This window comes from Pseudoalteromonas sp. AWM4_233 (assembly GCF_056158285.1).
Map to the genome: position 1 here is coordinate 3,861,060 of NZ_JBSWSZ010000001.1, position 41,440 is coordinate 3,902,499.

A 41,440-nucleotide genomic window follows, 5' to 3' on the forward strand; every position below is an offset into this window, starting at 1 on the left:
CTTTTTTTATTTTTATCGATCAAGCGCTTGCAGGAACATAGAAGAACGCTCCTAAAAATGTGAACTTAAAGTATACAATTTGGGTATAATTGACAGCGTTGTCTATGGGGGGCGGATGTTAGCAAGAGTTACGCAAAAGTCAGTTTGGCCGTTTTGGTTTACTGCCGGAGTTTATGCCACCTTGTTATTGTTACAAGGCGCAAAGCCTGCGTTGATGCAGGTTTATCAAGAATTTGAGATTGCCTTAACCATGGCGCTGGGGTCTTTTGTAGCGGGAGGCACAGCCTTGGGAGGTGGTGCGGTGGCGTTTCCGATCATGACCAAGGTACTAGATATTGAGCCAGCTACAGCCAAGGTGTTTTCTTTGGCGATCCAAAGCTTTGGCATGACGGCTGCGAGCTTAACTATTATCTGTCGAGGCATTCCTTATTATCGCAATGTGGTGCTGCTTGCACTGCCAATGGCATCACTGGGTGTGATTTTAAGTTTATTGTATGTTGCCCCTGTTGTGCCTAGATTGTGGGTTAAGTCGGTATTTAGTGTGTTGCTGCTGTGCTTTGCCGTGACTATGCTGGTTAGGTGGTGGCGCAAAGCCCACCATGAGCAAAGTATTGATGACATTTACCCGCATCCACAGCGATTAATGCTGGTGGCCTTTATTGGTGGACTTGCCAGTGGCTTAGTAGGCTCAGGGGCTGACATCGCATTATTTGCGCTGTTATTGCTTTGCTATAAAGCCGATGTGAAAAAAGCGACGGCGACATCGGTGTTAGTGATGGCGTTTACCTCAGTGATCGGCAGTCTTATCAATGTGGTTTATTTACAGCAGATCACGCCAGAAATTCATAGCTACTTGCTTGCTGCGATTCCTGTGGTGGTAATAGGCGCGCCACTTGGGGCATATGTATGTGCAAAAGTAAAAGTGGCTTATGTGGTGATGTTTTTGCTGAGTTTAATTGTGCTCGAGGCGGGTATGACAGGTTATGAGCTAGTTAGCTCATAACCCAGTTTTCTTTATTGCTTATACTTCGTCGTAAACCGTAGGAATAGGTTGGCGCTTATGTTGCGTGCGTAGGTAAATCGCAATCAGCTTGTCAGCCACTTCAGCGTCTACGTCTTTACCTTCCAAGAAGTCATCAATTTGCTCGTAGCTCAAACCTAACGCATCTTCGTCTTTTAGACCTGGCTTATCACATTCAAGATCGGCTGTCGGTGCTTTTTCTACTAAAGCCGCTGGTGCGCCAAGCTTGCTGGCTAATGCGCGAACTTGGCGTTTAGATAAGCCAAACAAAGGCGCAAGGTCACATGCACCGTCACCAAACTTTGTATAGAAGCCTGTGATGTTTTCAGCGCTGTGATCAGTACCAACTACTAAACCTTGCGTAAGACCGGCAATCTCATATTGCGCAACCATACGCTGACGAGCTTTCACATTACCTTTTACAAAGTCCACATGGCTGTCACTAGGTAAAGCGGTATCGCTATCAGACATGGCCAGTAGGGCTTGAGCATGCAGTGCATCTGCCGCATCTTTAATATTCACAGTAAGACGTTTGCTTGGCTTGATAAACTCAAGAGCTAATTGCGCTTCGTCTTCATCCGCTTGCACGCCATAAGGTAAGCGCATTGCAATAAACTGGTACTCAGTGGTGTTTAACTCGTTATTAAGCTCGTCAACGGCAAGCTGACATAAGCGACCACAAGTTGAAGAATCTACGCCACCACTAATACCTAAAACCAGTGACTTACAATGTGCACTGACAAGACGTTGTTTGATGAAGTTAACGCGACGGGTGATTTCAAAGTCGACGTCGATATTAGGCTGAACGCGCATTTCGGCTAAAATGGCTTGGCGCATGATGATTCCTCTGTGAGTTCTGGTTTATTGAGTGCAAGCTCTATTATGTTGTGATATTTGCTGAATTTAAAGCGCTATTTATTACATTTAAAGTCCTAAATGCTGTTTTATCTTAGCGAGTTCTTGCTTAAGTTGCTGCACTTCTTCTAATAAGCTATTAAGGTCTGACTCAACCAATGGCTCCGCGCCAGCACTTACAAGTTCAGCTTCTGTGCTCGATATAAACAGGTGTTGATAACGGCTTTCGCGTTTACCCGGCTGTCTTGGTAGTTGCTGAACAAGACTTTGCTGTTGGAGATCTTGTAATACTTGTTCTACTTCACTGACCTGAGCAAAGTTAGCTAGGCGATTGGTACGGCTGCGAAGCTCGCCGGGAGTTTGTGGGCCTCGTAATAGCAATACACACACAACCGCGAGCTGTTGTTCGTTAAACTGTAAATCGCCGAATTCGGTATTGCAGAAACGATGGCGGTATTTATCGACTCGACCCGAAACAGCTTCATCTCGAACCACTATTCTTTTAGCAATTAAACCATCAACGGTATCTAAGACTTCAGCTTCGCTTAACTCTAAAACCGGCTCACGATTCGATTTTTGATTGCAACCCGTCGTCAGAGAATTTAAAGATAGAGGGTATTGGTCTGGGGTGGTGATTTCTTTTTCTAGCAACACACCGATAATACGTTGTTCAATTTGATTTAATTCCATCGCCAAGCTCCTTAATTAGGCTATTTATCAAATGTACTTTAAGGCGAATTAATATACCAGCAATACCAAGCCTCAATAATACTTAATCATTTTGAGGAACTAAAATTGATGCTAGCTTCGTTAAAAATTTCTTATTTAGAACAACTAAATAGCAAAATTCTAGCCTCGCTATCAACAATTTTCCTTGCCTCAAAATAGATCACTTAATTAAGAGGATTGGTATAAGAATAGATAAAGAATTGATTTAGTTGGTTATCAGAGAGGAACAAGATTGAAAAGCTGGGTGTAACATGAACATAATGCAGTTTCGCTGACACAATAGCGTCACTTATTTATGGCTAGTATAAAAATAATAAAGCACAAGGAGACACCGCAATGTTAAGTTGGCTCAAGCGTGGATTATCTGGGCTGTTGATCCTCATTTTAATTCTTACCGCAGGCTTATATGGCTTGTTATCGCTCAGCCTACCGGCATTAGACGGTAAAGGCACTTCTGATGCCATTTCAAAGCCCGTTACACTGGCAAGAGACACGTTAGGGCAAGCGGTGATCACCGCGAAAACTCGCCAAGATGCTGCCTATGCATTGGGCTTTGCTCATGGCCAAGACCGCTTCTTCCAAATGGATCTATTACGCCGCAACGCTGCGGGAGAGTTAAGTGAATTATTTGGTAAAGGTGCGCTCGAGCTCGATAAAAAAATGCGTTTTCATCAGTTGCGTGCTCGCAGCCAAGAAATTCTTAAATTATTACCTGAAGCCGATAAGCAACTACTGGCAATTTACACGCAAGGGGTTAACGAAGGTAGAAGTCAGGCAGGCATAGCTAGCTTTGAATACCTATTAAGTGGTGCACAGGCAAAACCTTGGTTGAGCGAAGATAGCTTACTGGTGATCTTTAGCATGTATCTCGATTTACAAGCGGGCACCTATTTTAGAGATGAAGCGTTAATTCATTTAGATAAGCTGTACGGCGAGCAAATGCGCGCGTTTATTTTACAACCAAGCCAATATCAAGCGGCACTCGATGGCTCAAAGCTGCCACAAGGGCGCGTTGCCATTCCAGAGCCAATCAGTCGTGAAGCAATATCACAAGTAACCCATATCAAAGAGCAAGACCACTACGGCAGCAACAACTGGGCGGTAACAGGTGCATTAACCAAAACCGGAAAAGCCATGCTGTCAGATGACATGCACTTGGGTTTGAATGTGCCATCAATTTGGTATCGCGCGCAATTAAACTACCGCCACCAAGGCGAAAAATACCAAGTGACAGGAGTAACGTTACCGGGCACGCCAGCGGTTGTTGTCGGTAGTAATGATCATATTGCATGGGGCTTCACTAACGGTTATTTAGATACCGCGGATTGGATAGCCCTAACAGCGCAAGACAAAACATGGCAAGTAAACGAGCGTATTGCATTACCAAACGGTGAGCATGCGGTGTATGAGCTGACCATGTCTAATTACGGCCCAGTAAAAGAAATTCAAGGTGAGCAATATGCATTAAGCTGGGTGGCACACCACTCTTATGCAGTAAACCTAGAGTTACTTAGGTTTGAACGCACGAAATCGGTTGAAGAAGCCGTCGCACTGGCGCCGCATGTGGGTATTCCAGTGCAAAATTTAATGGTGGTAGACGACCAAGGTAATGCTGCATGGAAACCTATGGGGGCTGTGCCAGCGCGCACTAATCCGGCAGACATTGCACAATCCAGTGAGCACTACGCCAAGCTTTGGCAATTTAATGAAGTGCAGCGTCCACAAGTGGTGAATCCGCAAAGCGGTAAACTTTGGACGGGTAATTCTCGTGTGGTCTCGGCTGTTGCTCATCAGCGCTTTGGTGATGGCGGTTATGCTTTGGGTGCGCGTTCAGCACAGATCAGAGATCGATTATTAGAGAAGTCACAATTTAGTGAAAAAGATTTTTATGCCATTCAGCTCGATAATGAAGCGCGTTTCTTAACGCCATGGCATAAGCAATTATCGGCGTTACTACGACAAGACACCGAAACTCAGTTTAAGTATCAAATTGACTTAAGCTGGCTAGATGATTGGCAGCAATGCGCGTGTGCAGAGTCAGTGGGCTACACCTTAGTGCGCTATTATCGTGACAGCCTTATCGATACTGTGTTTGTGTCGGTTGAGCGCAACATGAAAAAGTCAGGTAGCAGTTTAAGCGCATTGAAAAGTTATTTAGAGCCGGCACTTTGGCAATTGATCAATACCCAGCCAGAATCTTGGTTGCACGGCCATGATAACTGGCAAGCGCTGCAAATTGCTGCTTACGAACAAGCAAAGCAAAAGTTGGCTGCAGAGTTTGGTCCAAATATGGCGGCATGGACATGGGGTGAAGTGAATGCATTACAAATTCAACATCCGTTTAGCAAGCAACTGCCGATACTGAGTCACTTCTTAAATATGCCCAAGTACGATGGTTTTGGTGATAGCTATATGCCAGCGGTCCAGAGACCTGAATTTGGTGCGTCACAGCGCTTTATTGTGCAACCCGGTGAGTTAGAAAAAGCTATTATGACCGTGGCTGGTGGACAAAGTGGTCACCCACTTTCACCTTTCTATCGCAGTGGCTTTGAAGAGTATGCACAAGGCGAGAATACGCCGTTATTGCCACAAGTTTTAACCCATGAAATCACGTTCACACCACAGCCATAAACAGTGAGGGGTTATATTTTTATCTCTTTATTGTGTTATAAATAGGCACAGTACTGGACGAAAATTAAAAAAGGTGAAGCATGGAACACAATAACTTACCTGACATCAGCACAAACTTTTTTAAGAAAAAGGGCTTGTTTGGTGGTGCAGCGGCGGCAATCGGTTTGCTGATTGTTGCTAATGGTGCGTTTTATACCGTTGACGAAGGGCATGTGGGTATTATCAAACGCTTTGGTGAAGCGACCGAGCAAGTTAACCCGGGTCTGCACACTAAGGTACCCATTGTCGATAGTGTTGAGATGTTGGAGATCCGTACACGCAAAAATGTCGAGAAATTACGCGCCGCGACTCATGAACAAATGCCAGTAACCGCAGAGGTATCAATTAACTGGACGGTGATCCGTGCAGAAGCGTTCGACTTATTTAAAAGTTATGGTGGCTTAACGCAATTTGAGAACCGTATTCTCGACCCTAAACTTCGCTCAGCAACGAAAGATGCTTTGGCACGATATAAGGCCGAAGAACTTATCCAAAATCGATCTCAGGTCATTGCTCGTATCGAAGAGTTACTACTGGAAGAAATGAAAGACTATCCGGTGAAATTAGACTCGGCGCAAATCGAAAACTTAGAGCTTCCGCAAAAGTACATTCAGTCTATTGAAACCAAGCAAACAGAAAAGAACCTTGCGGCTGCAGAAAAGCATCGTCTAGAGCGCCAAAAGTTAGAAGCGCAGCGTGAAGTTAATACGGCACTGGCACAACGTGATGCGGCCAAAGCGAAAGCGGACGGCCAAGCATACGCAATTAAAGTAGAAGCCCAAGCCGAAGCTGAAGCCATTAAATTAAAAGGTTTAGCAGAAGCTGAGGCAATACTGAAAAAAGCTGAAGCGATTAAGAATAACGCAACCCTAGTTGACTATATGCGTGCTCAGCAATGGAATGGCCAAATGCCAACAACCATGATGGGCGAAGGGCAAAGCGTGCTTTGGAATATGAATAAGAAGAACTAACTCTTTTTGTGTATTAACAAAGTAAAAGGCTCATCATGGATGAGCCTTTTTACGTTTATCAATAAAAGTTTGGTTAGGTCATCATCACTAATATGGCCGCGACAGCGATTAAGCCTAGCCCTAGACCATCGCGTTTTTTCACTGGCTCTTTTAACCAGAAAATCGACAGCAAGATGGTAAAGAACACTTCAACTTGCCCAAGGGTTTTCACATAAGCAACGTGTTGTAAGCTCATGGCACTAAACCAACCAATTGAGCCAATACAGCTAGTAAAACTGATCGCACAAGTCAGCGGTTTGTGGCTCAGTAAAGTGCGCCAAGTGTGTGACTCTTTAATGCTGATATACGCCGACAACATAATAGTTTGGGTGAGTAATACAAAGAGTAATACCCAAGCTGCACTGTGTGGAAAAGGCAACCCTGATGCGATACTCGCTTCTCGCACCCAAAGAGAAGTTAGCGCAAATGCAGTGCCCGAGGCTAAGCCAATGAGTGCCGTTTTGGGATTGAGATTTTTTAAGGTAAAACCGCTCAGAAGAAGCACTGCTAGACCACCGATTGCAACACCTAACCAGCCTAATAACGATAACGTCGAGCCAAAGAACAACATGCCCAAAATGGCGGCGACTAAGGCCTCACTTTTGGCAAGCCCTGCGCCGACGGCGTAATTATTTTGCTTAAAGAGCACCACCATGAGCGCAGTGGCGGCAATTTGCATAACACTGGCTGCAAAAACGTAAAATAAAAAGCTGCTATTAGGTAATAGAACCTCAGCAGGTTGCCATTGGTAAAGGCCAAATAAATAGAGTGCCGCAAGTGGGCTGGCAAGTAAAAAGCGGGCGAGGGTGACTCCTGCAATACTCGCGTGATTACTTAGTTTACTTTGAAGGGCATTGCGCCATGCTTGTGAAAAGGCGGCTAATAGTGTGAAAGCGATCCAGGTCATAGGATACCAATTGTTATTGTTTAATAATTAATCTAGTGAGCATGGTTGCCCACTCACGTCGTCTAAAGCTACTCATACTCTACAACACTATATTGAAATACTCTGTTTGTCTTGCAAGTATATGAGTGGTATGAATATTTATCATAATCACTGATCGCGAATGCAAGTTTTAGGCATTTATTTTTATTATCTAAAGCATCATCTGAAAATATAAAGCTTAGAAAGGGCAAAATTGAATAGAGGCTTTGAAGCTAGAATGGCAACCATCTGAGCTGCGACAATCTGTCGCAGTGTGTTTTTTATTTTTGTGCGTATACTCGGTATCAGATGCTACAAAATAATTCGCCACCTGCTTTTTAGGTGGCTTTTTTTTGTCTGCAGTTTTGTGTTAGCGTATTGAATATATTCAAAATGGATAATTAAAATGACCACGCTACTGATTTGCGCTTTTATCGCCATGTTACTACCTTATTTGGCAAAAGCGCCCGTTGCTATCGCGATGAATCGATTAGGCGGCTACGATAATCGACACCCTAGAGCACAACAAACGCAGCTTACTGGCTTTGGTGCTCGCGCTTTAGCAGCCCATCAAAATAGCTTTGAAGCATTAACTGTATTTTCCGTCGCATTAGCTGTGGTGTTAGGCACAAATACCATAAACGAGACCACACAAACCTTGGCGGTCACCCACATTATTGCCCGTGTTGCATATTGCGTATGTTATTACCTTGACTGGCACATTGCCCGTTCATCGGTGTGGTTGGTGGGGTTAGTCAGTGCCCTGGCGATGGTCGTAGTGTGCTTTTAAAAAACACTAGAGTAATTCATTTAAGGTGATAGCTTGGTAGGTGTTTTCGCTGACTTCATTTGGATTTAACACATAGTTGGCAATGCGCACTCGGTATAAATCTATCACCTTATAACCACAATATTTGGCCATTTTCCTGATCTGTCGATTTAGCCCTTGCTTAAGAATGATTTTAAAGCGGGTCTCATCAACCAGAGAAACTTCACAAGGCTGAGTGATTTGGCCATCAACAGGCACGCCTGCAGCCATTTTTGCACAGAAATTGGCATCAAGAGGTTTATCGACTTCGACTAGATATTCTTTCTCTTGATGGTGATCTGGATGGATTAACTGGTGGCATAATTCCCCATCGTTTGTCAGTAATAACAAACCTCGAGAGTCTTTATCTAAGCGGCCAATTGGGTAAACACGCTCACCTTGCGGTAAGTGATGAATAAGGCTGCTTGGATCTTCAGGTTTTAGCTTACAGTCTATCCCAACAGGTTTATGGTAAGCGTAGAGCACTTTTTTGGCAGGGCCTTCAAGCTTCACGCCCTGCACAATAACCTCATCAAGTTCATCAACGTGATCGATGTGGTTTGCTGGTCGACCATTCACCGTCACTTCACCTAAATCAATTAAACGGGAAGCCTGACGACGGGAGCAAACTCCCGCATGGCCAATATATTTTGCAAGGCGTGTTTTAGACATTGGGTTATTTATTCAGTGATATGTGCACGAATAGTCTCAGCAATCGCTTTGGCAAAGCCGCGTTCATAATGAATGCCCATGGCTTTTAAGCGCTTGTTTTCGAGGGCACAGTTATAAGGGCGTGGTGTACCATCGTTTGGTTGACCTAAAGGCTCAAGTAGGTTGCTGTCATAGCCAAGAGCATCAGCCATTAAGCATGCCATTTGGTACTTAGTCATTTTCTGAGTGCCAGAAATATGAAAGATACCACCTAATTTATCTTGTTGCTGAATCAAATCGCGGATACTCATGGCAATATCTGCTACGTGAGTTGGATAGCGGATCGCCCAGTTGTCGTGTCTAGAAGGCGCAGTGGCACTGAGTTGTTGTGCAAGAGTGGTGACTGCTGACTCGCCTAAATGCGTAACATCACCATATAAAACTGGCACACGGATCACGCTATGGGTTTTCGCAACCGCTAACACGGCCTGCTCTGCTTGCTGCTTGCTTTGTCCATACAGATTTAGAGGGTTCGGTGCGGCATTTTCTAAATAGGGAGCATCTTGGCCGTCGAACACATAGTCGGTACTGATTAAAATCAATTTGGCGCCGATGGCTTCACATTGCTCGGCTAAAAATTTTGAAGCAGCGACATTCAGGGCAATGGCTTGCTCTGGCTTGTTGCTGCAAATATCTGGGTTGCGCTCAGCGGCGGCATGGATCACGACTTGTGGTTTATGCTCAATTAAGCTGTTTGCAACCGCTTGCTGGTCATGCAAGTCTAACTTGATGATGTTGCCTTCAGCACGGCTAAAGCCTGTGCCAACTACATCAAAATGTGGGCTTAACTCGGTAAGTAAGGCACGACCAAGTAGTCCTGTCGCACCTGTGATCATAACCTTAGTGGCGTGTGTCACTGTTTGCTCCATAAATGATCCCTGTGTGTTATTGTTCTTTATTTTGTTAAAAGCGCTAACTGCATAATGTCAGTTATTTCAATATCAGCAAGCCCTTTGTAATTGTATATACAATCTTGGTTATCGAGCCAAACACTATAACAGCCTGCATTATTCGCCCCCTGTACATCGGTATCAAGGCTATCGCCAATATGCAGAATATCACTTGGCTTCACTTCTAACAGTGCACAGGCTTTATCAAATAAAGCGTGACTCGGTTTAGCTTCACCGTGAGGACCGGCTTGTAATACCAAATCAAATTCGCCTTTTAAGTTAAATTTGTCGACTTCAACGTTGCCGTTGGTGATGGCGATGAGTGTATATTTCTCACGTAATTGCGCTAGTAGCTCAAGTACATCATCGCTAACCACAATATTGCTGCGCGCATCGGCGAATGCCTTGTATGCTGCGTTTGCATATTCTTGTGCTTGCCTGTCAGAAAAGCCTAATTGTGCAAACCCATACCTTAATGCAACCTGACGCCATTTCGTCACATCACTCTGAAGTTCAGGCTGTATTTCACCAATGTGATTACGACACTCGCGCCAGTAGTTTGGGCCTTTAGCATGCCACTGCTCGATAGTGGCAAGGTAATCAAACTGTGCTTGAAGTGCCGCTTTGATTATCGGGTGATTGTTATAAAGGGTGTCGTCTAGGTCAAAGCTTAAAACTTTAACGGGCGTGATAGCTCGGTTGAATCGCATTAAATGGCTCCTGTAAGGTTATGCGCATTATACGTAGATAAGTTGCTATTTGGATTTTTTCGCTCTCGGGTGTGCTTTGTCGTACACCTTGGCCAGATGTTGAAAGTCGACATGGGTATAGACTTGGGTTGCTGACAAACTACTGTGTCCGAGCATCTCTTGCACGGCGCGCAGATCACCACTTGATTCCAGCATATGACTGGCAAATGAGTGACGCAGTTTGTGTGGGTGCACTGGGGTACTAATGCCTTGTTTTAGGCCCCAGTCTTTCATACGCTCATGTACGTGACGGGTGGAGATACGGCGCTTTTGTTTGCTAACAAATAAAGCGGGGTCGCCTTCAATGGCAAATTGTGGGCGCAGCTTTAACCATGCCTCTAATGCGGCGAGGGCTTTACTGCCAACTGGGACTACGCGCTCTTTACTGCCTTTACCAAGTACGCGAATTTCTCCTTCGCGAATATCATTTAAGTTGGCATTCACCAGCTCGCTAACACGCAAACCACTTGAATACATCAACTCCATCATGGCTTTGTCGCGCACAGCGAGGACATCGTCTTCAGGCAATTCTAATAACTGCGCCATTTGGTCAACATCGAGATTCTTTGGCAGTGGCTTTTGAAACTTAGGGCCTTTAATACCTTCGCCCGGGTTGATTAAAGTTTGGTGGTGCTGATGTTTGGCTTTTAAAAATTTATATAGACTGCGAATGCAGCTAAGTTTCAAATTAATACTGCGAGGATTGTACTGCTTGCTGCGCAGTTGCATGCTAAAACGTCGAATATGCTCGGGCGATACACCTAGCCAATCATGACAATCTTGCTGAAAGACCAAAGCGGCTTGTATAAGTTGGCGTTTATACTGTCCTAAAGTGTGTTCTGAGTATTGCTTTTCATGACGCAAATAAGCCATAAATGCATCGATTGGCTGAGAAAACTCCTCTTTAAGCTCACTCTGAGAGGTATTGAACTGATTATTCACAACAGGCTATCCAAGCGCTGCAATTCTCAGGTTTAAGCCTGCTAAAAACTCTTGCATCAACAAGTCGTCGTTATTAGGGCAAAAATGCGCAGGGTTGTCACTAGCAAAAGCCAGCACCGCATCGCTGTCGTCAAGTTGATACAGTGCCACAGAGCCAGTGCTCGGGGCTTTATCCCAGACGCTATCTAACTGTTTTGGCGTGCGGCCTAAGTATTGGGCCTTATCCTCAAGTGTGGTGTTTAGCGCTTGGGTTACTTGCTCTGGTTGAAAGAGCAGCTCAGTCGCCGAAATATTAGGTGTATTAGCAAACGCGGTTTGGATCACTTTAGAGATTTCATTCAATGAGCTAGCTTGCCAAATTTGGCGCTGGCAATCGCTCAGAGTTTTGAATATCTGTTCATTGCTGTGTGCAATTTTAGCCATCCCGGAGAGCTGCTGTTTTAATGCTTGGTTTTGCTCTCTTAATAAACGCAGCTGTTGTAGGGCTAAATTAGGTAAACCTTGGCTTTTGCTGAACAATTCTAATTCGAGTAACACATAAGGGTGATGTTGAAAGAAGTCGGGGTTGCGTTTTAAGTAGTCGCAGACTTGTTGTTCTTGATCTGTTTGCTTCATGTTAATTACTCCGACTTTTTATTTCGAGCGCTTAAAAGCTGATTCTTTACAGAGAAATTTGCCCATCGAATACATGCTCAGCTGGGCCTGTCATACGTACAGGGTTACCTTCGCCTTGCCAGCGTATTTGTAATGAACCGCCAGGTAAATCTACGCGCACTGTGCTGGCTAATTTCTTTTGCATTATACCCACAGCCACAGCAGCACACGCTCCGCTGCCACACGCGAGTGTTTCGGCAGCGCCGCGCTCCCAGACTCGCAGTTTAATGTGTTCAGGGTTGATGATCTGCATAAAACCCACATTGGCACGCTCAGGAAAGCGTTCGTGGTTTTCAAGTAAAGGGCCTAAGGTCTCGACTTCAGCGGTATTCACGTCGTCGACTTCTAATACACAATGGGGGTTGCCCATAGACACTACGCCACAAAAAACCGTGCTTTCACCGGCGCGAAGAATATAAGTGAGCTCTGGCTTTTTTGCTTTAAATGGCACACTGCTGGGCGCGAAGTGCGGGTTGCCCATGTTTACGGTGACTTGGCCATCTTTTTCAGTATACAGGGTAATGTTGCCACCCTTAGTAGAGACAGCGACCTTATGTTTGTTGGTTAGACCCTTCATGCGCACAAAGCGTGCAAAACAGCGTGCGCCATTGCCACATTGTTCCACTTCGGTGCCATCAGAATTAAAAATACGATAATGAAAATCGAGATCGGGTGAATAAGGCGCTTCAACCATGAGTAGTTGGTCAAAACCGACACCGAAATTGCGGTCAGCAAGTTTCTTGATTTGGTCGCGTGATAAAAATACATTTTGAGTGACGTTATCAACGACCATAAAGTCATTACCCAAACCATGCATTTTAGAAAAATTTACAAACATAATGTCTTAATGTAACTCCAAGCTGCTACTACTTTGCCATGGCAATTATCAAAAGCCCAGTGATATCCACAGGGTTTAATGCAGGAATGCGCTTCTTTATGGCAGTAATTGCTCGCCTTGCCAAAGCGAAGAGAGCGTCTCGCGCTGGCGAACTAAATGACTCTCGTCGCCATCTACCATGATTTCAGCCGCACGAGGGCGCGAGTTGTAGTTTGAGCTCATGGTAAAGCCATAGGCGCCGGCACTGCGCTGCGCAAGTAAATCACCGGCTTGAATAGCTAGTGGTCTATCTTTACCTAAGAAGTCACCGGTTTCACACACTGGGCCTACTACGTCATAATTTTGTGTCGGTGTACCATCCGCGCGCGGCGCAACAGCTATGATGTTTTGCCATGCTTGATATAAAGACGGGCGTAGCATGTCGTTCATACCCGCATCAACAATCGCGAAGTGTTTGTCTTTAGTTGGCTTAATGTATTCGACTTTGGTCACTAGAATACCGGCATTGGCGGCAATAGCACGCCCTGGCTCAAAGACTAATTCTAGGTGAGGGTAGTTTACTAGCTTAGCTTTCACCTCTGCGGCATAGGCACTTGGGTGAGGCGGCTTTTCACTGTCGTATGGCACGCCTAGACCACCACCAATATCTAAATGTTCAAGTTCGATACCCGCGGTTTTCAACTTATCGACTAAGGCTAAGACTTTGTCTAATGCGGCTAAGAATGGCGTAACTTCAGTTAGTTGCGAGCCAATATGAAAATCAACACCGACCACTTCAATACCTGGTAGTGCATAGGCTTTTTGATAAATATCGAAGGCCTGATTGATGTCGATACCGAACTTGTTTTCTTTTAACCCAGTAGAAATATAAGGATGGGTTTTAGCATCTATATCTGGGTTCACACGAATAGACACACGTGCAGTTTTATTCAGCTCGCTGGCAACATGACTAATACGCTCAAGCTCGGCTTCAGATTCAACGTTAAAACATTTGATGTTTTGTACTAGAGCAAACGCAATTTCTTGTGCAGTTTTTGCAACACCAGAGAAAACAACTTTGCTGGCATCACCGCCGGCTTGCAGAACCCGCGCAAGCTCGCCTTGCGAGACAATATCAAAGCCAGCACCTTGTTTGGCCAAGACATTTAACACAGCCAGATTCGAGTTTGCTTTAACTGCATAGCAGACTAAATGCGGATGACCGTCAGCGGCATCAGTAAATGCATGATAGTGACGCTCTAGGGTTTTGCGAGAATAGACATAACAGGGGGTACCGTATTGCTCGGCGATATCTGCCACCGAAACCCCTTCAGCAAACAGCTGATTATTTTTGTATTCGAAAAAATCCATCTTACTTTTCCTCTTGCTGTTGTTTCTGTTGGTCTTGCTTTGGTTGTTTACTCGCAGGTGTTTGGTTATCTTGTTGCTGTTGCTCTGGTAAATAGAGCACGCCACTTTGGCCACAACCAGTCACGAATAAGCTGGTAAAGATGACCAAAAATAATAAGCTTGTGAATGAGGGGTTCGCTTTCATTAGATTAATGATGTCAGTGCCTTTATAATCGCAGAGTAACAGAATTCATAGAAAATGCAGCTATTGGGGCTGTGAAATTTCGTCATAACTTATACAACCGTGCTTATTGAAGGATGCCGTGATGACCGATCATGAATACCACGAACTTGCCGACGCATTAATGTTAACCATTGAAGAGCAAATTGATGACTGTGATGTTGATTTAGACTATGAGTCTCAATCGGGCATTTTAGAGATCATCTTCCCTGATAAGAGTAAGATCATCATCAATAAACAAGCACCGCTTCATCAAGTATGGGTTGCAACTAAGTTCAATGGTCACCATTTTGAGCTACAAGGCGAACAGTGGATCGATAACCGCTCGGGTGCAGAGTTCTGGCAATTTATGAGCGAAGCGGCGACTAAGCAAGCTGGCGCACCGATTGAGTGGCAGCACGACTAATGCTTGAGTTTGTAGAATACCCAGCACAAAGCACGCATAAAGCGTCGATCATTTGGTTACATGGCCTTGGCGATTCAGGTAACGGCTTCTTACCGATAGCCCCAGAGCTTGGCTTACCTGCAGAACTTGGCGTACGTTTTATTTTTCCTCACGCGCCAGAGCAACCGGTCACCATAAATGGTGGCATGGTGATGCGCGCATGGTATGACATCAAGTCTTTTGATCTAGATAAAAGAGCGGATGAAACAGGTGTGAGAGACTCTTCTGCTCAAGTTGAAGCTTTAATTCAAGCTGAGTTAGACAAAGGTATACCTGCCGATAAAATCATCTTGGCTGGTTTCTCTCAAGGTGGGGTGATAGCCTTGCATTTAGCACCACGTCTTAAGCAAAAGCTAGCCGGTGTGATGGCGTTATCGACTTATATGTGCGCGCCGCAAAAGCTGGCAGACGAGGCTGTGCAAGCCGATTTAGATATTTTCATGGCGCATGGCTCGCAAGATCCAGTCGTGCCAATGATGGCAGGCCGCCAAGCATTTGATACGCTAACCACTCAGGGTTACACAGTATCATGGCAAGATTACCCAATGGCACATCAGGTATGTGCTGAAGAGCTAACCGCAATTCGCACTTGGTTGCTTGAAAAACTGGTTTAATTATACGGAGCAAAACATGTCACAGAAGATTGTCATAAAAACCAGTGTGAGTAAGGCGCCTACCCAGCCGCAAGCCGTGCATTACCAGTGGCATTGGCGACGCATTTTTATGGCAGCGAGCATGTTAATGCTGACCGCTGTGGCTATTGTGTATGGCTTAATGAATTCAGTAAATGCCGATGAAGTGCAAAATATTGAAATGGTTGAACCAAACACAGTCGTTATTTCAGAACCTGAACTTGTTACAGATACAGCACAGCAAGAGTTAGATAACGAGGTTGTGGTTATCTCTGAGCCTGAAACCGAGGTGATTGCCGAAGAAGCCATGGCTTCAGTGCAAACTGCAGCAGCAGAGCCTGAGTTTCAAGAGCCAGAGCAAAACGCGGCGTCTGTTGATAACCAAGTAGATGTTGAAACAGCCAGCGCAGTTTTAACTGAGCAAACAGATACAGTGCAAACCCTTGATAGCGAGTCTGAGCTTGCGCAATTGACTGATGAAATCAGCGTTGAGAAAGAAACTGTTGAGACAGCAACTACTTCACCTGAGGTTGAGCAAGATGCAGAAACGTCATCGACACAGTTTTCAGACAACGCGAAAGTGACTTCAGTGGCATTAGGTGCACAAATTGATGTGCAATTTATTAGCCGTGCTGTACTGACTACAGGCATCAGTGAGCGTGAGCCAGTTGATGTGTTAAAAGAGTCGATTGAGCAAACCGAGTTTCAAGAAAAACTATTTTTCTTCACAGAGGTGCGCAAGCTAAAAGGTCAAACTATTAGCCATTTATGGTTTCATCAAGATCAGTTAATGGCAGAAATTCCATTGACGATCAGCGCAGACCGCTACCGTACTTATTCAAGCAAAAACATCATGCCAAGCCAAACAGGTCAATGGCGTGTTGAAGCCGTAACAGAGCAAGGCGAGTTACTGGCACAAAAAACATTTCGAATTATTCCATCGGCGCTTTAATCGCGTCCAACAGGCAAAAGCATGACAGAACAAGCAAATATTTTACGTATCGCCACCCGCAAAAGCGCACTGGCACTGTGGCAGGCAGAATTTGTGAAAGCCGAACTTGAGCGTTTTCACTCAGACCTTACCGTTGAGCTGGTTCCAATGTCGACCCAGGGTGACATTATTCTAGATACACCACTGGCAAAAATCGGTGGTAAAGGGTTATTCGTAAAAGAGCTAGAACAAGCCATGTTAGATGGCCGCGCTGATATCGCGGTCCACTCAATGAAAGATGTGCCGGTTGAATTCCCTGAAGGGTTAGAGCTTAACACCATTTGTGAGCGTGAAGATCCGCGCGATGCGTTTGTATCAAACAAATACAAAAGCTTAGATGAGCTGCCGCAAGGCGCAGTAGTCGGTACTTCGAGTTTACGTCGTCAGTGTCAAGTCCGTGCATTACGCCCAGACTTGGACATTCGTGACTTACGCGGCAACGTAAATACCCGTTTAGCTAAACTGGATAACGGCGATTACGATGCGATTATTTTGGCTGCTGCTGGACTACTTCGTTTAGAAATGCCAGAGCGCATTACTGACTTCATCGAGCCAGAAACATCATTACCAGCCAACGGCCAAGGTGCAGTAGGCATCGAGTGTCGCAGTGATGACGAGCGAGTAAAAGCATTGCTTGCGCCGTTAGAGCACACTGAAACACGTATTCGTGTACTTGCAGAGCGTGCCATGAATCGTCGTTTAGAAGGCGGTTGCCAGGTGCCAATCGGTGCTTATGCGCTAGTAAATGGTGAACAAGTTCATATTCGCGGTTTAGTGGGCGCAGTTGATGGCTCTGAGATTTTACGCGATGAAGTGTCAGGTTCCGTTGAGAACGCTGAGCAGCTAGGTGTTCAACTTGCCGAACAGTTATTAGCGCAAGGTGCTGACAAAATTCTAGCTGAAGTATATAGAGACGCGTAATAAGGTTAAATCTAATATGACAAAGATTGCAATCACACGGCCAAGTGGTAAAGGTGAGCAGCTTAAGGCGCAACTCAAGCAGCATCAGATTGCATATCTTCATACCCCAGTGTTATCGCTTACCTCGATAACACTGGACGCCCAGCAGCTTGCGCCACTCGATAATGCTGATGTCATTATTTTCATTTCGCAAGATGCGGTGCAGTCTCTCGCTGAGCAATATCCAACTTTACCAGCCCATGCCAAACTATTTGCAGTGGGTGAGCAAACCGCACAGGCCATAGAAACACATTTTTCTCGCAAAGCAGACTTTCCAGAGCAACAAGATTCCGAAGGCTTATTGGCCTTAAAAGCATTACAAGATTTAGACGCAAAACAATGCGTGCTTGTCAAAGGAAAAGGTGGTCGCACGCTAATAGCAACAACCTGTAAATCACGCGGTGCTATTCTAAATCAATGTGTTGTATATGAACGTGCAGCGTTAGAAGAAACCGCTGATAGCTGGTTAGACCACTGGCGTGAGCAACAGATAACCGCTATAGTGCTGAGCAGTAATGCTGCGATTGATGCTGTTTTTAACACACAATCAGAACAACATTTGGACTGGTTAAAGCAACGAGATTTTTATCTTGTCAGTCAACGTAGCTGTGATTATTTACAACAAGAGTACCAAATTGCTGAGACGCAGATTTACCTTGCCGACGGTGCCAGTGATGATGTCGTGTTCAGTTGCATTAAGTCGTCTCAAAAACAGCAGGTAAGCACCATGAGTGAAGAACAAAAACAACCAACCGCTGCGAGTGAAAAACCGAGCGTGCCAGAGACCAAACCGATGAAGCAAAAGATCAGTAAAGTGGGCGTATTAGCCTTGTTGATAGCAACGGCAACGGGTGTCATGACAACCGGTTTAATTGTCCACGGACAGCAGATCAGCGACAAAACTTACGCGGCGTTAGATGCCTTAAAAACCGAAAATAGCGCCTTAAAAAATGAACTCAAACAGTCACAACAGAATTTAGCAGCTCTGCAAAGTGAGCAATCACGTTTGTCACAAGCAGTGAACCAGTCTTTGTCATCGCAAGCAGCGCAGCTTCAAGAGAGCTTTGCAGCACAGTTAGACAGCAAGTTACGCCAAGCGGATCAACAGCTCAGTGGCGCGGCAATCAATGAAGCGGTTTACTTACATCGCTTAGCGGTTTTTAAAGTGGCCGCAGAGCAAGATTACCAAGGCGGTGCAGCCGTATTAAAGCGTGTACACGATGTGTTGTTAGCACAGAGCAACAACACGGAAGTATTAAAAGCATTGGCTGATGACATAGCTTTACTCAACGCGCAGCCACAACCTGCGGTGGAAAGCATTTATTTAGAATTACATGGCTTATTGAATCAGGTTGATGCGTTGCCATTAGTCACTTTGCAGTTACCAGAGACTCGTCAGCAAGCGCCAGCTGAACTATCAACAGAGGTCAGCGACTGGCAAACTAATTTGAAGAGATCATGGCAAGGGCTGGTGGATGATTTTATTAAGATCCGTGAACGTGATGTGACAGTGATAGATCCGCTACTGGATGCCCAAGAGCAGCAATTATTAAAAGCACAATTACGCGGCTATTTATCACAAGCGCAAACAGCGCTAATGGATAAACAAGCAAGTGTATTCTTCACCGCATTAAAACAAGCACAGCAACACCTTGAGGCTTATTTCGCAGCGGATAAGGCTGAAGTTAAAGCCATGCAATCCGCACTGATTGAGTTACAACAGCAGCCGCTTCAGTTTAGTCGTAAAGTGCAGTTAAGTTCTGAGCAAGTATTGAAGAGCTGGTTAGCTGAAGAGGTTGCGCCATGATAAGAGCAATTTTAGCATTTGCCCTTGTCGCTGCAGCATTAGCTGCAGGCCATCTTTTAATAGATGAAAAAGGCTATGTGCTTATCGCATTTAATAACACCACAATCGAAGGTACCATCGTCGCTTTTGTGATCATGTTTGTGCTGGGCTTTATTGCGTTGTGGCTAGTGCTTAAATTATTAAAAACATTGCTACGCATGTATGGCAAAACCACGGGTTTTTGGCGTGGTAAAAAAGCACTTAAAGCACAGCAAGTGTGGCAGCAAGGTTTATGGGCAAGCATCAATGATGATGCGGCTGTAGTGCAAAGTACGTTCAATAAAGGACAAGCGCCTGAAGAGTGGCAAGACGCGCAGCAAGCTTTACTGGCAAAAGCTGCATTACAGCAAGGCAATAAAGCACAAGCACTGGCGCATTTACAAAATATCAGTGATGCTGCGCAGAGCAAGGTGCCTAAACTGTGGCTAGATGCCAATCAGAATGAGCAAGCTTTGGCTCTGTTAGATGCGCCAATGGCAGAGAAAAAACCAACGCAGGCTGCGGTGAGTAGTTATTTGGCTGGATTACTACAGGCTGAAAAACACGCTGAATTAGCGACGGCGATCAATCAGTATTACAAGCGTTTAGATTGGTCGCAAGCACAATGGCAGGCATTTATGGCACGTTGGTTTACTGCGAACGCAGAGCAGGCGACTGGCCAATTTGAGCAGCTACCTAAAGCATTAAAAGTGCAAAGCGAAGCACTTTATATGCAATCGCAAGCCAGTGCCGGTCAATGGCAAAACTTACTGCCGACATTACAAAAATGGCTCAAGAAAGGTCAGTATCAAGCCTTTGCTGATGTGGTTGTGCATGCCAAAAACCCAGATGTTAAATTGCGTTCATCACTGCAAGATGCATTGAAAAAACACCCTGAGCAACCGCAATTGTTATTTGCCATGGGTTGTCTAGCCAACGCGGCAGGTGAGTATGAATTGGCTGCGAAAGTATTCGACAATTGTCAGCTAACAGAGCTCGATAGAACCCATTTAAAACCGGTTCTAAACAGTTATGAGCAAACCCAGCAGTTCCAAAAAGCTTATTTATTATTGGCCGCAAAATAACGCTAACTATTTAACCTGAGCTTTGGTTATTTAGAAAATTAGACACAGATTGAGCCCCAGCTATAGTTATGTAGCTGGGGCTTTTTTATCAAAAGAGGTCGAATGAGCTCGTTCTGGAGGACACCTGTCCTTGATCATAATCGCTACATGCGTATGATCTGGAAAATTTTATCTTCAAAAAGTAAATGTTACTTAAAACCTGAGTGTGTATTGCGATTCCACATAAGGCCTTTTTGAAGCGAGTCTTAGAAGCCGTGCGATAAGTCTTCTGAGTAGGTCACGATTGATAGAGGATTGGTATTTATGTTCGATAAGAAATTCCCGTTATTAGACTTACACCGCCACTTAGATGGCAATGTGCGTGCTAACACTATTTTGGAGTTAGGTAGGCAATTTAATTTAACGCTTCCGGCCAATGACTTAGAAGGCTTATTACCACATGTTCAAGTGCAGAGCACTGAACCCAATCTTGTGGCGTTTTTACAAAAGCTAGACTGGGGTGTGAAGGTATTGGGTGACTACGATGCGTGTCGTCGTATTGCGATAGAAAACGTAGAAGATGCCATTGCACAAAACATTGATTACACCGAATTAAGGTTCAGCCCATATTACATGGCGCAAAGTCATAACTTACACCCACAAGGTGTTGTAGAAGCCGTAGTTGATGGCATTAAGTCGGCAACCGCTAATCGTGATATCAAGGTTAACCTGATCGGCATTATGTCGCGCACTTTCGGTGTAGAAAAGTGTCAGCATGAGCTAGATGCAATCTTAGCATTCAAAAACGACATGGCAGCCGTTGACTTGGCGGGTGATGAGCTTGGCTTCCCCGGCGAATTATTTGTTGATCACTTTAAGCAAGTTCGCGATGCGTATTTAGGTGTAACCATTCATGCAGGTGAAGCTGAAGGCGCATCAAGTGTGTGGCAGGCGATTCAAGAGCTAGGCGCAACGCGTATTGGTCATGGTGTGAAATCAATTGAAGATCCAAAACTGATGGATTACTTACGTGATAACCGTATTGGTATTGAATCTTGCTTAACCAGTAACATTCAAACAAGTACCGTGGCTGATTTAACCAAGCACCCTCTTAAACAGTTCTTAGATCACGGCATTGCGGCATGTATTAATACCGATGACCCAGCAGTACAAGGTATTGAACTACAACATGAGTTTATTGAAGCCTCAAAAGTAGCGGGTTTAACCGCTGGTGATGTGAAAAAAGCCCAAGAAAATGCGCTTGAAATCGCATTCTTAAGTGATTCAGACAAGCAAGCCTTACTGGCGAAAAAAGCGGGTTAATCTGCTACTATCTCTATAAAGATTAATAGACGGTAACACCCAAATGGTTATCGTCTATTCTAGTTTATTCATAGCTAAGGTTAACTTATGAAGCTTTTGCACAGCTTAAATAAGCTTGCTTAAGCGCATTGATAACGCGTGAGCGCGTCACTAATCCAATCACTTTATTGTCTTCTATTACAGGATAAATTTTCGGCTTATCTCCCTGCATTTGTGTGGCTAAATCGACCACCAACATGCTACTTTTTAGTGCTAAAACCTCTTTGCTCATCAAGTCTTGTGCGGTGATCTGACCGTCACAAAAATAGCTGTTTTGTAACAGTGGATTTAGCAGTTGTTGTTCAGAGATAAAACCAATTAACTGCTTTTGTGCATCGACTACGGGCGCGCCAAATAGTCCATGGCTTTGCAGTTGTTTAATAATGTCCGTTAATTCTGTGCGTGCATAAATAGCCGGGAATTGGCTGGTCATAATGTCTTTAATTGATTGCATAATACGGTTCTCCTGTTGGTTGAGATTAGTATCAGCAATAAATTGAGATTGGTAAAATGGGTTGTTTAGATTGGTTTGATTGTTTTTATTGAACTAGGTTGGTAATCTTATTTTGGTTGAATTTTATTCAGTGTGCAATTGGTGTGCTTAGGTGTATGTTTTGTTTACCCACAACGGGTATTAACATGATAAGGAATATAAGCATGAAATTAAAACTAAATAAGAAAGCCGTAAAAAGCTTAAGTAAAGACAAGCAAGCATTGCCAAGTGAGCTAACACCACAAGTAGGTGGTGCTGCAAATGGTCCGGGACCAAGTAATCCGATTGTTTGCCATAGCTACCCTGTATGCTGGACGGTTAATTATTGCATATAACCTCTAATTTAAAGGTCTTGAGGCTGCTCAAGATCTTTTGCTCTAACAATCACCATATTTCTCCCTGATAAGTGCCACATAGTGGTCAAGATTTTTAGTTTCGTGCAGGCTAAAGCCTCCGTCTAGTAGGGTTGCACCTTGAATTCTATCTAATCTAAATTCTCGATAATCAGCCCTGAGTTGGCAATATGCAACCAGTGTCCATTTACCACCCCAATAGACTAACCCCAGCGGTTCAACAGTGCGCGAAGTGAGCGCTTGTTTGGCATCGCTATAATGTAAATCTACACAGCGTTTTTGTTCGATACCTTGACGTAGGGTATAAGTAAACGATTGATGCTCGGCGTTATGGCTCCAGCCTGAGACTAAATAAGGCTGATCGGTTGTTTGTTGTTTTAACTGTGCGGGCAGTACAGCTTCTATTTTTGTGATGGCGCTTTGTGCTTTTTCGGCTAAGTCAGGATCTGTCCATGCGCTGACCATTTTACTGCCAAGCAATAGCGCTTGTAGTTCGTCCATCGTGAACATCATAGGTGGTAAATCATAGTCACTAATGAGATAACCAATGCCAGCTTCGCCTTCAATGGGCACACCAGAGCTTTGAAGATGTTGGATGTCACGATAAATGGTGCGCTCTGACACATTCAAACGCGTTGCCAAGTCACACGCTCGGGTCGCGAGTCGACGACTCTTTAGAATGTTGACCAGTTGAAATAACCGCTCAGATTTATGCACACCATTGTCCTTTTTGTTTTACTTGATGACTAGAGTGTTAGGCACTTTGTTCACAAGGTGTCTGACTCACTGCATTGTAGCGCTCTAATCTCACCGTGTCTTTCTCAATCAGTTGCGCGAACTGCTGACAAATTGGGTTTTCCATAAAGGCATCACCAATGCGCTTGGCATCAGCCATGGTTTCAAAATACACCACATCAACATAGCTGTGGGCATCTGCTAATTTTGCAAGTGAGCGGTAGAGCACACCTGGTTGTTGATCAATGAAGCTTTGGAAAGCGGTGTTTGCTGCTTCGAACTGAGCAAGATCTGCGTTTTCTTGCAACTTGAATTGCACGATTTCAATGGCATTATTAGACATAATTATCTCCGTATTGACTGTTGTTGGTTGACGTAGATAAGTAAATCACAGCGTCATGTCAGGGAGTGTCAGTAGGGTTTTATTAGCTGGCAGCAGGACAATTCGATTTGGACTCTGTTATAAACTTTGCCGTTTTCTTATGTCTATCAAAGCGGTAAGATGAAAATCGTTACTTGTAGTAAAGGTTCAACGGATATGAAAGAAAAATTAAGAGCAAGCTTAAGTAAAGTCACTTTTGAGCTGACGATAGTGACACTGGGCGTGTTAATCGCTCTGGTGATAAATGAGTGGTTTCAAAATTATCAAGAAGAAAAGTATGCGCATGTCATTCTTGAAAAAACACATTATGAAATGGAGAGTAATTTAGAAAAGCTTCAGAGTGCTATAGAAATCTATGAAGAAACACTTCCAGTTATCGAAAAGTTACTGAAATTAGATCAGACTGCAGATAATAACAAACTAGCCATAGCATATTTAGACACTAACTCTAGTGTGTGGGAGTTTGCACTACTAAGAGATGAACTAAAAGAAGTGCCTGTGAAACTGTTAGTGACTATTTCATCAAGTTATAAAGCAACCTATGATGCGCAGGCAGCATCAGAGCTTATAGGTCCAAGCTCCTTTAATAAGTTTCTCAAAGAGTTTTCAGTAACGACTGATAAACAAAGTTTACTGAAGGATTTAAAGTTAGATGTTCAAAATGCGCATTTGAAAGCTCAGCTTGCATCTTTTATGCTAGAGCGTACAGTTAACGAAACTGCCTATTATCTGAAAACTGGTGAAATGAACCCCGAAAGAACCCAAGTAGAGGTTTCCTTTAGCCTAGATTAAGCATAATAAAAAACGCCAGCAAATATGCTGGCGTTTTTTATTATGAAGTTACGTTATTTAATGTACGCAAAGGCATCTGCATACATGTTTTCGCGAATTGCACCGTGGTCGATAAAGTCATCGCGCACTGGACCAATCATGTCAAAGCGACCAGCCATGTAGATTTCGTAGGCTGCTAGCGAGTCGAAATCTTTTAATACCGCCTTGTGAACAAAACCTGTGTGACCTGCCCAGTTGTCGCTGGCATTATCAACGACAGGCACGAACGTGAAGTTTGGCTTTTTCGCGGCCCAAGCTTGCATCTCTTCTGCTGCATATAACGCTGATTCGTCGCGTACACCCCAGTAAAAATGTACCTGACGGTCTGAGTCAATTTCAGCTAAATGATCGGCCATTGATTTTACATAGCTAAAACCTGTACCGCCCGCTAATAACACGATAGGTAATTGTGATTCGGTACGTAACTCAGAAATGCCTAAGCCCACCTCTACGATTGCTTGTGTGCCATTTGCGTGGTGCTCACGTAAATGATCAAGCGCTTGCATGGCATAGCTGTTTTCTTCAGAAGCACCAATATGAAGCTCTAGTAATTCTTTTTGGCTCGGGCGACTGGCGATTGAAAAAGCGCGCTTGTCTTTCTCGCCAAGCACTAATTGAAGGTAATGACCTGCTTTAAACTCTGCAGGCTCGCTTGGTTTTAGCTCTACCTTGTAAACAAACTCTGTTAGGGGGGTAATACTTACTACTTCTGCATTTAACACTTGCATTATTAAACCTTTCACGACGCGTGCAGCGTTTATTTATTAAGAGACATAATGTTTAACGAGTCCCAAATTTCATCTACTCGTTGCTTGATTGATTCATCCATCACAATGGGTTCACCCCATTCTCGGTCGGTTTCACCTGGCCATTTATTGGTGGCATCCATTCCCATTTTTGAGCCAAGACCTGACACCGGAGAGGCAAAGTCGAGGTAATCAATCGGGGTATTTTCGATCATGGTGGTGTCACGAGCAGGGTCCATACGTGTAGTAATGGCCCAAATGACATCATTCCAATCTCGCGCGTTGACGTCATCGTCACAGACAATAACAAACTTGGTGTACATGAATTGACGTAAGAATGACCAAACGCCCATCATCACACGTTTCGCATGACCCGGATACTGTTTCTTCATGGTGACCACGGCCATACGATATGAACAGCCTTCAGGTGGTAAATAAAAGTCGACAATTTCTGGGAATTGCTTTTGTAAAATAGGCACAAATACTTCATTAAGTGCCACGCCTAAAATGGCTGGCTCATCGGGCGGACGACCTGTATAAGTGCTGTGATAAATTGGGTTCTCACGATGGGTAATGTGTGTGACGGTCATCACTGGGAAGTCATCCACTTCGTTGTAATAACCCGTGTGGTCACCATAAGGCCCTTCAGGTGCCATCTCACCTTGTTCAATATAGCCTTCAAGTACAATCTCGGCAGTGGCCGGTACTTGTAGGTCGTTAGAAACAGACTTAACGACTTCAGTTTTTGAACCGCGCAGCAAACCGGCAAATGCATATTCACTTAAGGTATCTGGCACCGGAGTTACTGCGCCTAAAATCGTCGCCGGATCAGCGCCTAGCGCAACTGATACCGGGTAAGGTTCGCCCGGGTGTTCTTTACACCACTCTTGATAATCAAGTGCACCACCACGGTGTGATAACCAGCGCATGATGATTTTATTCTTTCCTAATAACTGTTGACGGTAAATACCTAAGTTCTGGCGCTTCTTATATGGCCCCTTGGTAACCGTTAAGCCCCATGTGATCAGTGGTGCTGCATCACCTGGCCAACAATGTTGAATAGGCAGCTTGGTTAAGTCGACGTCATCACCACTTAATACCACTTGCTGACAAGGTGCTTTGCGCACTTCTTTGGCAGGCATATTAAGCACTTGCTTAAACACCGGAATTTGTCCTAAAGCTTCTTTAATGCCTTTTGGTGGCTCTGGCTCTTTTAAGAAAGCCAATAACTTACCTACTTCACGTAGTTCGCTGACATCGGTTTGACCCATGCCCATCGCAACACGTTTTGGTGTACCAAATAAGTTGGCTAAAACAGGAATATCAAACCCCTCTGGGTTCTCAAATAAAATCGCAGGGCCGCCAGCACGTAAGGTGCGATCGGCTATTTCGGTCATCTCTAGCTTGGTAGAGATAGGCTGCTTAACCCGAACAAGTTCACCTTGTTCTTCTAAGCGCGCAATAAAGTCTCTTAAGTCTTTGTATTTCATCGTTGGCATAGGGCACTTTTCATTGTCGCGAAGTATATCAAGATGTGGCGAAAATGGCATCACATCTTAAGTTCAGTAAGGTATACGAAGGTAAACGTCATTTTGTTTGATTTTGCACAAAAGCAGTAAAGTGAACTATGTTCAAGGATTGCGGATTAGATTATAGTCGAATGTGTTGTGTGATTTGTGAGTGGAAGTTTTGAAGCGACTTAAAGCGATATTGTTGTGTGCCTTACTCAGCTTGAGTCTGAATGTTGGCGCTGATCACTTACCAGAAGCTGTATTTGAACAGCATAGTGCAGTGATGCTTGTTATCACACCTTCTACAGGCGCCATCGTTGCAGCGAATGCTGCCGCAGATCAATTTTATGGCTATCAAGCGGGTGAACTTGAGCAGCAATTTATTCAGAATATCAACCAACTCACGCCAGAACAAGTTGCTAACGAGCGTGCTATCGCCGCAACTGAAGGGCGTAATTACTTTATCTTTAGACATCAACTGGCTAACGGTGAAATCCGTACTGTGAGTGTTCACTCTGCACCTTTTACCGACGAACACGGTCAGCAACAGCTCTTATCTGTGATCGCTGACATTAGTGAGCAGCGTGCTTTACAAGAATCGCTTTGGCATTACCAAGCCAATCTAGAGCAACAAGTTGAAATACAAACCGACGCCATTCAGCAAGCAAGTCGAATGCAATTGCTGCTGTCTTTTGTCGTTATCGTGTTACTCATTGGCTCTTTGCTCATTTTGGGGCGCTTTTTTATTAAGCTTAAAAATGCCAAGCGTAAAGCAGAGTCTCAAGGGGCGCGTCTATCATCTATTTTTGATGCCATAGAGGGCTACTTACTTTTCACGTCTCGTTCAGGCACCGTACTTGATGCTAACCAGCAGGTTTTTCAAGATATTGAGAGTCGTGACTCTATTGTTGGTAGAGCGTTAGGCGATGTTTTCTTTAGTAATGTAGATTGGGCAGAACAGCCCTATGGTAGTTCTGAGCACCGTTTGAAAGTCAAAGGTGAATGGCGCTTTTTTACAGTTGATAAGCAAGCGGTGAATAACGCTGATAAATCGCTTGGTGATTTATATATGTTGCAAGATATCACTGCGCAACTAGCCATTGAGCGTGAGCAGCGCTTAGCTAGTACCGTGTTTGCAACAACCAGTGAAGGGGTGTTGGTTTCTGATAAACATAACCAGATCCAAATGGTAAATAGGGCATTTACGGAGATCACTGGATTTACTCAAGAACAAGTACTAGGGCAGTCGCCTGCGATTTTAAATTCAGGCCATCATGGGCCAGCTTTTTTCTCGCAAATGTACGACACTTTAAGCCAACGAGGTCATTGGGAAGGAGAGGTCTGGAATCGTCGTAAAAGTGGCGAAGTATTCCCTTGTTGGCTACAGGTCTCCGCGGTATTCGATCAACAAGGCGAAATCGAAATGCATGTCGCTTTGTTTAATGACATTACCTCGCGTAAGCACCACGAACATATGATGTGGCAACAAGCCAACTTTGATACCTTAACCAGTTTGGCGAATCGCAGAAATTACCGAGAAAAGTTTGAAAATGCGCTGCAAAAGGCCAAAAAAGATAAAAGCCGTTTGGCTGTGTGTTTCATTGATTTAGATAGGTTCAAGGCAGTAAACGACACGCTCGGTCATCATATTGGTGACTTAATGCTTATTGAAGCGGCAAGAAGATTAGAAGAGTGCACCAGAAACTCTGACACCGTAGCTCGTTTAGGGGGAGATGAGTTTGCATTGCTGCTGCCTGATGTAGATTCAATCACCAAAGTTGAGCAAATCGCAACTCAAATTCTTGAAACTTTGCATGAGCCTTATGAGTTAGAAGGCCATGAAGTATTTGCTTCGGGGAGTATGGGAATTACTTTTTACCCAGAAGATGGCGATGATACCAAGGTGTTGCTGCGCAATGCCGATAATGCCATGTACAAAGCCAAAGAGTTGGGACGAAACTGCTTTCAATTTTACACTTCGGCCATGCATGAGCATGCAAAAGCACGCAGTCAATTAGAAGGCGCGTTGCACAAGGCGCTTGTAAATAATGAGTTTCACCTCGCTTATCAACCAATTCTCTCTCGTGATGATGATAAAGTGGGCTGTGAAGCCTTATTACGTTGGGAAAACAAAGCCCTCGGCTCGGTATCCCCCGCAGATTTTATCCCGATTTGTGAAGAACTTGGTTTGATTATCTCTATTGGTGAGTGGGTGATGTATCAAGCTTGTTCACAAGCCAAAGCGTGGCAGCAGCAATGTGATAAACCTTTCTTTATTGCCGTGAATGTTTCTAGTACCCAGTTTAAGCGTCAAAGTGTGGTGGAATTGGTTAAAAAGGTATTAGAGCAAACGGGACTGGACGCGAGATACCTAACCATTGAGATCACTGAAACTGTGCTTGTCGATAATTCAGAAAGTATTTTATTGCAGCTTAAGGCACTTAGAGCCATGGGGGTTGAACTGGCTATAGATGATTTTGGTACGGGTTATTCTTCTTTAAGCTATTTAAAGCGCTTCCCGCTTTCGAAGCTTAAGATTGATAGAGAGTTTGTACGAGACCTACCAGATGATCAGGATGACCATGAAATGGTTAAAGCGATTATCTCGATGGCAAGTAATCTAAACCTTAAAGTGGTTGCAGAGGGGGTAGAGACAGACGAGCAATTGTGGCTATTGAATGAATTAGGTTGTGATTATACGCAGGGGTATCTTCATAGTAAGCCGCTGCAAGCAGCGGCATTTGAAAGCTTTTTACTTGAGTATACTCAGGTAAAATAATCTGAGCTCAGGTTAAAATAGGCCTATCGGCACATAGCCTTGTGTTTTTCACAAAAAGACTCAAGTGCAGCTTTAGCTTTGTAGTTGTTTTGTTCTGCTGCGCTTTTATACCATTTATACGCGCCTGCTAAATCAACATCACCGCCTTCTCCATACTCAAGCATATCGGCGAGGTTGAATTGTCCATAGTCATAACCTTGCTCTGCGGCCTGTGTGAAAAGTTTTCTAGCTTCTTCGAAGTCTCTTTCTAAATAGGCTCGCACACCTTCTTGGTTAAATTGATTAAATGAGACCTTAAGTTTATGTGGCACATGTTCAGGAGCCGCTCTATGTCTGACGATCCCCCCCATCACATAGATGTCTGTTGGGCGGAATATTTCGTCGATTGCTCCCTGGTCATAAAGCGCTGCCAGTTCTGATTTTTTAAAGCTAATGAGTGCCGGGCGGAAATAGTTATTGAGCATTAAGCTGTCTAGTTTAATGGCACGCTCTGCACCGCGTTTTTTACGGTAAGTGTAACTGCCTTGTTTTAGGGTGATAGAGTCTTCTTCTACAGTGAGTACCTGTGCAACACGATATTGGGTTTGGTATTTACGGTCTTTAATCAGATGACCCATATCTAAGATAAGTACATCATCAACTTTAGGTGCTGATAAAAACTCAGCCTGTTGTTGCTTGTTTTCAAAAATGCTGTAAGCAAAGTAAGCAATCACAATTAGTGCAATAACAAACAAAGTGCGATGGTGATGTTTGTAGAGTTTGTCTGTTTGATCGTGGAAGTAAAAAAGAGACTTTTGAAAAATGGTTTGCATAACAGCTTCCCTGTACCGATTAAAACTTCAGTCTGCCATAAGTTCATAATCTAGTCATGTGCTGAAACTCTGAGCGGTTTGATTTTGAAGCTCAATAACCATGCTGTAGATGTGTGGTCGAGCGCATTTACTGGTAAACTAAGCCATTAAATTAGTTTTGTTAGAGAGACGATAAGCATCATGCAATTTAACACATTGGCTTTATCACCCGCATTACTTGAGACCATTGCGCAATTAGGGTTTAAACAGATGACAGAGGTTCAGGCGCAAAGCTTGCCACTGATCCTCGACCAACAAGATGTGATTGCACAAGCGAAAACAGGATCAGGTAAAACGCTGGCGTTTGCGCTTGGTGTGTTATCTAAACTCGATGTATCGAGTATGCATGTACAAGGCTTAGTGCTTTGTCCAACACGCGAGCTTGCAGATCAAGTAGCGACAGAAATTAGAAAGCTAGCCAGTGGCACAGCAAACGTTAAAATTCTAACCCTGTGTGGTGGTGTGCCAATTGGGCCGCAAATAAGCTCTCTTGAACATGGGGCACATATTATTGTTGGTACGCCAGGGCGTCTTGAAGATCACTTGTTTAAGGGCACGCTCGACTTAACGCAAGTAAACACCTTAGTGCTCGATGAAGCCGACCAAATGCTCGATATGGGTTTTACTGATGCGATAGAAAACATCGTTGCTTATTTACCACCTGAGCGTCAAAGCCTCTTATTTAGTGCAACCTATCCCAAAAATATTGAATCACTTTCTGCGCAACTGATGCGCAACCCACAGCAAGTTAAAGTTGAAGAAGTGGGGATCAATAAAAGCATCAAACAAACTTTTTATAAGCTCAGTAATAACAAGCTGCGTTTTAATACACTGCGACTACTTCTGATGAAGCATCAACCAAAAAGTTGTGTGGTGTTTTGTAATACCAAGGTGGAAGCTAAGCGCTTATTTGAAGAATTAAAAGAGGCCGGTTTTTATGCTTCGGCACTACATGGCGACTTAGCTCAGCAAGAGCGTGCCATGATGTTGATGCGTTTTGTCAATAAGAGCGCTTCTATTTTAGTGGCGACTGATGTTGCGGCGCGAGGCTTGGATATTGATGATATGGACATGGTGATTAACTATCATCTCGCACTCGACCCTAAAACCCATGTTCACCGGGTGGGCCGAACAGGTCGTGGTGATAAAAAAGGCCTGGCGTGTTCTATTTTTGGTGAAAAAGAGGCGTTCAGAGTTAAGCAAATAGAACAGCTATATGATCGTGAATTTGAACCTGCGGTTTTACCTTCGCTGAGCCTATTAGATAAACCACCTTATAAACCAGAAATGCAAACCCTCTATATTGACGGTGGCAAAAAGCAAAAGCTACGCGCTGGTGACATAGTCGGTTGTTTAACGGGCGATGAGGGCATTGGCTTTTCGCAAATCGGTAAGATCAATGTGTTTGAAAACCAATCGTTTGTTGCTGTGAAGCGCGAAGCAAGTAAACCGGCTTTTAGAAAGCTGCGAGATAACAAAATCAAAGGTAAGAAATACCAAGTACGCCGCGTCAATTAAACTGATTTAATGTGTCCAAGCAGCTGTTGATACTCATTCTGCAACTGCTTGAATCGTCTATCGTCATGACTGCCTTTGTCTGGATGGTACTGAATGGCCAATTGCCGCCAGCGTCGGCGAATGGCTTTTTCTTCAAGTGGCTTTGTTAACTGCCATTGCACACACAAGTCATCGAGGTCAAATTTACTCAGTGTATTCTGCGGATGATGAAAACCTTGAGCAAAACGTTGCCAAAAAGAATCTAGCAATGATGTTATTTCTTCATTATCTGTTTGGTAGTTCTGCCAATCTAAATAATAAGTGCTGAGAGGTGTGTTTAATTCAGGGGCTTGGCCTTTGTCTGCAAGGTAAATATCCATGCTATCTATATGTAAGTAGATATCGTCTTCAATTAACTCAGTCTGCAAAGTATATAAGCTATTCATCAGCACAAAGTTACGCTTGAATAAATCTTGATTGGGGTCGTCGTCAAGTTGCTGAAGCAATTCAACAGCTTGCAAATGAGCTGCCAGCGTATGCACCTTAAAGTGTGCACCATTACTCAGCACTGAAAAAATTTCATCTAGAAGCGGCCGCAACATTGTCCCTCAGGGTTTGTTGGTGTATCTTCACCATACCATGTTTATTTTTTGTTAGGCAATGAGGGCAAGGATGTTAAACCAGCCATTGCGGAAAATACTCGCTTCCACATTATTTGTCGCCAGTGTGTTGAGTACATCTTTCATCGCATCATCTTCTACAATTCCCCCTGCACTTTCTGCAGAAATAGAAAAGCTGAAAGAAATAAATGATTGGTCGGCCTTTACATTAGAAGCTGATAAATTAGCGAAGCTGAATGCGGATGATGTAGATGCGTACAGTGGACTTTTAAAAGAGTTGGGAAGAGAGGCGATCAAGCGCGAAAAATTGCGCGATGCTGACATCTATTTCAATCAGCTAGCAGAGGCAACATCACATGATCAGGTGAGTGATACGCATTTCCTTGCATTCAAAATGTTGGGGATCAGTGCTTACTATCAAGGTGAGTACGCTGAGGCAATCGAAAACTATCAAACTGCACTCAATATCGCAAAGTTACGACATAAGCCATTAGAGCTTGCGAATATGCATAATAATCTTGGGTTGGCTTTTCTAAAAGCGCATGACTTAGAAAGCTCTGTTCGCCATTATGTTGAAGCCCATAAACTGTATGAGCTTCATGGCAGTGATCAAGATAAAGCTGATATTTTACTTAATCTGTCTGGGGTATATGTTCGTCAGTTTAGGTTCGAGACAGCGAAAGATATGTTATTTCGAGCAATTAGCGCTTTTAATTTGTTAAATGACGAGTATGGCGTTGCGCTTGCACAGGCAAACTTAGGGGTTATCTATGTTGATACTAATGAAAATGAGCTTGCGCGTGCCAGTTTTAAGGCTGCGATAGACTATTACGAGAAAATTGACTCTTCAAGGCATCTTACATTTGAATATAGCAATTTAGCGAAGTTAAGTGTGTCTTTGGGTGATATGGAAAGTGCCCGCCAAGAAGTAAAAAATGCGCTTTATCATGCCGAAAAATTAAATTTGAAAGTCGGGCGAATGGAGGCGTTGCCTTCTTTGGCTAGGGTACAAATTCATGAAGGTGATTTTGAATCAGCGCTTGAGAGTATTAATGAGTCGATAGAGATTGCAAAGTCACAAGGCGATCAATTACGCGTCAGCGAGAACCTTGCTATACAATCTATTATTTTAGCAAACTTAGGTTATACCAAAGCGTCACTAAGTAGCTTTCATGAGCATAGAAAGTTACAACGTAAACTCGTTAACGATAGCCTAATAGCTCGTTTAAATGAGTATCAAAGTCAAATTGAAGCCAATGAGTTAAACCAAGAAATTGCACTTCTCAAACAACAACAAGCTGTACAAAAGTTACAGAGTGAGCAGCGTGAACAATTGACTTGGCTTGCAATTTTACTGTTGATCACAGGTATAGTAGCTGTTGTGAGTATGTATAGAAAACGCATGGAGCGTGCTGCCAATATTGAGTTGAGTCAACAGGTTGCTAAGCGTACAGCAGAGCTACAAAAGTTAGCAGATGAGCTAAGTGAAGCTAACACAGTTAAAAGCCAGTTTTTAGCTAATATTAGTCACGAGATCCGAACTCCTCTCACTTCAATTATTGGTAATAGTGAAGCGCTGTTACAAGAATACCAACATGACAAACATATTCAGGAACCTCTGCAAGTCATTCAAAGGCAAGGGGAGCACTTAAAAGACCTTGTGAGTGATGTACTCGACCTGAGTAAAATCGAAGCACAGCGTTTTGAGTTAGAGTTTACAGAGTTTGCCCTAGAGCAGTTGCTTGATGATGTCACTGAGATGTTTCAGCATGTCTGTGAGGCAAAGGGGTTAAACTTCATCGTAGTGAATCAGCTTCCATCACCATATGTGGTGCGTTTAGATTATGTCAGGCTTAAACAGGTGCTCATTAACTTACTTGGTAATGCGGTTAAGTTTACAGAATATGGTCATGTTGAGCTGGTTGTAAGTCAAGAAAATAACGGGGTTCGGTTTTCGGTAAATGATACGGGGATCGGGATGGATGCTACGCAATTACAGCATATATTTGACTGCTTCCAGCAAGGGGATAACAGCATAACACGTCGTTTTGGCGGCTCAGGATTGGGTTTATGCTTATCTCAGCAATTATCGACCATGATGGGTGGTAGCATTCAGGTGAGTAGTATTCCTGAACAAGGCAGCCAATTTTACATTGTGATCCCTTGTGCACGTTTAGACTCAGCATCTGACTCAATTTTAGTACATAAAGCTGCTCGGCCGATTACGCAATTATCTAAGCTAAGCGGTACAGTATTGATTGCTGAAGATCATGATGATAATCGAGCGTTATTCGAACGTATTCTCTCTCAGCTTGGTGTTGAGGTTATCACAGCCGAAAATGGCCAAGTAGCAGTAGAAAAAGCATTATGCGAATACCCAGATCTAATCTTGATGGATATTCAAATGCCATTACTTGATGGTCTTGAAGCATTTAAGTTACTTCAACAAGCAGGTTTTGATGGGCCGATTTTTGCACTTACTGCGAATGTCATGCAACATGAAATTAAATCTTATCTTGAACTTGGGTTTGCAGGTCACCTAGGGAAACCACTTGATAGAGATAAACTTCACCTGGCTTTAAGTGATTTTCTAGCAGAAGCCTGCGGTGGAGACGAGCAAGATATGCACGTTGATATTAGTGATTTGATAGAAAGTTTTGCATTAAGCCTTGAGCAAGAACGCTTTACGGTTATCGATTTATGGCAAAAGCAAGATTGGTTAGAGTTGAGAGCTGTGTGTCATCGTCTTACAGGTGCAGCCTCAACATTTGGCTTTGATGATATTGCCAAAACGGCAAAGCACATAGAGCAAGCATTAAAAAACCCACAAGAAGTTGATTCTCATGGGTTGCAGCATTGGTATTTAATCTTGTGTGATGAACTACAGCAAGCTCAGTTATCAGAACAACTCAATGTCTCCTGAGTCTTGCTGAGTCTCAACCTTAGTACTGGCCGTTTTCGTGTCAGTATGTAGTCGAGACCGGTCAGTTCTGGCGTCATGCTCAAAAGCTGTTTCATCCACTTTAAAAATTGCTAATTTATCGTGAATGCTGTGGGCAAGACTGATTAGGTCGTTGCTAGATACAGCTTGTATCTTAGAGCTTGAAAGCGCATCTGAATTAAGTTCAACCATAGACTCAATACTTGTCTGCGCCTCATCAGATACGGCTTTTTGGTCTTTTACCTGCTCGTGAATACTGTGAGACATAGAGTTTATGCTGAGCATAGCTGATTCGATTTGGTCTACTTCTCGAGTAGACGCTTCTGATAGCGTCACAGTTTGCTTTGTTTCTTCGAGTGCGTTGAGCATGAGTTGGTGTGCACTGTCTGTACCAGCCTGGATTTTACTCACAACTTCACGTACTTGCTGGGTCGATTGACTGGTTCTTGCGGCTAAACTTCTGACTTCATCTGCAACAACAGCAAAGCCTCGGCCTTGTTCGCCTGCTCGCGCGGCTTCAATTGCTGCATTCAGTGCCAATAGGTTTGTTTGCTCTGCAATAGAGTTAATGACGTCAATAACAGAACTAATCGCATCAGAGTCAACTTTTAACGTTTCAATTTGTTCACTAGTTTCTTCAATGTTATTTGCTAAGCTCATTAAGCTTGCTTGGCTCTTATCTGTATCAACCCGCGTTTTCTTGACTGCTTCTGTTGCCGCTTCCACTGAAGTGTAAATCTTTTCTAAGTTATCATCGAGTTCTCGAGATACAGCGAGCATACGGTTAATTGAGTCTGCTAAATCTTCACCATGAGCGTGCTGAATCGTCGCCTTTTGTGTCATTGATGCATAAGTATCCCTGAGTCCATCAGCCATAGGTGAAAGGCGAGATGAAGAAACATAAACCTCAGCAATGATATGCTCTATGGTGGCAAGGCTAGCATTAATCGCTAAACAGGCTGGTGGCGTAGAGGCTTTACTATCATCAAAGCGATAAGTGAGATCAATTTGTCCATCATGGTTTATAGAATTGACTAAAGTCTGTAAATGCTCAGCTTGCGATATTTTTTGGCTCGAATACCAAAGTGCAGCTGCACCTAAGATGATTTGTACACTGATAATAATGGCCGTTGTTGACCAAGATACAGAGAGCAATGGCAACATGACTAATAACACTAAGGTGTTGAGGATTAGAAAGTTTCGAATTAATTGAAAGGGCTTCATAAACTGAACAGCTCCCTGTCTAAGCACGTAAGTCTATAACTAGAATAGTAAAAAATTTGGGACAATGCGATAAAAATTAAGATCAAAAAAGCCTGCTTATGCAGGCTTTTTTAGGATATTTACTTACGACGCATGAGCTCGAAGAACTCGTCGTTTGTTTTACTCATTGAGAGCTTGTCGATGAGGAATTCCATTGCGTCGATTTCACTCATTTCATGAACAATTTTACGCAAGATCCACATTTTCTGTAGCTCATCCGCTTTAGTCAGTAATTCTTCACGACGCGTACCTGAGCGGTTGAAGTCAATGGCTGGGAATACACGCTTTTCAGCAATCTTACGGTTTAGGTGTAATTCCATGTTACCCGTACCTTTAAACTCTTCGTAGATAACTTCATCCATCTTAGAGCCAGTATCTATAAGTGCCGTTGCGATAATCGTTAAGCTACCGCCTTCTTCAACATTACGTGCAGCACCGAAGAAACGCTTAGGTTTGTGTAGTGCATTCGCATCAACACCACCCGTTAGTACCTTACCAGATGATGGAATAACGGTGTTGTAAGCTCGTGCTAAACGTGTGATTGAATCAAGTAGAATGATAACGTCTTTCTTGTGCTCAACTAGGCGTTTTGCCTTTTCAATAACCATTTCGGCAACTTGTACGTGACGGCTTGCCGGCTCATCGAACGTTGAAGCAACAACTTCACCTTTTACAAGGCGTTGCATCTCAGTTACTTCTTCCGGACGCTCATCGATCAGTAACACCATCAGTGTTGCATCTGGGTTGTTGTAGGTAATCGATTGCGCGATATTTTGTAGTAGCATTGTTTTACCCGCTTTCGGCGGAGCTACAATTAGAGCACGCTGACCTTTACCAATTGGTGATGCTAAATCAAGAACACGAGCAGTAATATCTTCTGTACTACCGTTACCACGTTCCATCACAAAACGCTCATTCGCATGAATAGGCGTTAAGTTTTCAAATAAGATCTTAGTACGAGAGTTTTCAGGTCTATCGAAGTTAACTTCATTAACTTTAAGTAGTGCGAAGTAACGCTCACCATCTTTAGGTGGACGGATAAGACCGCTAATTGTGTCACCAGTACGCATGCTGAAGCGTCGAATTTGACTTGGTGAAACATAAATATCATCAGGACCTGCTAGGTAAGATGCTTCTGATGAACGTAAAAAGCCGAAGCCATCTTGTAGAATTTCTAAAACGCCGCCGCCATAAATGTTTTCACCGCTTTTAGCGTGTGCTTTTAGAATGGCAAAAATAATGTCTTGTTTTCTTAGACGGGCTACGTTTTCAAGTCCCATGGACTCAGCTAGTTTTACAAGTTCGTTGATTGACTTGTCTTTTAATTCGCGTAAATGCATATTGGTGGGTTCTTTATAACAATTGTCATCTCAGTGATGAGAGGTTGATTTGATAAAGCTAAAGGTTAGTGGCTTTATAAATTAGCAGTTAGCTTGCTAGTCGTCCAGTCTTTAAACAAATTTAGTCGAAAAAACTATGGGCAGGTAGGTGGGATATACGCCTAGCAAAGGCGAGGCGTATATATACAAACTTAGATGTTGTCGTTTAAGAACTCAACAAGTTGAGTCTTTGATAACGCGCCAACTTTAGTCGCAGCTACTGCACCATCTTTGAAAAGTAGTAGTGTAGGAATACCACGAATACCAAACTTAGGTGGCGTACCAGCGTTTTGGTCGATGTTTAATTTACCGATAACTGCTTTACCAGCAAACTCTTCAGCAACTTCGTCTAAGATTGGCGCGATCATTTTACAAGGGCCACACCATTCTGCCCAAAAGTCTACAAGTACAGGTAGATCTGATTTAATTACATCAGCTTCAAAGCTGTCGTCAGTAAGCTGGATAATTTTGTCGCTCATTGCGTTCTCCGTTAGAAATTGGCGAATTATTTACTGCGTATTTAAACACTCTTGTTTCTTATTGCAAGTTTAAACGTTATGCTTAATTGCTATGACTAAGACACATTTGACCAATAAAAAATTTTCTGACTTTGCTATTGCGCCGGAAGTGGTCGCCGGTTTAGCTGCGAATGGCTTTGAATATTGCACGCCAATCCAAGCAAAGTGTTTACCTTTTGTCTGTGACGGGCGAGATATCGCTGGTCAAGCACAAACCGGTACTGGCAAAACATTGGCGTTCTTAACTGCCACTTGCCACCGTTTAATGCAAACAGAAGGTCAATCCAGAAAGCACCCAAGAGCGCTGATCATGGCTCCTACGAGAGAGCTTGCGATTCAGATCCATAAAGATGCAAAAATTATTGCGCCACACTGTGGTCTAAACTTAGGTTTAGTATATGGTGGCGAAGAGTACGAAAAACAACGGGCGCAACTCGAAAAAGGTGTCGATATTTTAATTGGTACTACGGGCCGCTTAATCGACTTCTATAAGCAAGGTGCTTATAACCTTAATGAAATCGAAGTCGTTGTACTTGATGAAGCAGATCGTATGTTTGATTTGGGCTTCATTAAAGATATTCGCTATCTATTTAATCGTATGCCTCCGACAGCAGAAAGATTAAACCTACTTTTCTCTGCGACTTTATCTTACCGCGTGCAAGAATTGGCTTTTGAACACATGACTAATCCAGAGCATGTACAAATTGAGCCAGATGTAAAAACAGGTAAACGTATTCAAGAAGAGTTATTCCACTCATCTCATGACGATAAAATCCCGTTGCTTCTTACATTAATAGAAGAAGAATGGCCTGAAAAAGCAATCGTATTCGCAAATACGAAGCAAAGTTGTGAAAACGTGTATGCTTGGCTAAAAGCGGATAAACATCGTGTTGGTCTATTAACAGGTGATGTAAATCAAAAGAAACGTCAGTCAATTTTGGCACAATTTACTAAAGGTGATTTAGATATTCTTGTGGCAACCGATGTGGCTGCACGTGGTCTACATATCCCTGAAGTAAGTCATGTGTTCAACTTTGATTTACCGGACGACTGTGAAGACTATGTACACAGAATTGGTCGTACAGGTCGTGCTGGTGCATCAGGTCATGCAATTAGTTTTGCGTGTGAACAATATGCATACAACTTACATGAGATTGAAGAGTACATAGAACATTCGATTCCTCTGTCTCATTATGATAAAACAGCATTAATTGAAGATTTACCTAAACCGAATACGCAGAGAAGACGTCATCACTCTGGCCCAAGAAAGGGAAACAACCGACGTCAATCAAATTACAATAAATCGAAAGCGAACACTTAAGAAGTTGTAATTGCGGGATCTTGCAGCTAGAGGTACAAAGTGGCCAAAAATATAGATAATAATAACGTTTTTGCCGTTATTGATTTAGGCTCTAATAGCTTTCATATGTTGATTGCAAAACACATTGCCGGTGGTGTTCACACCATCGGCCGAGTTAAACGTAAAGTTCGACTAGCTGCAGGCTTAGACGAAAACAACACGTTATCTTCTGATGCAATGCAACGAGGTTGGGAGTGTTTGGCACTATTTGCCGAAAGGTTGCAAGATATACCGAAGCAAAATATCAGCATTGTCGCAACGGCAACGCTGAGGCTTGCTACCAATGCCCAAGTATTCAAAACCCAAGCCGAAAAAATCCTCAATCACAAAATCAATATCATCAGTGGAGAATTAGAAGCGCGCACTATATATAAAGGTGTTGCACATACTTCTGCATGCCAAGGTAAACAATTGGTAATCGACATTGGCGGTGCAAGTACTGAGGTTGTCATAGGCAAAGGGTTTGAAGCGCTGCTCTATAAAAGCTTAGACATGGGATGTGTGACTTACTTAGAACGTTATTTTCAAAATGGCTTACTGTCTGAGAAGAATTTTGAGCAAGCAATTGCTGCAGCACATACTGTGATTGCGCCGATTAAGTCTCAATATGTAGAGACTGGTTGGGAACTTGCTATTGGCGCATCTGGTACTGTGCAAGCAATTCAAGAAATTTTAGCTGCGACAGGTCAAACTGATCTGCTTTCTTTAGAAAAGCTGCAGCATATAAAAGCTGAAGCGATAAAGCATAAGAATGTATCAACACTTTCTTTGCCAGGTCTCAGTGAAGAACGTCGTTTGGTATTTGTATCTGGATTAGCAATTCTTATTGCATTATTTGAAGGGCTGAATATTCAGCAGATGGGATTGGCAGGTGGCGCGCTTCGAGAAGGTGTACTCTATAGTATGATCTCAGATCTACACCACTCTAATATTCGTGAAAGAACGCTTGAAAGCTTTGCGCTGCGTTTTCATACCGACAAAGAGCAAGCTAAGCGCGTTTCAGATGTAGCCCTATTAATAGCAAAACAACTTCAGCATGCCTGGCAACTAGATTTACAGCAAGTAAATGTATTGCTTTGTGCAACAGCGCACTTGCACGAAATTGGTTTGCTGATAGATTACAAACAATATCATCAGCACAGCGCCTATATATTAAGTAACACCGATATGCCGGGTTACTCGCCTGCAGAAAAGAAAGTCATTGTTAGTCTTTTAAAAGGTCACCGTGCCGATTTAAATGATGCACTGTTTTCACATCTTGGTGCTAATAAAGCACTGTCCGAAAAGTTAGTACGCATAATTAGACTAGCCGTTATCTTATCTATGCGCCGTAAAGATGATGTTTTACCTACCTTTGAAGTAAAAGCAGATAAAAACAGACTTAATATTAGCTTTTCTGAAGACTGGTTAGCTCAACACCCACTTATGAAAAGTGAGCTTGAGCAAGAAAGTGTGTATCAATCAAAGTTAAATTGGCAGTTTAGTAGCTAAAACAGCTCATAAATTCTACTTAAAACATCGAAATTATAC

Annotated in this window: 39 protein-coding genes; 18 read left to right on the top strand and 21 right to left on the bottom strand. The window is 43.4% G+C overall.

Going from position 1 to position 41,440, the window contains the following annotated elements; all coding sequences use genetic code 11:
- Window positions 1-115: 115 nt before the first annotated feature.
- Window positions 116-1,003, top strand: a complete 888-nt coding sequence (locus ACXAC4_RS17545; protein WP_475163908.1) for a sulfite exporter TauE/SafE family protein — start codon at window positions 116-118, stop codon at window positions 1,001-1,003.
- An 18-nt stretch (window positions 1,004-1,021) separates the two neighbouring features.
- Here ACXAC4_RS17545 and nadE read toward each other — a convergent pair whose 3' ends face one another.
- Window positions 1,022-1,858 (bottom strand): ammonia-dependent NAD(+) synthetase, encoded by an 837-nt coding sequence (nadE, locus tag ACXAC4_RS17550; protein ID WP_138562331.1) that lies wholly within the window; start codon window positions 1,856-1,858, stop codon window positions 1,022-1,024.
- Between the two features lie 87 nt (window positions 1,859-1,945).
- Window positions 1,946-2,566: a YceH family protein gene (locus ACXAC4_RS17555; protein WP_475163912.1), complete on the bottom strand. Its 621-nt coding sequence runs from the start codon at window positions 2,564-2,566 to the stop codon at window positions 1,946-1,948.
- A 375-nt stretch (window positions 2,567-2,941) separates the two neighbouring features.
- Here ACXAC4_RS17555 and ACXAC4_RS17560 point away from each other — a divergent pair, with 375 nt between their 5' ends.
- Both ACXAC4_RS17560 and ACXAC4_RS17565 read left to right on the top strand, forming a co-directional pair.
- Window positions 2,942-5,236, top strand: coding sequence for a penicillin acylase family protein (locus ACXAC4_RS17560; RefSeq protein ID WP_475163916.1), 2,295 nt, complete (start codon window positions 2,942-2,944; stop codon window positions 5,234-5,236).
- Window positions 5,237-5,316: 80 nt separating this feature from the next.
- Window positions 5,317-6,246, top strand: a complete 930-nt coding sequence (locus ACXAC4_RS17565; protein ID WP_349285321.1) for an SPFH domain-containing protein — start codon at window positions 5,317-5,319, stop codon at window positions 6,244-6,246.
- Between the two features lie 73 nt (window positions 6,247-6,319).
- On the opposite strand, the gene ACXAC4_RS17570 is transcribed toward ACXAC4_RS17565, so the two are convergent.
- The gene (locus ACXAC4_RS17570; protein ID WP_475163924.1) at window positions 6,320-7,192 is read right to left on the bottom strand and encodes an EamA family transporter; all 873 of its coding nucleotides are present in this window, start codon (window positions 7,190-7,192) and stop codon (window positions 6,320-6,322) included.
- 424 nt (window positions 7,193-7,616) lie between these two features.
- Between ACXAC4_RS17570 and ACXAC4_RS17575 the strand changes: the two genes are divergently transcribed.
- Window positions 7,617-8,000 (top strand): MAPEG family protein, encoded by a 384-nt coding sequence (locus ACXAC4_RS17575; RefSeq protein WP_475163929.1) that lies wholly within the window; start codon window positions 7,617-7,619, stop codon window positions 7,998-8,000.
- Between the two features lie 6 nt (window positions 8,001-8,006).
- Here the strand turns inward: ACXAC4_RS17575 and ACXAC4_RS17580 are convergent, their stop codons facing one another.
- The 8 genes from ACXAC4_RS17580 to lptM form a co-directional block, all read right to left on the bottom strand.
- Window positions 8,007-8,690 carry a pseudouridine synthase gene (locus ACXAC4_RS17580; protein ID WP_058028346.1) on the bottom strand — a complete coding sequence of 228 codons (684 nt, stop codon included), beginning with the start codon at window positions 8,688-8,690 and terminating at the stop codon, window positions 8,007-8,009.
- 8 nt (window positions 8,691-8,698) lie between these two features.
- Window positions 8,699-9,598, bottom strand: a complete 900-nt coding sequence (locus ACXAC4_RS17585; RefSeq protein WP_475163932.1) for a dTDP-4-dehydrorhamnose reductase family protein — start codon at window positions 9,596-9,598, stop codon at window positions 8,699-8,701.
- A gap of 26 nt (window positions 9,599-9,624) precedes the next feature.
- Window positions 9,625-10,329, bottom strand: a complete 705-nt coding sequence (locus tag ACXAC4_RS17590) for an HAD-IA family hydrolase (RefSeq protein ID WP_475163938.1) — start codon at window positions 10,327-10,329, stop codon at window positions 9,625-9,627.
- Between the two features lie 45 nt (window positions 10,330-10,374).
- A complete protein-coding gene (gene xerC, locus ACXAC4_RS17595; protein ID WP_475164181.1) occupies window positions 10,375-11,241 on the bottom strand; it encodes a tyrosine recombinase XerC in 867 nt (288 codons plus the stop codon).
- Window positions 11,242-11,316: 75 nt separating this feature from the next.
- Window positions 11,317-11,925, bottom strand: a complete 609-nt coding sequence (locus ACXAC4_RS17600) for a DUF484 family protein (RefSeq protein ID WP_475163941.1) — start codon at window positions 11,923-11,925, stop codon at window positions 11,317-11,319.
- Window positions 11,926-11,971: 46 nt separating this feature from the next.
- Window positions 11,972-12,802 (bottom strand): diaminopimelate epimerase, encoded by an 831-nt coding sequence (gene dapF, locus ACXAC4_RS17605; RefSeq protein WP_138484661.1) that lies wholly within the window; start codon window positions 12,800-12,802, stop codon window positions 11,972-11,974.
- A 96-nt stretch (window positions 12,803-12,898) separates the two neighbouring features.
- Window positions 12,899-14,152 carry a diaminopimelate decarboxylase gene (gene lysA, locus ACXAC4_RS17610; RefSeq protein ID WP_475163946.1) on the bottom strand — a complete coding sequence of 418 codons (1,254 nt, stop codon included), beginning with the start codon at window positions 14,150-14,152 and terminating at the stop codon, window positions 12,899-12,901.
- 1 nt (window position 14,153) lies between these two features.
- Window positions 14,154-14,336, bottom strand: a complete 183-nt coding sequence (gene lptM / locus ACXAC4_RS17615) for an LPS translocon maturation chaperone LptM (protein ID WP_138568812.1) — start codon at window positions 14,334-14,336, stop codon at window positions 14,154-14,156.
- Between the two features lie 121 nt (window positions 14,337-14,457).
- On the opposite strand from lptM, the gene cyaY reads away from it, so the two are divergent.
- The 7 genes from cyaY to add all read left to right on the top strand — a co-directional run bounded on the left by cyaY (window position 14,458) and on the right by add (window position 21,612).
- The gene (gene cyaY / locus ACXAC4_RS17620; RefSeq protein WP_058028361.1) at window positions 14,458-14,778 is read left to right on the top strand and encodes an iron donor protein CyaY; all 321 of its coding nucleotides are present in this window, start codon (window positions 14,458-14,460) and stop codon (window positions 14,776-14,778) included.
- Entirely contained in the window at window positions 14,778-15,431 is a 654-nt protein-coding gene (locus tag ACXAC4_RS17625; RefSeq protein ID WP_475163958.1) for an alpha/beta hydrolase, read from the top strand. The genes cyaY and ACXAC4_RS17625 overlap by 1 nt, the downstream gene beginning before the upstream one ends.
- A 16-nt stretch (window positions 15,432-15,447) precedes the next feature.
- Window positions 15,448-16,401, top strand: a complete 954-nt coding sequence (locus ACXAC4_RS17630) for a DUF2914 domain-containing protein (RefSeq protein WP_475163960.1) — start codon at window positions 15,448-15,450, stop codon at window positions 16,399-16,401.
- 21 nt (window positions 16,402-16,422) lie between these two features.
- The gene (gene hemC / locus ACXAC4_RS17635; protein WP_475163964.1) at window positions 16,423-17,361 is read left to right on the top strand and encodes a hydroxymethylbilane synthase; all 939 of its coding nucleotides are present in this window, start codon (window positions 16,423-16,425) and stop codon (window positions 17,359-17,361) included.
- 16 nt (window positions 17,362-17,377) lie between these two features.
- Window positions 17,378-19,207 (top strand): uroporphyrinogen-III C-methyltransferase, encoded by a 1,830-nt coding sequence (locus tag ACXAC4_RS17640; RefSeq protein ID WP_475163967.1) that lies wholly within the window; start codon window positions 17,378-17,380, stop codon window positions 19,205-19,207.
- On the top strand, window positions 19,204-20,310 hold the full coding sequence (locus ACXAC4_RS17645) for a heme biosynthesis HemY N-terminal domain-containing protein (RefSeq protein ID WP_475163969.1): 1,107 nt from the start codon (window positions 19,204-19,206) through the stop codon (window positions 20,308-20,310). The genes ACXAC4_RS17640 and ACXAC4_RS17645 overlap by 4 nt, the downstream gene beginning before the upstream one ends.
- 303 nt (window positions 20,311-20,613) lie before the next feature.
- Entirely contained in the window at window positions 20,614-21,612 is a 999-nt protein-coding gene (add, locus tag ACXAC4_RS17650) for an adenosine deaminase (RefSeq protein WP_475163970.1), read from the top strand.
- A gap of 85 nt (window positions 21,613-21,697) precedes the next feature.
- Here the strand turns inward: add and ACXAC4_RS17655 are convergent, their stop codons facing one another.
- Entirely contained in the window at window positions 21,698-22,105 is a 408-nt protein-coding gene (locus ACXAC4_RS17655; protein ID WP_475163975.1) for a CBS domain-containing protein, read from the bottom strand.
- Between the two features lie 203 nt (window positions 22,106-22,308).
- Between ACXAC4_RS17655 and ACXAC4_RS17660 the strand changes: the two genes are divergently transcribed.
- Window positions 22,309-22,479, top strand: coding sequence for a hypothetical protein (locus ACXAC4_RS17660; protein ID WP_475163978.1), 171 nt, complete (start codon window positions 22,309-22,311; stop codon window positions 22,477-22,479).
- Window positions 22,480-22,521: 42 nt separating this feature from the next.
- Here ACXAC4_RS17660 and ACXAC4_RS17665 read toward each other — a convergent pair whose 3' ends face one another.
- Window positions 22,522-23,214 carry a helix-turn-helix transcriptional regulator gene (locus ACXAC4_RS17665; RefSeq protein WP_475163979.1) on the bottom strand — a complete coding sequence of 231 codons (693 nt, stop codon included), beginning with the start codon at window positions 23,212-23,214 and terminating at the stop codon, window positions 22,522-22,524.
- A gap of 37 nt (window positions 23,215-23,251) precedes the next feature.
- A complete protein-coding gene (locus ACXAC4_RS17670) occupies window positions 23,252-23,575 on the bottom strand; it encodes a hypothetical protein (protein ID WP_475163981.1) in 324 nt (107 codons plus the stop codon).
- A 159-nt stretch (window positions 23,576-23,734) separates the two neighbouring features.
- Between ACXAC4_RS17670 and ACXAC4_RS17675 the strand changes: the two genes are divergently transcribed.
- On the top strand, window positions 23,735-24,406 hold the full coding sequence (locus ACXAC4_RS17675) for a hypothetical protein (RefSeq protein ID WP_475163983.1): 672 nt from the start codon (window positions 23,735-23,737) through the stop codon (window positions 24,404-24,406).
- 53 nt (window positions 24,407-24,459) lie between these two features.
- Here ACXAC4_RS17675 and fre read toward each other — a convergent pair whose 3' ends face one another.
- Both fre and ubiD read right to left on the bottom strand, forming a co-directional pair.
- Window positions 24,460-25,173: an NAD(P)H-flavin reductase gene (fre, locus tag ACXAC4_RS17680; RefSeq protein ID WP_475163984.1), complete on the bottom strand. Its 714-nt coding sequence runs from the start codon at window positions 25,171-25,173 to the stop codon at window positions 24,460-24,462.
- 29 nt (window positions 25,174-25,202) lie between these two features.
- Window positions 25,203-26,681 carry a 4-hydroxy-3-polyprenylbenzoate decarboxylase gene (gene ubiD / locus ACXAC4_RS17685; protein ID WP_475164185.1) on the bottom strand — a complete coding sequence of 493 codons (1,479 nt, stop codon included), beginning with the start codon at window positions 26,679-26,681 and terminating at the stop codon, window positions 25,203-25,205.
- A 199-nt stretch (window positions 26,682-26,880) separates the two neighbouring features.
- Between ubiD and ACXAC4_RS17690 the strand changes: the two genes are divergently transcribed.
- On the top strand, window positions 26,881-29,481 hold the full coding sequence (locus ACXAC4_RS17690; protein WP_475163985.1) for a sensor domain-containing protein: 2,601 nt from the start codon (window positions 26,881-26,883) through the stop codon (window positions 29,479-29,481).
- A 23-nt stretch (window positions 29,482-29,504) separates the two neighbouring features.
- Here the strand turns inward: ACXAC4_RS17690 and ACXAC4_RS17695 are convergent, their stop codons facing one another.
- On the bottom strand, window positions 29,505-30,293 hold the full coding sequence (locus ACXAC4_RS17695) for a tetratricopeptide repeat protein (protein ID WP_475163987.1): 789 nt from the start codon (window positions 30,291-30,293) through the stop codon (window positions 29,505-29,507).
- Between the two features lie 171 nt (window positions 30,294-30,464).
- Between ACXAC4_RS17695 and dbpA the strand changes: the two genes are divergently transcribed.
- Window positions 30,465-31,850 carry an ATP-dependent RNA helicase DbpA gene (dbpA, locus tag ACXAC4_RS17700; protein ID WP_475164189.1) on the top strand — a complete coding sequence of 462 codons (1,386 nt, stop codon included), beginning with the start codon at window positions 30,465-30,467 and terminating at the stop codon, window positions 31,848-31,850.
- On the opposite strand, the gene ACXAC4_RS17705 is transcribed toward dbpA, so the two are convergent.
- On the bottom strand, window positions 31,847-32,431 hold the full coding sequence (locus tag ACXAC4_RS17705; RefSeq protein WP_475163989.1) for a DNA-J related domain-containing protein: 585 nt from the start codon (window positions 32,429-32,431) through the stop codon (window positions 31,847-31,849). The two genes, dbpA and ACXAC4_RS17705, sit on opposite strands and share 4 nt — an antisense overlap.
- A gap of 70 nt (window positions 32,432-32,501) precedes the next feature.
- On the opposite strand from ACXAC4_RS17705, the gene ACXAC4_RS17710 reads away from it, so the two are divergent.
- Entirely contained in the window at window positions 32,502-35,372 is a 2,871-nt protein-coding gene (locus tag ACXAC4_RS17710) for an ATP-binding protein (RefSeq protein ID WP_475163992.1), read from the top strand.
- Here ACXAC4_RS17710 and ACXAC4_RS17715 read toward each other — a convergent pair.
- The 3 genes from ACXAC4_RS17715 to trxA form a co-directional block, all read right to left on the bottom strand.
- Window positions 35,349-36,614 (bottom strand): methyl-accepting chemotaxis protein, encoded by a 1,266-nt coding sequence (locus ACXAC4_RS17715; protein ID WP_475163994.1) that lies wholly within the window; start codon window positions 36,612-36,614, stop codon window positions 35,349-35,351. The genes ACXAC4_RS17710 and ACXAC4_RS17715 overlap by 24 nt on opposite strands.
- A gap of 119 nt (window positions 36,615-36,733) precedes the next feature.
- Window positions 36,734-37,993, bottom strand: coding sequence for a transcription termination factor Rho (rho, locus tag ACXAC4_RS17720; RefSeq protein WP_058028397.1), 1,260 nt, complete (start codon window positions 37,991-37,993; stop codon window positions 36,734-36,736).
- Window positions 37,994-38,184: 191 nt separating this feature from the next.
- Window positions 38,185-38,511 (bottom strand): thioredoxin TrxA, encoded by a 327-nt coding sequence (trxA, locus tag ACXAC4_RS17725; protein WP_058028399.1) that lies wholly within the window; start codon window positions 38,509-38,511, stop codon window positions 38,185-38,187.
- Window positions 38,512-38,602: 91 nt separating this feature from the next.
- Here trxA and rhlB point away from each other — a divergent pair, with 91 nt between their 5' ends.
- Window positions 38,603-39,871 (top strand): ATP-dependent RNA helicase RhlB, encoded by a 1,269-nt coding sequence (gene rhlB / locus ACXAC4_RS17730; RefSeq protein ID WP_138484703.1) that lies wholly within the window; start codon window positions 38,603-38,605, stop codon window positions 39,869-39,871.
- A gap of 39 nt (window positions 39,872-39,910) precedes the next feature.
- The gene (gene gppA / locus ACXAC4_RS17735; RefSeq protein WP_475163998.1) at window positions 39,911-41,401 is read left to right on the top strand and encodes a guanosine-5'-triphosphate,3'-diphosphate diphosphatase; all 1,491 of its coding nucleotides are present in this window, start codon (window positions 39,911-39,913) and stop codon (window positions 41,399-41,401) included.
- Window positions 41,402-41,440: the final 39 nt, after the last annotated feature.

Bases quoted from the DNA above. Each gene is read 5' to 3' on its own strand.
- dapF (WP_138484661.1), bottom strand. From the start codon at position 12,802: ATGTTTGTAAATTTTTCTAAAATGCATGGTTTGGGTAATGACTTTATG.
- ACXAC4_RS17705 (WP_475163989.1), bottom strand. From the start codon at position 32,431: ATGTTGCGGCCGCTTCTAGATGAAATTTTTTCAGTGCTGAGTAATGGT.
- xerC (WP_475164181.1), bottom strand. From the start codon at position 11,241: ATGGCTTATTTGCGTCATGAAAAGCAATACTCAGAACACACTTTAGGA.
- ACXAC4_RS17590 (WP_475163938.1), bottom strand. From the start codon at position 10,329: ATGCGATTCAACCGAGCTATCACGCCCGTTAAAGTTTTAAGCTTTGAC.
- ACXAC4_RS17570 (WP_475163924.1), bottom strand. From the start codon at position 7,192: ATGACCTGGATCGCTTTCACACTATTAGCCGCCTTTTCACAAGCATGG.
- ACXAC4_RS17640 (WP_475163967.1), top strand. From the start codon at position 17,378: ATGACAAAGATTGCAATCACACGGCCAAGTGGTAAAGGTGAGCAGCTT.
- ACXAC4_RS17645 (WP_475163969.1), top strand. From the start codon at position 19,204: ATGATAAGAGCAATTTTAGCATTTGCCCTTGTCGCTGCAGCATTAGCT.
- ACXAC4_RS17670 (WP_475163981.1), bottom strand. From the start codon at position 23,575: ATGTCTAATAATGCCATTGAAATCGTGCAATTCAAGTTGCAAGAAAAC.
- ACXAC4_RS17715 (WP_475163994.1), bottom strand. From the start codon at position 36,614: ATGAAGCCCTTTCAATTAATTCGAAACTTTCTAATCCTCAACACCTTA.
- ACXAC4_RS17695 (WP_475163987.1), bottom strand. From the start codon at position 30,293: ATGCAAACCATTTTTCAAAAGTCTCTTTTTTACTTCCACGATCAAACA.
- trxA (WP_058028399.1), bottom strand. From the start codon at position 38,511: ATGAGCGACAAAATTATCCAGCTTACTGACGACAGCTTTGAAGCTGAT.
- ACXAC4_RS17710 (WP_475163992.1), top strand. From the start codon at position 32,502: ATGTTAAACCAGCCATTGCGGAAAATACTCGCTTCCACATTATTTGTC.
- ACXAC4_RS17655 (WP_475163975.1), bottom strand. From the start codon at position 22,105: ATGCAATCAATTAAAGACATTATGACCAGCCAATTCCCGGCTATTTAT.
- rho (WP_058028397.1), bottom strand. From the start codon at position 37,993: ATGCATTTACGCGAATTAAAAGACAAGTCAATCAACGAACTTGTAAAA.
- ACXAC4_RS17660 (WP_475163978.1), top strand. From the start codon at position 22,309: ATGAAATTAAAACTAAATAAGAAAGCCGTAAAAAGCTTAAGTAAAGAC.
- ACXAC4_RS17625 (WP_475163958.1), top strand. From the start codon at position 14,778: ATGCTTGAGTTTGTAGAATACCCAGCACAAAGCACGCATAAAGCGTCG.
- ACXAC4_RS17555 (WP_475163912.1), bottom strand. From the start codon at position 2,566: ATGGAATTAAATCAAATTGAACAACGTATTATCGGTGTGTTGCTAGAA.
- ACXAC4_RS17565 (WP_349285321.1), top strand. From the start codon at position 5,317: ATGGAACACAATAACTTACCTGACATCAGCACAAACTTTTTTAAGAAA.
- ACXAC4_RS17580 (WP_058028346.1), bottom strand. From the start codon at position 8,690: ATGTCTAAAACACGCCTTGCAAAATATATTGGCCATGCGGGAGTTTGC.
- ubiD (WP_475164185.1), bottom strand. From the start codon at position 26,681: ATGAAATACAAAGACTTAAGAGACTTTATTGCGCGCTTAGAAGAACAA.
- cyaY (WP_058028361.1), top strand. From the start codon at position 14,458: ATGACCGATCATGAATACCACGAACTTGCCGACGCATTAATGTTAACC.
- ACXAC4_RS17600 (WP_475163941.1), bottom strand. From the start codon at position 11,925: ATGAAGCAAACAGATCAAGAACAACAAGTCTGCGACTACTTAAAACGC.
- ACXAC4_RS17675 (WP_475163983.1), top strand. From the start codon at position 23,735: ATGAAAATCGTTACTTGTAGTAAAGGTTCAACGGATATGAAAGAAAAA.
- hemC (WP_475163964.1), top strand. From the start codon at position 16,423: ATGACAGAACAAGCAAATATTTTACGTATCGCCACCCGCAAAAGCGCA.
- nadE (WP_138562331.1), bottom strand. From the start codon at position 1,858: ATGCGCCAAGCCATTTTAGCCGAAATGCGCGTTCAGCCTAATATCGAC.
- lptM (WP_138568812.1), bottom strand. From the start codon at position 14,336: ATGAAAGCGAACCCCTCATTCACAAGCTTATTATTTTTGGTCATCTTT.
- ACXAC4_RS17545 (WP_475163908.1), top strand. From the start codon at position 116: ATGTTAGCAAGAGTTACGCAAAAGTCAGTTTGGCCGTTTTGGTTTACT.
- ACXAC4_RS17630 (WP_475163960.1), top strand. From the start codon at position 15,448: ATGTCACAGAAGATTGTCATAAAAACCAGTGTGAGTAAGGCGCCTACC.
- ACXAC4_RS17585 (WP_475163932.1), bottom strand. From the start codon at position 9,598: ATGGAGCAAACAGTGACACACGCCACTAAGGTTATGATCACAGGTGCG.
- lysA (WP_475163946.1), bottom strand. From the start codon at position 14,152: ATGGATTTTTTCGAATACAAAAATAATCAGCTGTTTGCTGAAGGGGTT.
- fre (WP_475163984.1), bottom strand. From the start codon at position 25,173: ATGCAAGTGTTAAATGCAGAAGTAGTAAGTATTACCCCCCTAACAGAG.
- ACXAC4_RS17560 (WP_475163916.1), top strand. From the start codon at position 2,942: ATGTTAAGTTGGCTCAAGCGTGGATTATCTGGGCTGTTGATCCTCATT.
- add (WP_475163970.1), top strand. From the start codon at position 20,614: ATGTTCGATAAGAAATTCCCGTTATTAGACTTACACCGCCACTTAGAT.
- ACXAC4_RS17575 (WP_475163929.1), top strand. From the start codon at position 7,617: ATGACCACGCTACTGATTTGCGCTTTTATCGCCATGTTACTACCTTAT.
- rhlB (WP_138484703.1), top strand. From the start codon at position 38,603: ATGACTAAGACACATTTGACCAATAAAAAATTTTCTGACTTTGCTATT.